The following is a 56,384-nucleotide window of genomic DNA, read 5'->3' as shown; positions in this document are numbered from 1 at the left end:
CGCCAGCGGCTCCGTCCAGGTGGGAGCTACTCGCTGGGTTTCGCCGAGCGAGGCGCTGTCCACCCGCGCAGCTCGTTCGGTGACGGCGGTGAGCGGTTCGGCTTCGGCCGACTCCGGAGCGCCGTGGCGTTCTTCGCCGACCCCTTCGGCGAGGTCCCGCTCGTTTCCCGCTCGTTCGGGCTGCTCCGGCTCGGACACGGTCCGCATGTTACGGAGCCCTGACTACGAAGAGTGCGGCCGGTTCGCCGAACCGGCCGCACTCTTCGCTGGATTCGAGGCATCGGTGCCCTCGACCTGCCGTGTGGCCCAACCCCACGAGCTCGCGGGAACCACGGAGTCACAGGGCGCCGCGTCAGGCGCTCAGCCGGTCAGTCGGGACCGCGGGCGCTGTTCCCGTTGTCCTGCTGGTTCGGCTGATCCTCCTCGGAACTGCTCGGCTCCGTCGGGTCACCTTCGTCGTCGCACTCCGAGAACCAGGGGTTTTCCTGACACTCGTCGTTCTGGTCCGAGCTCTCCCCAGCTCCTCCCGACGGTGGGAAGTCGCTGGGGTCGGTTTCGTCGGACGGCATTTCGTCGGACGGCGATTCATCGCTCGGGGGAGTCTCCGACTCGTTCTTCTCTTCCTCCGGGGGATCCGAGCTCGGCGGCGGGGGCACGGTGAACTGGCCGATCGGATCCGGCTCCTGGAACTCCTCGACCTCCTTGCCCTCCAGGTAGGAGTTCATGAACTTCTGCCAGATAGCGCCGGGTTGGTCGGCGCCGTAGATGTCCCCACCCGACGCGTCGGTCAGCGGTTGCCGCGAGGTGGTGTTCTTGTTGAGCACCACCGCCGTGGAGATCTGCGGGGTGTAGCCCACGTACGAGGCGGTGGCGTTGTGCCCCCCGATCTCGCCGAGCTGGTGGGTACCGCTCTTGGAGGCCACCGGCCGGTCGCCGTTCAGGTCGAGCCCGTACCCCTCGGCCACGTCCCGCATGCTCTCGGTCACGTTGGCGGCGATGTTGGCGCTGCGGGTGGAGCTGTCCCCGAAGGCGGTCTCGGTCTTGGGGGAGAAGTCCTCCTTGACATCCCCGTCGTTGTTCACGACCTTATCGACCAGGAACGGCTCGGCCCGCTCCCCGTCCGCCAGCCCGCCGTAGCCGTTGGCCAGGCTGACCGTGCTCACCGGGTAGGCACCCAGTGCGATGTTGAGGTTCGTGTCTCCCTCGGAATTGGCGAGCACCGGCACGGTCTCGCCGTTCTTGTTGACCTTCTCGCGCGGGATACCCGCCTCGTAGGCCGTCTCGGCCACGCTCCGCGGACCGAACTCGTTGGCCATGTTCAGGAACGCGGTGTTGACCGACTTCTCCGTGGCCTCGCGTACGCCGCAGCGCTCCGGATCGCTGCCGCAGGTGACCCCGGCCGCGTTGCCGAACTCGGTGCCGGCGATGGTCTGGTCGTCCGACCCGTCGTAGGTCTCCCCGATGCCCTTCCCCTGCTTCAGTCCGGTCGCGGTGACGAACGGTTTGAACGAGGAGCCGACGGGTTGGCGTTCCTTGACCCAGTCGTAGCCCTTGTTGCCCGGGGAGTACGCCCGCACCGCGCCGGTCTCGGGATCCACGGCCGCCAGGGCCGGGTTGATCTCGTCGGGCTGGTCGGCCATCACCTGCCGCACCGCGTCCCGTGCGGCCTGCTGGGCCTGGCTGTCCAGTGTGGTGACCACCTGCAGGCCCTGGCTGGTCAGCTCGTCCTTGGTGTAGCCGTGTTCCTCCAGCTCCTCGACGATGCGCCGCTGGATGTGGATCTGCGCGGTGGTGGTTTTCTTCTTCCACGCGAACATCTCCCGGGTCTGCGGCATCTGCAGGTTCTGGTACTCCTGCTGGCTGACCCAACCGTTCTGCTTCATCTGGAGGGTGACGTACTCCCAGCGATCCTTGGCCCGCTTGGCGTCCACCTGGGGATCGTTGCCTCTGGGTAGCTGCACCATCCCGGCCAGCACGGCCGACTCGGAGGCGTTGAGCTCGCTCGGGGCCTTGCCGAAGTAGGCCTCGGCCGCGTTGTCGATGCCGTAGGCGTCCCGGCCGTAGTAGGCGGTGTTGAGGTAGGCCTTGAAGATCGTTTTCTTGTCGTACTGGTTGGTCAGCTTGAACGCCCGCACGATCTCGGTGAACTTCCGGGTGATGCTGTGGTCGTCCTTGCCCGTGCTCAGCTTGATGTACTGCTGAGTCATGGTCGAGCCGCCGCCCTGCCCGCCGGAGAGTTGGTTGTAGACGGCGCGGCCGATGCCGGTCACCGAGAATCCCGGGTTGCTGTAGAAGTCCGCGTCCTCGGCCGCCATGGTGGCGTGCCGCATGTCCGCCGAGACCTCGCTGAGGTCGTCGATGAGCACGCGCTCATCCACCTCCGCCGACGAGAACTTGTTCAGCACGCTGCCGTCGGAGTACTTGACCACCATGCTGGTGCTGTAGTTCTTGGCGACCTTCGACGGTGGGGTGACCTCGAAGGTGAAGTAGCACCAGGCGAATATCGCGCCGGGCACCAGGATCCCCAGCGCCGCCGCGACGTAACAGGTACGCCGCAGACCGCGCCAGATCCTGCGCCTGCCGCGTTTCTTGCGGGCGAGGGCCGTCATGTCGTCGTCATCCGGATCGTCGGGATAGTCGAGTTCGTCGTCGAACCCCTCGTTGAAGTCGTCCTCGAAGTCGTCGTAGTCGTCGGGGTAGGGATCCGAGTCCGAGTAGTAGCTGTAGCCGCCCTGCGAGGCGCGGTGCGTGATCAGTCCCGGTTCGCTGCCCGGTGCCGAGGACTGGTCGGCACGGGTCACGCCGAACTCGGCGGAGTTGTCGGGCGATTCGGACCGGGCCGAAGCCGTCGCGTCGGATTCCCCGCGGGGGCTCGACGTGTCCCGGGAGTCACCGGTGGTTCCCTCGGGGCCACCGGAACCGGAGGAAGCCGCCGCGCCGGCGGCGGCGCCTGCCACGCCCCCGGCAGCCGCACCAGCCGCCCCTGCGGCACCCGCGGCCTTCCCGCCGGTGGGCCGGTGCTCCCGCGTCGGTTCGTCGCCACCGCCGGGAGCCGCGTTCGGCCCGCTCACGGAAGCTATGTGCTGCGTCGGTGCCTCACCCGGATCGTTCGGGTGCTGTCCGGGGCCGGCGTGTCCCGGGGGTGGGCCCTGCGGAACTCCGGGCGGTGTGGTCTTCCTCGTCGGTACCTCGTCCGGACCGCCGCCCTGCTGGGGACCGCCGCCTTGCTGGGGACCGGCGGGGTTGCCCTGCGCGCCGCGTCCGCCGGGATTGCCCGGTGGGGGAGCGGGTGCGCCGGAGGGCGGTCTGCCGGATGCGTCCCGGGGGGTTCCCGAGCCGTCCACGGCCGGATGTTGCACGGTCGCGTCCGGGTCGGCTGCCGGCCGTTGTTGACCACCGGGTGGCGGCGGGGGCGGTGGTTGCTGCCCACCCGGCCGCTGCTGTGCGCCGGGCCACTGCGCGGTGGCGTCCTCGCCGGGCCACTCCTGGCCACCCTGCGGTGGTCGTTGGCCGGGTCCGCCCTGCGGCGGACCCCCGGCATGCGGCTGCCCCTGTCCCTGTGGTGGCGCCTGTCCTTGTGGTGGTCCGCTCTGCGGCGGAGGTGGTGGTTGTTCGGAGGCGGGCCCGGGCGGTAAGTACCCCCCGTCGGGACCCTGTTGTCCGGGCCGCTGCGGTGCCGGTGGCGGTGGGCCTCCCTGCGGAGCGGATGGCTGGCCGCTCTGCTGACCACCCGGCCAGCGGTGCTGCGGTGGTTGTTGTCCACGGGACGGCTGTGGTGCCTGTGGTGGTGGCGGTGCCTGTGGTGGCGGCTGTCCCCCGCCCCGCTCGGGTGACGGTGGGGGCTGGTTCTCCCGCGGGGGCTCGTTGTGCTGCCCGGCCTGCTCCCCCTGCTGATCCGTATGGGGCGGTCGGCCGGGTTGCCGTCCGCGCTCCGGCTCCCGGTCCTCGGCAGCCGGCTGCCTGTGGCGGCGGCCGTCTTCGGACCGGTCGTCACGCTCGTCACTCACGAGAAGTCGTCCTCCGGGACAGGCGTCAACACGGACGCCGTGCGATGCGTTCACGTCGGCGGGTGCCACCGGCCGTGACCGATGAGGCTACTTGCTCACTCGGCCACGGTCCTGCGTCCCCGACCGCGGCCGTGGTGGCCCCCGGTTCCGAGGACGTATGACTGCACCAGGTGGTTCCAGTTACATGTACGGCAAACCTCGACGACGAACACATTGAACTCTTCGAACATGGTGGCCATACGTGCCAGTTCCGCGTTGCTCCGGGCCGAATTGTCGGCCTGTTTGAGCTGTTCGCCGAAGACCCAGGAGACGTAGGTCACGCGTTCCTTGCGGCACACCGGACAGATCACGTCACTGGGCTCACCGTGGAACTTGGCTGCCTGCAGCAGGTACGGTCCCGCGTCGCAGACCTCCTGTACGCCCACCCGGCCAGCATGGAGTCGCGCGAGCAGCGACCGACGCCGCAACGCGTAATCCACCACTTGCCGTTGGGTCCGCACGCCCTCAGCGTACGTGTCCTGTGCCCGGGCTCAATTGGGCCGTTCGGGGCAGCCCCGTGGCGAGGTGTCTCCGAACCACCGGCGGTGGCCGTGACACGGCGGGGCGGGTCGGTGAAAACCCGCTCCGACGGTGCGGTGGTGCCGCTTCGGTCCCGGCCCGTGGGATGCCAGCCGGAGAGAACGGTCACGCGGCCGGTGCTGCCGCTCCGGTCGCCCGCCCGGTGATTCGGCGGCGACGAGGACTGTCGTACTCCGATGTATCGGGACGATATAATCATCGCCGGGTGCTGCTCGGCTGGGCTTCGTCCGCGAGAGGAGGGCCGGTGCTCGAACTCGCGGTGCTCGGACTGTTGCACGAGGCGCCGATGCACGGTTACGAGCTGCGCAAGCGACTCCAGGAGATTCGTGCGTTCTCCTGCGGGACGGTGTATCCGACGTTGCGCCGGATGCGTCGCGCGGGGCTGATCGAGGAAACCCAGGAGGAGCAGGAGGCGCAGCGCTCGCGGCGGGCTCGACGTGTCTATCGACTCACCGAGTCGGGACGGGAGCGTTTCGTCGAGTTGGTCGAGGACTGCGGGCCACGAGCGTGCCAGGACGAGGCGTTCGACGTGAGGCTGGCTTTCTTCGCACGAACACCGGCACCGGTCCGGATGCGGATTCTGGAGAGCCGCCGTCGGCGCGTGGAACAGCGCCGGGAAGGGCAACGGGCGATCCTGGCCAGAGCCGACGAGCAGTGCGACCGGTACACGGCGCAACTGCACCGCCTGGGCCTGGATCACAGCGAGCTGGAGGTTCGCTGGTTGGACGAGCTGATCGCGCACGAGCGGGCCGAGCAGGGAGCCGAGCGGCCCGCGGGTGTGGGTGACCGCCTCGACCGAGGCTTGGACAGGGACACGACGAACGGGACATGACGGAGAAGGAGGCCGGCGACCATGGGCGGAGATCGTCACGACGAGGCGACGACCGGCAAGGTCCGAGTGGCGATCGTCGGTGTGGGCAACTGCGCCGCGTCGCTGGTACAGGGTGTGCAGTATTACGGCCGGATGGATCCGAGCGGCAGGGTTCCCGGCCTGATGCACGTGGACTTCGGTGGTTACCACGTCGGTGATCTGGAGTTCGTCGCGGCGTTCGACGTCGACGCGAAGAAGGTCGGCCGCGACCTGTCCGAGGCCGTGGTGGCGAGTCAGAACAACACGATGAAGATCGCCGACGTCCCACCGCTGGGTGTGTCTGTGCAGCGCGGTCACACGATGGACGGGCTGGGGCAGTTCTACTCCGAGACCATCGAGGAGTCCGAGGAACAGCCGGTCGACATGGTCGAGGCGCTGCGCGAGTCCGGGGCCGACGTGCTGGTTTCCTACCTGCCGGTGGGTTCGGAGGAAGCGGACAAGTTCTACGCGCGTGCCGCGCTCCGCGCCGGTGTGGCCTTCGTCAACGCGCTGCCGGTGTTCATCGCCTCCGACCCCGAGTGGGCACGCGAGTTCACCGAGGCGGGCGTGCCGATCGTCGGTGACGACATCAAGTCACAGGTGGGCGCGACGATCACCCACCGGGTGCTCACCAAGCTCTTCGAGGACCGCGGCGTGCACCTGGACCGCACGATGCAGCTCAACGTCGGCGGCAACATGGACTTCCTCAACATGAAGGAGCTCGGCAGGCTGGAGTCCAAGAAGACCTCCAAGACCAACTCGGTCACTTCGCAGGTGACGCGTGACATGGGGGACCGCAACGTGCACATCGGTCCTTCGGACTACGTCCCCTGGCTGGACGACCGGAAGTGGGCCTACATCCGGTTGGAGGGACGCGCCTTCGGTGACGCACCGGTCAACCTGGAGTACAAGCTGGAGGTCTGGGACTCGCCGAACTCAGCGGGCATCATCATCGACGCCATTCGCGCCGCCAAGATCGCCGCGGATCGCGGGATCGGCGGACCGGTGCTGTCGGCATCCTCCTACTTCATGAAGTCGCCGCCGGAGCAGTACTCCGATTCGGACGCCTACCAGGCGGTGGAGTCGTTCATCGCGGGGGAGAGCTGATCCCGTAGCTCGTCGGCGGTGCTAGCGGCCCGGGCGCGGCGATTTCGCGGGAAATCGCCGCGCGGTGTCCGTCTCAGGAACTGCCCAGGTTCCCGATGATCATTTTCGCGATTCGGTTGCCGAGCTTCTTCGTGGCGGCGTCGTCACCGAGCACCGTGGACTGCACGTCCACGCGCGAGGTGTCGGTGATCGCTATTCCGATCAGGCAGTTGCCGTACTCGCACTGAATCTTGGCTTCGTGCCCGGTGATGGTGGTCTTCTCGGCATCGCCGGTCATGCCGCTGAACGCTTTCAGCCCCTCCTCCTCGTGGATCGCGAGCAGCGCACTCGTGCCCGGCCCGTTGCCCTGTGGAGGATTGAACTCGCAACTGCGGGTCTCGCCGTTCTTCTTGTTGGCGGTGGTGCGGGGCAACCCCAGTTCGTCGCGTTGTGCCTTGGTCAGCAGTTCGCACGGGTCGATGCCCGCCAACGTCGCTGTGGGTGGTTTCCCGCCACCGCCCGAACCTCCGTTACCCGAACCGCCGCCCGCCGAGCCGGAGGTGTCGCCGTCGCCCGCTCCGCCGGAATCAGCGTTGGCACCGGAGCCGTCGTCACCGTTCCCGGCGTCGTCACCGGACGACGCCGCTTCCGATTCACCGGATTCGGATCCGCTGGGTGCGGCGGACTCGTCGCCGCCGGGTTCCGAGGCCGAGGAGTGCGAAGCGGTGGCCGAAGGCTGAACGGAACCATCGGTCGAATCGTTCGCGCTTCCCCCACCACCGCAACCGGCCGCGGTCAGCAGTGCGAGTGCCGCCAGCGGTGCGATGATCTTTCTGACGGCATGTGCCGTCGAGCTGTGCTGCGTCATGATCCCGCGAGCTTATAACCGCCGCCGTCCACCCCGGAACCGTCCATCGTGCGTAGCGGAACGGGTGCGGGCAGCCGTCGCGGCTACCGGGGGACACCGGCTCGGTTGTCGAATCGACCGTCCTTGACCAGTGGTTCATCGGCGTAAGCTCCGGTCTGCGGGTCGGAGTAAGTCGATCAGGGGTGTTTGTGGTCGGGTACGTTATGAGGGGCGTCGCTGGTTTTCCACATACTGCTGGATGATGCTTAACGGCGCTCCGCCGCAGGAGGCTGCGAAGTACGACGGCGACCACAGTTGTCCTCGATAGGTACGCATCCGGAAGTGTTGCTTCAGTCGCCGCGAGGTCACGCCTTTCAGGCTGTTCACCAGCTTTGAGACCGCCATTTGCGGCGGGTACTCCACGAGTAGGTGCACGTGGTCGTCCTCACCGTCGCACTCGCTCAGGGTCGCCCCGAAGTCGGCGCAGACTTTCGCGAATACGTCTCGCAGAAAATCGTGGTGCTTGCCAGTGAGTACGTTCCGTCGGTATTTCGTTACGAAGACCAAGTGAACGTGCATCCCGAAAACGCAGTGTCGACCAGTGCGGTAATCCTCAGTGTTGACCATAGACCAACATGGTGACGTGATCTCCGAAGGGAGGTGATCAGTCGTGCAGTTGCGGTACCGCTACCGGCTCTACCCGGACGAAGCTCAGCGACGGGTACTGGCGCAGGCGTTCGGCAACGCCCGTGTTGTCTACAACGACGCGGTACGCGCCCGTCGAGACGCCTACAAGTCCGGCGAGAAGTTTCCGGTCGGGGCCGTGCTGCAAAAGCGATTGATCACCGACGCTAAGCACACCGACGAGCGCGGATGGTTGGGCAAGTGCTCGAACATTGTGCTCCAGCAAGCCATCCGCGACTGCGACACCGCCTACAAGAACTTTGTCGACTCGTTGAAGGGCAAACGCGTCGGTAGGCGGGTGGGTGCCCCTCGATTTAAGTCCAAGCGGGACCGGCGTCAGTCGATCCGGCTGCACACCGGCGGGTTCTCGATCCGAAACAACGGCAAGCTCCGACTCGCCCGCATCGGCGACGTGAAAGTCGCCTGGTCCCGGAACCTGCCTAGTGATCCCAGTTCGGTCACCGTCATCAAGACCGCCGATGATCGCTACTTCGCCAGCTTCGTGGTCGAGGTCGGCGACGAGACCATGCCGCCTGTCGTGGATGAGCACGGCCAGGAACACGACCTCGCCCTCGACCTCGGGCTGTCCGCCTTCGCCGTCGACCAGCACGGCAACACCATCGACAACCCCCGGTTTCTACGCAGGGCCGAACGGAAACTCAAACGGGCACAGCGGGAGCTGTCCCGCACACAGCGCGGCAGCAACAACCGCGCGAAAGCACGCCGGAAACTCGCCCGCCAACACGGCAAGGTCGCCGACGCACGGGCCGACTGGCTACACCAGGAAACGACCAGGATCGCCCGCGAGAACCAAGCGGTGTTCCTGGAAGACCTGGCCGTATCTGGTCTCGCCCGCACCCGGCTGGCGAAGTCCGTGCGCGACGCGTCGTGGGGAACGTTCCGGCGCCTGCTGGAAGAGAAGTGCGCCCGTTACGGGCGGGAGTTAGTGGTCATCGACCGGTGGCTACCCACGTCGCAAACCTGTTCGGACTGTGGACGCATCGACGGGCCCAAGCCGCTGACCTGTGCGCACCTGGGAATGTCCGTGCGGCACGATCCACGACCGCGACACCAACGCCGCCAGAAATATCCTCGCCGCCGGACGGGCGGAGAGACTAAACGCCTGTGGAGGCGACGTAAGACCTCACACCGAGGCAGTGGCCGACGAAGCAGGAAGCAGCGCAACCCCGCGAGGAGATGCCGCTCCGTACACGGCGTAAGCCGAGTGGAGAATCCCCGCCGTTCACGGTGGGGAGCACGTCAAGCCGATGTACTCGTCTATTTCGTCGGCATCCTCGTAGTACCTTCCGCCCAGCCGGTCCTCCAGATAGACCACCCCCGGGTCGCCGGGGATCGCGAAGTCCATCAGGGTGAAGGGGCCGTGCAGGGCCGGGTGCACGCCGACGTCCGCGCCGAGGATCCGTGCGGCGACGTTCGTGCGTTCCGAGACGTCCGATAGGTGTTCGAGCTGTTCCCGCATGATCCGCGTGTCGCCGATACGTCGCCGCAGCACCGACTCGTCGATGACGGTCGTCAGTTCCAGCGGGGTGCCCTCGCGGTCCAGGACCCGCTGCCGGGGCAACCTGAGCTCGGTTCTGCGCACCGCCTCGTGATTGATGCGCACCCTGGAGCAGCCGAGCTTCGCCGCGGCCTCCTGCTGCGTGACGTCGGCGGCCTTGCGCATGCGCTGCAGTTCGAAAGCGATCATTCGGCGGTAGACCGCGGGGCTGAGCAGTCGTGTCATGTGATCACTCTCGCCGAGTCGCCACCGCGACCGAACGCGGGTGAGACGCTTCGGTCGCCGACGGCGATCCGGGTGGGGAGGCGAGTGGTGCGACCGCCGTTTCACCCGGTGCGGTTCCCGGTTCCGCCTGGGCGGAACCGGAGCTGAGCTACTTGATCACTCGGCAGAGGGAAGTTTCGGGATGTGCCCCCACGGAAGAGTGAGCAACAGCTGTGAAGATTGCCAGTTACTGTAACTCAGTTACTGTTACTGCCGTGTGGCAATCGGATTCCTCGTTCTGGGACGTGCTGGCGGCGGCCGTGTGCTGGTCATGTTGAGTTGGCCGCTGGTCTGTGTGCTACTCGGGAGGATCAGGGTCGCCCGGCGCGCGGTGTCGACCGCGCGGCCGTCCGTCGGGTGCTCGGAGACGGAGCCAGGATGACTCCCGGGACGGGGCCTCGTGTCCCGCTCCGCCCCCGGCGCGGTTTCCCGGCACGTCGCCACCCGATTTCCGCCACCCGGAGCGAGAGCCGACGGGAGGTTCCGCCGAGCGAGTAGCACGACAACCCGACCGGAAGACTTCGATCAGTCCGCCAGCCGCACCGTTACCTTCACGTCGTCCCGCTCCGGGCGCAGCGCTCGTTGCCACTCCGCCAGCGGCACCCTGCGCGAGATCAGCCCGTTCAACCACCCCTGGTCCGCCGCGTCCAGCGCGTGCACCGCACCGCGGTAGTGCCGCAGGTTCGCGCTCACGGTCCCCAGCACCGTGTCGTTGTCCAGCACGAGTTCGTCGTTGATCGCTCCGGCCGGGATCCGCGTCGTGTGGCCACCGCCGGAGAGCCCCAGCAGCACGGTGATCGCGTTTCGGGCGGTTCTGCGCAGTACGTCGAACACCACGTCCCCCGAGCCGGTGGCCTCGAACACCAGCTCCGGTTCGAAGTCCAGCTCGTCCAGCGAAGTGTGGTAACCGGCACCCAGCTCACGCACCAGATCCGGTTTCGCGCCCCGCTCGACCCGATCCATCACGTGTACGTCCAGTTCACGCTGCTTGCCGAGCAACGCCGCCAGCAGTCCCACCGGTCCGGCACCCGTGACCAGCACCCGGCGCGGTGCGAAGTAGGAGCGCCTGGCGACGAACTCGGCCTGCTCCCACGCCTTCTCCACGATCGAGGTCGGTTCGGTCAGCACCCCCAGCTCGCCCAGCCGGTGGGGCACCGGTACGGCGAACCTGGGTTCGACGGTCCAGCGCTGCGAACCGAACCCGTCGAGTCCCCTGATCCCGCACTCGGTGTACTCGCCGTTGCGGCAGAAGTCCCACTGCCCGGCCGCGCACGCCGGGCACGGCCGGGGATCGGGCCTGCGGACCACCCCCACGACGTGGTCGCCCTCCCGGAAACCGCTGATCGCGGGTGCGTAACTCACCCTGCCCAGCGACTCGTGGAACAGCACCATTCGCTCCCTGCCCGCGGGAGAAGCGCCGTGCTCGGACTCCACGACTTCCGCATCGGTCGAACACACCCCCGCCAGCAGGCCCTCGACCAGCAGCTCTCCCGGTTCCGGTGAAGGATCGGGCAGCTCGTCGACGGCCGAGGAGCCCGGTTTTCCCGGAATCACGGTCGCCGCTCGCAACGCCGGCTCCCTCCGTCGCGTCGACTGGACTCCTCGCGAGTGTGCCCGCCGTAGAGCATCGCCGCCGAGTTGACCAGGGCGAGATGGCTGAACGCCTGCGGGAAGTTGCCGGTGAACCGGTCCGCGTGGGGGTCGTACTCCTCGGCGAACAGGCCCACGTCGTTGCGCAGCCCCAGCAGTTCCTCGAACATTCGCTCGGCCTCCTCGCGCCTGTCGCACAGTGCGAGCGCGTCGACCAGCCAGAACGAGCAGGCCAGGAACGAGCCCTCGCGGCCCGTCAGGCCGTCGACGGAGTTCGTGCCCGGCTCGGTGCTGTAGCGGTCCACCAGCACGCCGTGCCGCAGTTCCCGCTCCACCGCGCGCACGGTGCCGCGGACCCGCTCGTCCTCGCCCGGCAGGAAGCCCAACGCCGGGATGAGCAGCGTCGCGGCGTCCAGCGTGTCGCCGCCGTAGTACTGGGTGAACGCGCCGAGTTCGGTGTTGAACCCCTCGCGCAGCACTTCCTCGTGCACCGAGTCCCGGATCTCGCGCCAGCGTTCCACCGGCCCGGGGAGGCCGTCCTCCTCCACGGCCCGGACGGCACGGTCGAACGCCACCCACACCATCACCCTGGAGTGGGTGAAGTGCCGGTCAGGCCCACGCACTTCCCAGAGCCCCTTGTCCGGCCGCCGCCAGATGGTCTCCAGGTGCTTGAGCATCCCCCGCTGCAGCGCCCAGGAGTCCGGGGTCTCCGTGACGCCCCGCTCGCGAGCGAGGTGCAGCGCGTCCATCACCTCGCCGAACACGTCCAACTGCAACTGGTCGTAGGCCGCGTTGCCGATCCGCACCGGCGAGATGTCCTGATAACCGGGCAGCCAGTCCGGTTCCCACTCCAGCAGGTGCCGTTCCCCACCGACGCCGTACATGATCTGCAGATCCGCCGGATCCCCCGCGACGGCCCGTAACAGCCACCGCCGCCACGAGGCAGCCTCCGCCGAGCACCCGAAGTTGTCCAGCGCCAGCAGCACCAGCGTGGCGTCCCGCAGCCAGCAGTAGCGGTAGTCCCAGTTGCGGTTACCGTCCAACGCCTCCGGCAGCGAGGTCGTCGGAGCCGCGATGATGCCGCCGGTCGGGGCGTAGGTCAGCGCCTTCAGAGTGGCCAGCGAACGGTACACCGGTTCGCGGTGCGGCCCGGTGTAGTTGATCCGGCGCGACCAGTCCCGCCAGAAGTCCTCGCTGTCCCGCACCTCCTGCACCGGATCCATCGGGGCGGGCAGGTCGTCCGGATCCGAGGACCACTGCAGCACCCAGGAGTAGCGTTGCCCACCGCTCACGGTGGTCGTGATCTCGTGCGCGCGCTCGTCGTCCTTGCGGGCGGGAAGCACGTCGCCGCGCAGCACCACGGTGTGCGGCCCGGCGAGCGCGAACAGGTACTCGTCCGGTACCGGCTCCCGCTCGCGGATGGTGCGGACCCACGGCATCGAGTGGCCGTAGGCGAACCGCACCACCCAGCGAATTCCGATCTCCACCTCGCCGGAGATCCCCTCGACGGTCCGCACCACGCACGGCTCGTCGTGGTGGTTCTTCTCGTGCGGGGGCATGCTGTCGATCAGCCGCACCACGCCGGTGTCGGTGTGGAAGTCCGTTTCCAGCACCAGCGAGTTGTCCCGGTACCGTCGCTCGACCCGCCGTACGGTGCCGGTCGGTGCGATGCGCCAGTGACCGTGGTGGTCGTCGCCCAACAGCCGGGTGAAGCAGGACGGGGAGTCGAACCTGGGCAGGCAGAGCCAGTCGATCGAGCCGTCCCTGCCCACCAGGGCGGCGGTACGCAGATCGGAAAGCAGCGCGTAGTGCTCGATCGGTCCGGGACCGCCGCGTCGTTGATCCTCACTCACAGGGTCGAGGCTAACCGCGTCGGTCACGAGTCCCGGGTTGTGGCGCGGGACACGTGCTGATCCCGGCCGGGTGCCGATGTGCTCGGCTCGCCCGATCGCGGCGAGTCTCTCTCGGACAGGTGATCCCCAGGGGCACAGGCGCCCGGGAGGACGGGCCGCCGAGGCGGGGCGGCTCAGTCCGAGGCTGGTCGACTCATTCCGAGGCGGGCGACTCGGCCAGCATGTCGTGGGGAATCACCGCGCGCACCGGGTCGTCCAGGTTCAGCCCCAGGTCCAGTCCGTCGAGCAGCTCGGGCAACCGCGCACCCGCGACGGTGCGGTAGCTCGGCCAGTCCTCCGGAACCCGGTTCACGGAGGTGCAGGCGGGTACGAGCCTGCTCCCGTCGTCCAGCTCCGCCTCGTAGAGCGCGTCCTCGTCGTCCTCCTCGGCGTAGAGCAGCAGCTCCCCCGCCAGCACGGCGGCCGGTAACTCGGACTCCGAGGCATGGCCGGTGGCGATCAGCTGCAGCACCCGTTCCAGCTCGTTGCTGGGTTCGAACGTGCTGGTGCCCGGTTCGTACTCGTCGTTGGGGTGGAACCGCTCGTCGATCTCTCCGGACTCGTCGATCCGGAACGCGCCGACCACACCTTCGGGCGGAACGTTCTCACCGGAGGCCTCGTAAGCCGGGTCCACGATGTAGAGCCAGCTGTTGGGGGTCTGCTTCGCCTGTTCCCGCATCTCCTCGGTGATCTGTGGTGCGTAGGGGGGTAGCGATTCGTCGGCTGCCATTTCGGTTCACGGCCCTTTCGGATGCGGTGGTCGGTTCGTACGGAGATCCCTCCCGTTCGAACGGATCCCGCACGGCAGTATGCGCCCCGGTCGTCGGGGCCGAGGGTCTCGGTCCGGTCCGACGCGTGGTTTCGATATGGCAACGGCTCTGTGCCGCACGGATGATCGGGATGCTTCGTGCGGGGGTAGGCGTGCAGACTAAACAGTCGATGCTCGTGTCGGGGCGAGCAGGTGGGTGGGAGGTGGTTGCTCTTGATCGGACAACGAGAAGCGTTGCGGTTGACCGGTTGCGAGGCGTTCGATCCCCGCGGTAGTCGGATCGGCGTCGTCGGCCGGATGTTCGTGGATGATGACACCGAGCAGCCCGCTTGGATAACGGTGCAGACCGGGTTGTTCGGTACCAACGAGAGTTTCGTTCCGCTGGCCGGTGCCGCGTTCGACGGTGACACGCTCACCGTGGCCGTCGATCGGGAAACGGTTCGGCGAGCGCCGCGCGTCGCACTCGAGGAGGGCGACCTGGAACCGGAGCAGGAGACGAAGCTGTACGCGCACTACGGGATGCGCTACGGAGTGAACACGCCGGAACCGGTGCTGCCCTTCGAGGAGACGCCACGACGCTCCACCGCGATGGCGGGTAGCCAGGTGCGGGCCGTCCGCACCCGGTTGCGGCGTTGGGCGGCGGCTCCCCAGTAGGAAGTCGCCAGTAGGAGTTCGCCCGCCCGTGCGTCACGCGGGTAATGCCTCGCGGAATCTTCCGCCGGCTCTCGCTTCGGGCGGCCCGGCACGAGTGGCGAGCCACGCCACGTCGGGTGGCCCCGGCGAGAGCGCGCGGGAGACCCGCCCCGCCCGGCCGAAGTGATTCGATTTCCCGCGAGTGTCGAAGAATCGCGTTAAGATGTTTTTCGGTCCGGTTACGGAGAGCGCCTGTTCTGGCCCGCGCTTGTCTCCCTTGGTCGGGTGAAAAATCCGCCCTGTCCGATTTATCCGTAATGATTCGATCTTCGTGTTCGCACTTCGGAACGCTTGAGTCCGTCGTTCGTTCTAAGCCCTACGGCTGGTTGGGCTCCCTCTAAAGTGGGTTCCGCGACATGTACGGCTCGGATACTTTGCCGCGCAGGAGAGGACAACGGTCCGCTCCTGGCCGGGCACCCACTGAGAGGGGTAATCGTGCCGAGTATTCAAGCCGGAATGCCGCGACCCGCGGATCCGACACCCCGGAACCCGACCGTGAACAGCACCGCGGCCGGACACGACGCGCACACCAGAGCGCGGAAAGCCGTGGAATCCGTGAGCCGCTCGACCGTGGGAGCGGCCGGCGTACTACGGGTCGTACACGGTGCCGAGCGGATCGGCAGCACCGCACACCGCCTGCAGCGTGGTGCGAGCAGCCTCGTGCGTGGCGTGGTCAAACCGCCCTACGCCGCCACCGAGCCGCTGGACACCCTGGAGTGCCACAAACTCGCCGAGGGCGTCGAGTACCGAGTGCTCTACGACCGTGCCGCGTTGGCCCGTCCACCGCAGCTCGACACGACCACACGCATGATGCAGCGGGGCGAGCAGGCACGGGTGGTGCAATTCGCTCCCACGAAACTGCTGATCGTCGACGACGAGTTCGGGCTGCTGCCGCTGACCGCCGGGCCCGACGAGCTGGAGAGCGCGGTGCTGCTGCGCGATTCGGCGATGCTCACCGCCCTGATCCGCGTCTTCGACGACCTGTGGCGACCGGCGGCCCCGCTGCGGGAGTCCGTGGCGTCCGCCGAACCGGACGTCCCCACCGACGAGGAGCGCTGGATCCTGTCGCTGCTGGCCTCGGGAGCCACCGACGACGCCATCGGAAGGCTGATGGGATTCAGCTCCCGTACGGCCCATCGCAGGGTGCGCGAGCTCGTCGCCAGGCTGGGAGTGGAGACCCGGTTCCAGGCCGGAGTTCGGGCGGTGCAGCTGGGCTGGCTCTGAGCCGGACCGTTCCGCGTCCGAGGTGTCGAGGGGCGCTCGGTCGGCGACCGGTGTCGTGCCGCTCCCGGCGGGCTCGTAGGCTGCCGGACATGCCGGCCCGACGAGACGTCGACCCCGCTGAGCTGCGTACCGCCGTGGCCGCCACGCTGCCGTGGCTGGACGACCGAGCGCCGCGCCCCGGGCGAAGCGAACTGGCCCGGGCGGTGCGGCTGAGCCTGCGCACCCTCGAACAGCTGGCCCCCGGTCACACGGTGGAGGTCCGGGTGCCCCCCTTCTCGGCAGTGCAGTGCGTTTCCGGCCCGCGGCACACCAGGGGGATACCGCCCAACGTCGTCGAGACCGATCCGCACACCTGGCTTTCCCTCGCCACGGGAAAACTCGGCTGGGACCGAGCGATCCGGCAGGAGCTGATCGTCGCCTCCGGCTCCCGAGCCGATCTCTCGTGGTGGCTCCCGTTGCTGCGCATCGCCGATCCCGAGGGGCGCGCCCCGGAGAAGTGACCGGCCCCACCCTCGGGAGGTGGATACGGCGGGATGACACACGGTTTACACTGAGGTGTAACTCCGACTCCGTCCTTCAGGGAGTTTTCGGTGGTCACCGACCTGCCATATCCGGGCAGCGCCGAGGCGGTCGAGCAGGACACCCCACGCGAGGAATGTGGTGTCTTCGGCGTTTGGGCGCCCGGCGAGGAAGTCGCCAAGCTCGCCTTCTACGGACTGTTCGCACTACAGCACCGGGGCCAGGAGGCCGCGGGCATATCCGTCGGCGACGGCTCGCAGATGCTCGTCTACAAGGACCTGGGGCTGGTCAGCCAGGTCTTCGACGAGCAGGTCCTGGCCTCGCTGCGGGGACACGTGGCCGTGGGACACGCGAGGTACTCCACCACCGGTGGCAGCACCTGGGAGAACGCCCAGCCCACCTTCCGGACCACGGTCACCGGCCGCGGTCTCGCGCTGGGGCACAACGGCAACCTCGTCAACACCGCGGAGCTGTTCGACCGCGCCGTGGAGCAGGGTGCCGACACAGCCGTGGGCAACGCCTCCTCCGCCTCCAGCGCCTGCCAACGCGCCACCTCCGATTCCGACCTGGTGTGCGGGCTGCTGGCGGTCAACGCCGCCGACAAGGGCGTGGAGCAGGCCGCGATGGAACTGCTGCCGACGGTTCGCGGCGCGTTCAGCATGGTCTTCTCCGACGAGTCGACGCTCTACGCGGCCAGGGACCCGCACGGTGTCCGCCCGCTGGTGCTCGGCCGCCTGGAGCGCGGCTGGGTGGTGGCCAGCGAGACGGCCGCGCTGGACATCATCGGCGCTTCCTTCGTGCGCGAGGTCGAGCCGGGCGAACTGCTGGCCATCGACTCCGAGGGGCTGCGTTCCCAGCGGTTCGCCAATCCCGAACCCAAGGGCTGCGTGTTCGAGTACGTCTACCTGGCGAGGCCGGACACCACGATCGCGGGGCGCTCGGTGCACAGCACCAGGGTGGAGATCGGGCGCAGGCTGGCTCGGGAGCACCCCGTCGATGCCGACCTGGTGATGCCGGTACCGGAGTCCGGAACCCCGGCTGCCATCGGGTACGCCCAGGAAGCCGACATCGCCTACGGCAACGGCCTGGTCAAGAACGCCTACGTGGGCCGTACTTTCATCGAACCGTCCCAGACCATCCGCCAGCTCGGCATCCGGCTCAAGCTCAACCCGCTGCGAGAGGTGATCCGGGGCAAGCGGCTGGTCGTGGTCGACGACTCCATCGTGCGCGGCAACACCCAGCGCGCCCTGGTGAAGATGTTGCGCGAGGCCGGAGCGCTCGAGGTCCACGTCAGGATCGCCTCGCCGCCCGTGCGCTGGCCCTGCTTCTACGGGATCGACTTCGCCTCCCGGGCCGAACTCGTGGCCAACGGGCTCGACCTCGACGGGGTCCGGCAGTCGATCGGTGCCGACTCGCTGGGCTACGTCTCGCTGGACGGGCTGGTGGCCGCTTCCGAGCAGCCCCGCAACCGGTTGTGCGCGGCCTGTTTCGACGGCAACTACCCGATCCCGATCCCGGAGGAGGACCGGATCGGCAAACACCTGTTGGAGAACCCCGAGCCCAAGGATGGGGAGACCGCGGGCTCGTCCGACCCGGTGTTACCGAGTGGATACGGAGCCGAGGAAGCCGTGAGCAGACCGTGACGCTTCGGCGTCGGGAGAGGGGGCGTCGGATGGGGCGAAGACCCGGCGCAGTGGCTTCCCTCTCTTCGAAACGTCCTCGCAACTTTCGCGGCGCCGTGCTCGTTACCTCGATCGCCCATGCTCACGCGTAGCGTGGGCGTGCGGCACACGGCTACGCACATCGCATCCGAAACGCGCACCAGACCTGGAGCAAGACGTGTCCGAAGACCTGCTGGCAGGGTCGAATTCCGGTCCCTCCGACCCGGAGGGCCCCGCAGCCACCTATGCCGATGCCGGGGTCAGTATCGAAGCGGGCGATGAGGCCGTCGAGCGGATGCGTCCCCTGGCGGCCCGTGCCACGCGCCCCGAGGTGCTCGGTTCCATCGGTGGCTTCGCCGGCTTGTTCCAGCTCAAACTGGACCGTTGGACCGAACCGGTGCTCGCCTCCTCCACCGACGGGGTGGGCACGAAGCTCGCGATCGCGCAGGCCATGGACATCCACGACACCGTGGGTATCGACCTGGTGGCGATGGTGGTCGACGATCTGGTGGTCTGCGGCGCCGAGCCCATGTTCCTGCAGGACTACATCGCCACCGAGTCGGTCGACCCGGACCGGATAAGCAGTCTGGTCAAAGGGGTCTCCGACGGCTGCGTCCAGGCGGGATGTGCGCTGCTCGGCGGTGAGACCGCCGAGCACCCCGGCATGATGGCCCCCGGTGAGTACGACATCTCGGCCACCGGCGTCGGCGTGGTCGAGGCCGACGACATGCTGGGGCCGGACCGGGTTCGCCCCGGGGACGTGCTGATCGGGATGCGCTCGTCCGGGCTGCACTCCAACGGGTTCTCGCTGGTTCGCCGCGTGCTGCTCGAGCAGGCCAGGATGCCGCTCAACGGGCACGTCGAGGAGTTCGGGCGCACGCTCGGCGAGGAGCTGCTGGAACCGACGCGCATCTATGCCAAGGAGTGCCTGTCGCTGGCGGCCGAGGCCGAGGTGCGGGCCTTCGCGCACATCACCGGTGGTGGGCTCGCCGCCAACCTCGAACGCGTGTTGCCCAGCGGGCTCAGCGCCGTGATCGACCGGGGGAGCTGGACGCCGGATCCGGTTTTCGGGTTGATCGGGCAGCGCGGCAGGTTGGACAACGCCGAGATGGAGCGCACCTTCAACATGGGGGTGGGCATGGTGGCAGTGGTGGCCGCCGAGGACGTGGACCGTGCGCTGGCCGTCTCCACGGCCAGGCATCTGCCCGCCTGGGTGCTGGGTGAGGTGGCCAAGGACTCCACGGGCTCCGAGGCCGGGGAACGGGTCGTACTGCGGGGGAACCACCCCAGGTTCTGAACTCGGCGTCCGCATCCGCAGGCCACTGCCGCTGATCCCCTGCGGCCGGCCCGTTGCGGCTGGTTCCCTCTCGCGAGCAACGGCGGGAGGCTCCGGTGGTGACTCCGCAAGCGTGGAATATACCCCTCTGGGGTACTCGTTGAGTGGAACGAGTCGCGATCACGGAGGAGTCGATGTCGACACCAGCAGCTTCCTGGACCATGGCCGCTTCGGCGACGCTGCACTGCCTGACCGGCTGCGCCATCGGCGAGGTCCTGGGGATGGTCATCGGAACAGCGCTGGGACTGCACAACGCCGCGACCGTCGCTCTCGCCGTCGTGCTGGCGTTCGTCTTCGGCTACAGCCTCACCATGCGCGGTGTGCTGCGTGCCGGGGTGGGGTTCAAGCGCGCGCTGCGGTTGGCCCTCGCCGCCGACACCCTCTCTATCGCGGTGATGGAGCTGGTGGACAACCTGGTGATGGTGGGCATCCCCGGGGCGATGCACGTGGGGCCGGCCGACTGGTTCTTCTGGGCGGCGCTGGCGTTCGCGCTGGCGATGGCCTTCCTGCTGGCGTTGCCGGTGAACAAGTGGATGATCGGTCGTGGCCTGGGGCACGCCGTGGTGCACGGTGCGCACGCGCACTGAGCCCGAGCCTCCCTACGGACGATTCCGGCCGGGCAATACGGAACCCACCGAGCCGCATCACCGAAAACGGTGACACAACTCGGTGGGATCTCCGAACAATCGGTCGCGTAACCGGCGCATCAGTCCCGGTCGGTCGTGATGCCGGCCGTTGACTCGCCCGCCGACAGGAACCCGAAACCCGGTCGACGAATGAACCCGTCACTCGTCGACGTGGCCGCGTTCAGCTTCGGTGGTCGTCTTCCCTGTCGTCGTAGTAGTAATCTTCCTCTTCGTACCACTCAGGGGTGTAGTCAGAGGAAAGTTCACGCTCCAACGCCCCGAGGTCAACACTGGGGGAATTGTACTTCAGCTCGCGGGCCACTTTCGTCTGCTTGGCCTTGGCACGGCCGCGCCCCATGGCTCGACCCCCTCGCGCAGGGTTTGCGGGGCGGCCAGGGGAACGGCGGCCCCGCATGAATCTCGACAACCTTTTCCTGTAACTACCGTACCGTGCCGATGCGGTTCTTCGCGACGTGGTAGGCCAACCCGCTCTACCTGCGGCGGGTGATGTGGGCCGCAGCGGTTCCCGGCGGTTGTCACACGGGACGGGCACTGCCGATCCCGTTCCACCGGCATGGCAACATACACGCTGTGCCGGAGCCGTTCGTCGCCTACATGAGGGTGTACGAGCCCCTGTCGTCATTCGAGTCGCCCCGACGTGAACAGCTCTCCGAAGCGCTGGATCAGGGTGCTGTGGATCCGGTCGGAGTGGGATCTCGGGAACAGCACAGGTGGCTGCGTACCCAACTGTCCATCCGTCCGCGACTGCTTCCGGGGGAAGCGGTCGACGGTACCGCCCAGGGGCCGGACGAGGTGCTGGCCCTCGACGCCGAGGAGGTTCCCACGGGGGATTCCTCCGCCGTGGGCCCGGGGCCGCTCGTCTGTCCGCTGGACCTGCGCGGTCGCGCCGCCGCCGCGTTGGTCGGTTTCATCGGCGCGGCTGACCCACCGCTGCGAACAGCCGCCCTGAACGTTCCCGAGGACACCGCCAAGTCCAAGGCCTCCGCCGTGGTGCAGGAGCTCTCCGACAGCGCGGTCCACGTGATCTCCTCGACCTGGACCATCCCGCTGCCGTGGTTCGCCGTGGTGGATCCGGAGCAGCGCACCGTGCTCCACGACGAGCACGGGCGGATCAGGCGGCTCTACTGGCTGACCTCGATGGCCGACGCCCGCAGGCGGGTCTCCCGGGCGCACACCGTCACGAGGAACACCCTCGGTGACGAGGGGCCACCGAAGATTCTGCGGGAGACCGGGCGCTGGCTGGAACGGTTCCACCCCCACGCGGCCGTGGAACTGGACTACGGCGGTCTGGTGCAGATGATGTCCGACGAGGATCTGGAGGCGGACTCCTCCGCCGAGGACGTGCACGCGATCGTCGACGCCATGGAGCTCGGCCACACCACCGAAGTGGGGGAGCGCTACGAGGCGTTGCGCGAGTTCTGGGCCGAGCTGGCCGCGCACGAACGCTACAACTGATCGCAGCGACTGGTCGCAGCGACTGATCGGAGCCTTCCCGCCGCCTCGACGCGGGCGCTCGATCGACGGGCCGGGCGGCCTCCGTCACTTCGGTGGCCGCCCCGGCCGTCTCGGTCCTGCTCCCTGACTCCGTCCGTAACGATCCCGCTCGTGCGGATCCCGTTCGTCCCCGCACAGGACAGCGCCGGTCGGGATCAGTCGAACAACCCCTTGAGCGCGCGGACGGTGCCCATCCGGCGACCTCCGCCCAGCACGCCGCTCTCCGCCAGTTCCGCCAGGTTCTCGTTGTCGATCCCCACCGCGCGCAGCGCGGCCACCGCCACCGGCAGCCTGGCCCGCGCCGAGCCGTCCGCGATCTTCAGGGCGATCGCGTGCCCGTCGGGCAGTGCCAGCGCCAGCACGCCCTCGACCCCCGACTTGCTCAACAGGCCCGGGACGGCGCGCATCAGCAGCGTGTCCTCGCGCTCGGTCCCCGCCACGAACCACGGGTGCGCCCGCATGGCGTCGGCCACCCGCCGTTCGGGCGTATCGGTGGCCGCCGTGACCATGCTCCGGAACGTACGGGCGAGCCCGGTCAGCGAGAGGGCGAACAGCGGAGCTCCGCAGCCGTCCACCGAGACCGAGTCGATCGGTTCGCCCGCCAGGTCGGCCACGGCCTCGTGCAGCTCGATCTGCAGCGGATGCTTGGGATCCAGGTAGTCCTCGGTGGCCCAACCCCGCTGCGTGCAGGTGGCCAGCATCGCGGCGTGCTTGCCCGAGCAGTTCATGGTGATGCGCTGCTTGCCGAATCCCTCGGAAGCACGCCGGTCCCGCTCGTCCTCGCGCAGCGGCCAGTCGGTGGGGCAGCTCAGCGCGTCCTCGGTCAGGTCGTGGCGGTGCAGCACCTCCCTGGTGCGCAGCACGTGTTCCGGCTCCCCGTTGTGGGACGCCGCCGCCATGGCGAGGTCGATCTCCTCGTCCAGCCGCAGCCCGGCCCGCAGCATTCCCACCGCCTGCGCCGGTTTGTTCGCCGAACGCGGGTACATCGGGCGATTGACCTCACCCGCGAAGTGCGACACCCGCCCGTCCGGCGCCAGCACCACCGCGGAGCCGTGGTGCAGCCCCTCCCGGATCTCGCCACGAACCAGCTCCACCAGCGGACTCTGCTCGACCTGCTCGTTCAATGCCCGTCCCTTTCCGCGGCCAGTAATTCGTCCACCGAGGCGACGCCCTCGCGGTACCGTCGGGCGATCTCGTCGTTGAGTGCGTCGACCACCGCCTGCACCTGCTTGCGCCTGGTGGAGACGGACTCCTCCTCCGAGTCGAAGGCCCGCAGCGCGGCGTCGAGCTTCGCGGCCGACAGCGACATCACGTCGGACAGATCCACATCCGAGACCAGTGCCTCCACGTGCCTGCGGTGTGCCTCGACCCGCGAGGGTTCCACAGTCTGGTACCGCCCCGAACCGGTGGCCGGTCCGACGGCGTTGTCCGAGAGGATGCCGACCAGTTCCTCCACCACGGTGGCGGAACCGTTCTCGGCGCGTCTGCGCTGTTCCGCCCGCACGATGTCGATCCGCGCGTGCAGCATCCGGCGCAGATAGGAAAGGTCGGTCTCCTCCTGTGCGGCTTCGTCCCGCAACGAGCGGACTTCATCGAGATCACGTTGTTCCAGACCGCCCGCGAACTCCGGGTCCAGAACCCGGTCGATGCGTCGGCGGCCCCCGGGGCGCACTTCGATCACGGCTAAATCCTCTGCATCCAGGCGCTGACTTCGCCGGAGCCGGCACTTCGGCGCTCGATTACCCACATCCTAGGGGAGGCGATCCACCACTTGGGGCGTTCGGAGGTGTGCCGCCCGGTTGAGTCACCCGGACAGGCCGAACACTCCACGAACGTGGGATACCGACAGTGGCGATCGCTGCGCTATCTTCGCCACACCGGCCGCACGTGCCACCAGTTGTGCGTTGTCCCGCACCGGTTCTCCCGGCGAGTACTCCAGTGTGTCCGCCATTCCCACCCGGACGTGCCCGTTCGTCGCCAACGTGGCCAGCAGCATCGGCACTGCCGTGTCGTCCAGACCGGTGACCGTGTAGCTCGCCCTCTCCGGCAGCCGTGCCACGGCCCTGCTCAACGTCTCCGGGTCACCGTGCATACCGGAGTCGGTGGCCGAACCGAAGACCAGAACCGCGTGCACCGGTCCGGTTTCCGCCGCGCAACGCATTCGCAGCGTGTCCAGCTGTTCCAGCTCCCGCACCTCGTGGTGCACCGCGATCCCCCGTGCCCGCGCTCCCTCCCGCAGGGCGGTGACGAAGTCCTCCGGTGCGTCCACCGGACAGGTCAGCACCTCGGCGCCGGAGTCCAGCAGGGTGGTCAGGGTTTCCGACCGGGCGTAGGCGGCCACGCGCACCACCAGGTCCGTCCGGTTGTGCACAGCGGTCACCACGTCCGGAACCGAGGTGTCGTGTCGCGGCTCCAGGTCGATGACGGAAGCGCCCACCCGTGCGCAGGAAGCCGCCGCCGCGGCGACCTCCTCGCTGCCCACCGGCAGTGCGGGGACATCGGCTTTCGCGTGGGCTCCCGTCGCCGCGACCGTGATGATCGTTCCCGGTCGCGCCCGCGAGCTGGCTGGATCGGTTGACGGCGCTGTCATGCTTCGATCTTGGCACAGTCGCACCTCGCGGTGTCCCCCGTGGCGAGCACCGTTCCCGGATTTCACCGACGCGGCTCGACGGCTCTCGCACGGTGTTCGCAAGGCGGCCCCACCCGACCGGCGTCGGCGGGCGACCCGTCGTTCGGAGTGACCGTGGCGCACGAGCCGCCGATCCGACGGCCGCGGGGACGCGTCACCCGATCAGTGGCCGCGGACCCGCTGCGCGGCGATCCTGCCCGGCGGTTCCCCGGTGTCCGGCGGCACCGAGTCCGGGTCCACCGCCGCGGCCACCTGGCGTTCCTGCTCGGCATCGCCTGCCAGCAGCTCCTCGTCGACGGGGGCCGAGCGCTTCAACAGCGCCAGCGTCACCGGGCCGAGCTCGTGGTGCAGCACCACGCTGCCCACCCGCCCCACGGTGCGTTCGCCGTGCAGCACCGGATCACCGGTCTCGGGACGTATCTCCACCGAACCGTCGAGGTGCAGCAGCAGCATCCTGCGCGGCGGCTTGCCCACGTTGTGCACCTTGGCCACGGTCTCCTGGCCGCGGTAGCAGCCCTTGGCCACGTGAGCCGCGGTGTGGATCCAGCCCAACTCGTGCGGGATGGCGCGGTCGTCGGTGTCCAGCCCCACCCGGGGGCGCAGCGCCTCCACGCGCAGCGCCTCGTAGGTCATGCTGCCCGCTCTGCGCGCGCCGTTGCCGGTCAACCGCATCCACCAGTCGACCATCGAATCCCGGGGTACCAGCAGGTCCGCGGTGAAGATCTGCCGGAACGGCACGTGCCGCACCAGGCCACCACCGGGCAGTCCGCTCACCCCGTAGGGTTCGGCGGGCACCGTCACGCCGGACTCCTCGAGCACCTCGCCCGCCCGTGGCCCGATCACGGTGAACACGGCGAACTCCTCGGTGGCCTCGCGCGGCTGGACGTCGGACCAGAAGCGCATCGCCTCCAGGTACTCCGGCAGCGACTGGGTGCCGTCGGTGCCCATGGTGGGCAGTGCGCTGGTCGCCGTGGAGCCTGCCTCGCAGTCCAGGTAGACGACCCCGTCGTGGTGGGCCACCATCATGTGGCTGTCCACCCGGCCCTGGTTGTCCAGCACCAGCGCCTCGGTGCCCCGGTCCTCCGCCAGTTCGGTGAGGTGCTGGGACAGCACCAGGTGCAGCCAGCTCAGGCGCTCCCCGCCCGGTACCGCGATCACCTGCCGGTGCGAACGATCCACGATCGCGGCGCCACGCGCGGCCGCGCGCTGTTCCCCGAACGGGTCACCGAAGTGCCACGGCACCCCGAAATCGGGGGAGTCCTCGGGTGCGGGCACCGCACCGGGAAGTTCGAGCAGCGGTGAGTTCATCCTTCTCCCATCGGGGGATCCCCGGCGGTTCGGTCGCGGGGCCGTCCGGTCGGGTGCTGTTCGGTGTTCACGTGGCGACTCAGTCGCCTTCGGCAGGTTTGCTCTCGCCAGGGTCAGCTCCGTGCGGAGCCTCGATATTCCCGTCCTGGTCCGCCTCCTCGGCCAGGCAGGTGGCGCAGGTCCCGGAGAGCGCGAGATGGGTGGCGTCCAGTGCGAAGCCGCGTTCGCTGCGCAGCAGCCCACCGAGCTCTTCCAACCACTCGCAGGGCACCTCGTCGATCCCGCCGCAGCGGTGGCAGACCAGGTGCACGTGTTCGTGCTCCTCCACGGAGTAGGTGGGAGCCCCGTGCCCCAGGTGGGTGTGCCGCACCAGCCCGAGCTGCTCCAGCAGGTCGAGGGCGCGGTAGACGGTGGTGATGTTGACCGTCGGCGTCGTGCGCTGGACGTGTCTGCACACCTGCTCCGGTGTCGCGTGGGCCAGCTCCCGCACGGCGTCCAGCACCAGCTGGCGTTGCGGGGTCATGCGCCTGCCCCGCCGGTGCAGCGTGCTGCGCAGCGCGGGTTTCGTGGCACTCCGCGCCGGACCCGCGCCCGACGGTGTCGTGTTCGTGCCCCGTTCGTCGTCCTGCCTCATCCGAGCTCCCCGCGGGTAACGGTCCGCGCAACGTTCTCCAGCGCTTCGGCCGACTCTCGGTTCCGATCGTACGACCGGGTGAGCCGGCGCGGCCCGCTCGGGCACCCGGGTGTGTGGGTTCTAGGCTGCGAGTATGCGCATTCTGGCTCTGCTGGACGGCACCCTGGCCGACCCCGAGGTCCCGCTGCTGCGTTCCGACGATCTCGGGGTGCAGCGTGGTGACGGGATCTTCGAGACGATCCTGGCGGTCGACGGCAATCCACGGGAGATCGAGGCCCACCTGGACCGGTTGGAGCGCTCCGCCCGGCTGATGGAACTGTCGCTGCCCGAACGGGCGAGCTGGCACCGCGCCGTGCGGACGGTGCTCGCGGAGTGGCCGTGGGACAGCGAGCCGGAGAGCGCGATCAAACTCGTGTGCACCAGGGGCCTGGACGGTGGGGACGGCACCCCGACCGCGTTCGTCTCGGGGCAGTCGCTGTCGGCGGAGCTGATGCGCAAGCGTGCCGAGGGCATTTCCGTGGTGACCCTGGAGCGCGGCATCGACCCCGGGATGATGGAGCGCGCCCCCTGGCTGCTGCTCTCGGCCAAGACGCTGTCCTACGCGGTCAACATGGCCGCCCTGCGCGAGGCGGAGCGACGCGGCGCCGACGAGGTCGTGTTCACGGCGACCGACGGTTCCCTGCTGGAGGGGCCCACCTCCAACGTGGTGCTGGCGGAGGGCGGCAGGCTGGCGACCCCACCGCCGAGCTCCGGCATCCTGCGGGGCACCACCCAGGGCGCGTTGTTCCGGGCCGCCGAGGAAACCGGCTGGTCGACCGCCGTGGAGCCGATCGCCGCCGAGCGGTTGTGGCACGCCGACGGTGTCTGGCTGGCGTCGAGCATCCGCAAGATCACCCAGGTGCACACCGTGGACGGCACATCCGTGGCCACCGACCCGGGGCTGCACGAGCGGATCTGCAAGCTCTACGAGTCGCAGTACTGACGGTGACCTCGGTGGGCCGGTAGTGACCCGCGCGGTACAGGAGCGTCCCCCGCTACGACGGACTGCGGCGGGACGGACTTCGGCGGGACGGCGTCGATTTCTCGCGAAATCGTCACGCCTACGGCGAGGGGAACGGAAAACCTCGATCACGTCCCGGAACCGGCCCGCCTCGAAGCGGCCCAGGCTTCAGCCGACCACGCGTTCCAGCTTGGCGGAGAGGCGGGGCTGCAGCTCGTGCTCCGAGGTGGCGCGTTCCTCGACGTAGGCCAGCGAGCCGTCCACCACGCCGTACAGCCTGGTCGTGGCGGTCACGTCCTCCGAAGTCGGGGTGCGCAGCACCGCGTCGGTGGACAACTGCCAGCTGGTCTGGTTGAGGGGGTTGCCGAAGAACATCTCCGCGATGCCGGAGGAGTGCACCAGCAGCAGCTCGATGCTGTCGTCGGGCTGCGGTCGCCACCAGCCCAGCTCGCGGAAGGCGGGCTCCACGATCTCGCCGCCCTCGCCGTCCAGCTTCCAGGCGCGGCTCTCGTAGTACAGGAACGGCCTGCCGTCGTGGGCGAAGGTCACCTGCTGCAGGAAGCGGTACTTCTCGTCCAGCGTGGGGTGGTTGGCCTCGCCCTCGCCCCGCCAGACACCGACCAGCGGCAGCAGCCCCAGGCAGGCGCCGTTGAGCTCCGGGCCCATGCGCAGGTTCGCGGTGTCCCCGATTCCCGGCAGGTCGTCGAACTCGGGAATGTTGCGCCCGCGGGTCTTCTCCGCGCGCTCGGCCTGGGCGCGCACCGCCGCGTCACCGCTGCCGGGCTGCGGTTGACCGTTGGACGGGCCTGACTGTTCGGACGGCTGGTTGGGCGTGGCAGACATCGCCTTCGAGGTTACCTCGAAGGCTCGCCGCGTTCGTCGCCGCTCCCCCGTCCGGTGGTGGGTGGATCAGTCGCTGTGCAGGCGATACACCACGTAGAAGGCGAACCAGACCGTCGCCAGGGCGGCGATCCCCACCAGAGTGACCAGGCCGTAGTGCACGAAGTCGATGAGTGTCACGGCTGTAAGCATAACCACCACCCGGCTCGAGTGGGATGTGGTCTCAGGCATGATCTGCTCGGGCCAGAGGGTTGCCAAGCCGCGTTTCGGTGCTCAGCGGGTCTGGGGCCGGCGCCGAGGAGACGGGGATCACATGGAGTTCGCGACGCTGCGGGACAAGGCGATGAACTACCGGGAGTGGCTACTCGGGCGCAAGTCCGAGATCGATCCGGAGTTCCCCTGGTACCCCTTCGACACCATCGCCAACATGCTTCACCTGGACGGGTTGTTGTCCGGGGACAACCGGGCCGTGTTCGACCGGTTGGCGGGGCAACGGATCGCCGATATCGGCGCCGCCGACGGTGATCTGGGCTTCTTCCTGGAATCCCAGCTGGGATGCCGACTGGACGTGGTCGACACCTCGGCTCCCAACTACAACGGACTGCGTGGCGCACGGCTGCTCGCCGAGCGGTTGGGCTCCGAGGCGGACATCCACGACGTGGATCTGGACAGCCAGTTCCGGCTACCGGCCGAGCACTACCGCGCCGTGTTGTTCCTCGGTCTGCTGTACCACCTGAAGAACCCGTTCTACGTGTTGGAGACGTTGGCCCGGCACAGCGAACTCTGCTTCGTCTCCACCCGGATCGCGCAGCTGAGCCCGGACCACGGGACCCGGTTCGCCGAGCAGCCGGTGGCCTATCTGCTTCACCCGACCGAGGCGAACAACGACGCCACGAATTTCTGGATCTTCTCGGAGGCCGGGCTGCGCAGGTTGTTCGATCGCACGGGTTGGGAGGTGCTCGACTTCACCACCGTCGGCCGCACCACGGACTCCGATCCGGCCGCGCAGGACCGTGACGAGCGGGCGTTCGCCCTGCTGCGTTCCCGCGACTTCGGGGAGTGAGACCGAGTTCGGGGGGTGTCGGCGCGGGGAGCGCCGACACCGACCTCCGGTGTCACGCCACGGCGATCTCCACCTCGTGCAGCCCCGGCCCGTTCGCGGCCACCTCGGACTCGCCGCTGCCGTCGCGGTGCAGCGCACGGACGGTCCAGGTTCCCTCGGCCGCGTAGAACCGGAAGTCACCGCTCTCGGCGGAGACGACCTCGGCGGTGAACTCGCCCGCCGGGTTCAACAGTCGGACGAAGGCGCCGCCCACCGGCTGACCACCGGAACGCACCTTGCCCGCCACGACGGTCTGGTCACCGGTGTCCGCACCCGCGGTCGACTGATCCGGTGCTCCGCATCCACTGCTCACGATCATGCCTCCTGCTCACTCGGGTTCTCGATCGGCACGCCGACCAGCGAGCCGTACTCGGTCCAGGAACCGTCGTAGTTCTTCACGTTCTGGTGCCCCAGCAGTTCGTGCAGCACGAACCAGGTGTGCGAGGAACGCTCGCCGATCCTGCAGTAGGCGATCGTGTTCCTCGACTCGTCGAGCCCGGCCTCGTTGTAGACCTTGCGCAGCTCGTCGTCCGACTTGAAGGTGCCGTCCTCGTTGGCCGCGCGGCTCCAGGGGACGTTGATCGCCGAGGGGATGTGACCGCCACGCTGTGCGGATTCCTGCGGCAGGTGCGCGGGGGCGAGCAGCTTCCCGGAGAACTCGTCGGGCGAGCGCACGTCGACCAGGTTGCGCTCACCGATCGAATCCACGACCTCGTCGCGGAACGCGCGGATCGAGCTGTCCGGCTCACCCGCGACGTAGTTGGTGGCGGGGCGCTCCGGGACCTCCTTGGTCAGTTCCCGGCCGTCCAGCTCCCACTTCTTGCGGCCGCCGTCGAGCAGCCGCACGTCGCGGTGCCCGTAGAGCTTGAAGTACCAGTAGGCGTAGGCGGCGAACCAGTTGTTGTTGCCGCCGTAGAGGATCACCGTGTCGTCGTTCGAGATCCCCTTGGCGGAGAGAAGCTTGCCGAAGTCCTCCCGGCCCACGAAGTCACGCCGCACGTGGTCCTGCAGTTCGTTGCGCCAGTCGAGCTTGACCGCGCCGCGGATGTGTCCACCGTCGTAGGCTGTGGTGTCCTCGTCCACCTCGGCGAACACGACCCCGTCGGTATCCAGGTTCTGTTCGGCCCAGTCGGTGGTTACCAGGACCTGTTCACGACTCATCGAGCGACTCCTTTGCTCGTATCGGCGAAGTGAATTCTCAGCGGATTTCGGAGGTCGAGCCCGCGGGAACCAACCTCCGGATCAACGGATACAACCGGCAACCGAGGCAGTAGCCGAAGGCGGCGTTGAGCAGCGCGGCGACCAGTGCCAGCGCGTTCGCCGTCACCCCCAAGAGGAGCCACTCTCCGGCGTATCCGACGGTTGCCACCAGGGTGCAGGCGAATCCGATTCCCTGGGCGAAACGAACCGGTGCGGGGTCCTCGTACGACTGCTCGTCACCCTCGGGCAACCGAGGGCGCACCGTTTGCCGGTAGAGGTGTCCCCACGGATTGACGCGTAACCCCACGAACGCGCACAGCGCGAACAGCGCGGTCTGTGCGGCCAGTATCCGCCAGCTCCCGGTCAGCAGCCCCAGGACGAGGATGCCGCTGGTGATCCATGCCGTGAAACGGACACCGCGTGGATCGAGGCGGTCATCACTGGGCATGGTGTCTCCTGGCTGGTGGAACAGGGTGCCGAATCCGCCGGGACTGGGAAGGCCGCCACGTCGGTGTGAGAACCGATCGCATTCGGTGCCGCCGCCCGGGTCGTCACCCGCGACACAGGCTGCTTCCGACGCGGCACAGATCCACAGCGCGCCTGGAGGTCAGCAGTACATGCACACTTCGGAGATTACCCGTCACGAGTGGCGAGCGGAAAGATTGTTCACCTGTTGGGATGGATGTATCCGAACCGGAGCGTCTTGCAGGTCCTCGGGTGCTATCACTGATGCTTTTCCGTCGTGTTGTCGACAGGGGCTTTTTCTGTTTCGACACGTCGAAAGCCACGTCGCCAACGTGATCACCCGGTCGGAAAACCTCAATCAGGGAAGGTACGGGCGCAGTGCCTCGGTGAGTCCTTCGCGGCGCGGCACCCCCGAGAGCCTGAACAGTTCCCGTCCGTCGGTGTCCAGCGCGAGCGTGGTGGGTGTGGTGTGCACGCCCAACGGTGCCGACCACTCCGGACGGTTGGTCAGATCGATCTCCACGTGACGCAGTCCCGTGGTTCGTTCGGCCATCGTCGACAGCAGGATGCGGGCGTGTCTGCACGGGGCGCAGAACGTGGTGGACAGTTGCAGCAGAGTGATCTCGGACGTGGCGTCTCGTGCGGCGGAGCCGGTCACCGAACCGGTTGCGCGCCCGGTTCCGGTCACCCCGCCGCTGCCGGCCACCTCGCCGCCGGTACCGGTCACCTCGCGGCGCAGTACCTCGGCGATCTCCGTGGGAAGCTGATCGAACACTCCCCGGGAAACTCCGCTGCCACGGCGGTTATTCCGCACGGTGATCCGCCCCTCCCGCGCGCGAAGCGCCGAGCCGAGCACCAGCGTCGCGATCAGCGAGAGCAGCAGCGCCCACCACTCCGGCGGCATCAGCCACCGCTCCCGTTCCCGTTGATGACCACGTTGTCGGCACTGCCCGCGACCACCAGGGTGCCGCGTTCCACGTCGACGGCCGTGGGGCGCACGTCGAACGGCAGTCCTCCCGGGTCGAGCGTGGTGTCGAACTGCCGCAGGACCATCTTCTCGAAGGTGCCCGCCAGGTCCACCCGGCCGACGGCGCTGTTCTCCAGATCCAGTTCGTTCGGCACGATCCGCAGCTTGCCGTTCTCCAGCCGCAGCGTGCCGGTGACGGTGACCCGGTTGGTCGTCCCCGCGATGTCGACCTTCCCGCGCAGCCGCACCCCCGTCGAGGAATCGCCGCCCGCGCCGCCGGACGCGGCCGCCGAGGCCGCGGAGGTCTCCACCGGAGTGATGCGCAGGTCCTCGACCGGCACCGCCTTGCCCAGATCGGATTCGCCGATTCGGAGCTCGCCGGTCACCTCGTCGACCGCTATCCGGTTGTTCGCACCGGTCAACATGCCGAGGGTGGAGATCCGCGCGTGATGCAGCTCCGCCCGGACGTCGACGTCGCGCAGCGGACCGACGTCCACACCCGGTACGCGTAACCGCACATCGCGGAAGTCCCCCCGCACCGCCTGGGTCAGGAACGGAAAGCCGGTTATCCGGACTCCCGGGTCGCGCCCGAGCTCGAGTTTCTTCCCCAGTTTCTTGGACACCTGGTACTCGGCGAGGGCCGCGCCGCCGAAGTCGGCCGCCAGGAACAGACCGAGCAGCACGACCAGCGTGATCGTGAGCTTCTTGAACGGGAAGGCACGTCGCACCGGGGGGTTTCCGTTTCTGTCTGGTGTATCCGTCGCGGGGACACGGTGTTTTCACTCTAGTAGGAGTTCGTCGCCCCACCTCTCGTGGCGGAATCCCTCGGGGTGGGCCGCGTCAGGTGCGCGGCCGTTCCGTGCTCGCCGCGCGAATTCCCGTCACCGGACGGTTCGAGACCGGCCGCTCTTCGGACTGGCCGCTTTTCGTGCCGGCCGCCCTTCGCGCTGGCAGCACTGCCGCGGTCGTGTGACTTGTGTTGCGTTACCCGTGCTTGTCCGGCGTGTTATGGGTATTCTCACCGTCATCGGAGGCAACGGAGCCTCGCAGCCCGGTTACGGCGCATTTTCCGTATCGCCCACTCCCGGTGTTCGCGCCGGTTCACGGAGGCATTGTATGAGCTCCGATCTGCTGCTGTTGAGTAACGAGTCCGACTGCGAGTCCGTGCTGCCCGCGTTGTCCCTGCTGCCGCACCGGGTGCGGGTGATCGCTCCGGACAGCTCCGCGATGGTCACTGCCAGCGGACACGAACTCGTCGTCGTCGACGCCCGCGACAACCTCGCCAACGCCAGGAACCTGTGCCGGATGCTGTCCTCGGGGGGCGCCGGGGTGCCGGTGTTCGCCGTGGTCAACGAGGGCGGCCTCGTGGTGGTCAACGCCGAGTGGGGCGTGGACGACGTGCTGCTTCCCACGGCGGGCCCGGCCGAGGTCGACGCGCGGATCAGGCTGCGGACCGCGCAGCGTGGGGCCGAATCCGTCGCCGGTGGGCCGGTGACCGTGGGCGACCTGGTCATCGAGGACGAGACCTACACGGCCAGGCTCAAGGGCAAGGCCCTCGAACTGACCTACAAGGAGTTCGAGCTGCTCAAGCACCTCGCCACCCACGCGGGCAGGGTATTCACGCGGGTGCAGCTGCTGCAGGAGGTCTGGGGCTACGACTTCTTCGGCGGGACCCGGACGGTGGACGTGCACATCCGACGACTGCGCGCCAAGCTGGGCCCCGAGCACGAGGCCATGATCGGGACGGTCCGCAGCGTGGGCTACAAGTTCGTGCGGCCCTCGCGGACGAACCGGGACGCGACCGGTTCACGACGTGCCGACTCGGCCGCGCAGCAGGGAGCGGATCTTCCGCCGCTCGCGGAACAGGAGTCCGACGCCGAAGCAGCCGATTCCGGCCACCACGGCCTGCCACGGCAGGCTGAACGCGAGTACAGCGCACCCCAGTAGGCCCACGACGGGCAGCGCCCCGGGGAACCAGCGTTGTTCCCCGGGCAGGGTCCACGCCGCCGCGTTGGCGATCGCGTAGTAGGCCAGTACACCGAACGAGGAGAAGCCGATCACCGCGCGCAGGTCACCCGCCGCGATCAGCACCACCACCACGGCGGCTACTCCGGCCTCGGCGTGGTGCGGGGTGCCGAACCGGGGGTGAACGCGGTCCAGCGGGCCCGGCAGGTCTCGCTCGCGGGCCATCGCCATCGCGGTTCTACCCACTCCCGCGAGCAGGGCGAGCAGCGCGCCCAGCGCGGCCGTGCCCGCGGCCAGTCGTGCCACGGGGGCCAGCCACGGAAGCGGTCCTTCCCCCACCGCCTCGGCGAGCGGTGCGGTGGATTCGGCCAGCCCGGACGGCCCCAACGAGCCGAGCAGCGTCACTCCGACCACCAGGTACAGCAGCACCACGATGCCCAGGGCGATCGGAATGGCCCGCGGGATGGTCCGTTCCGGATCGCGGACCTCCTCGCCGAGGGTGGCTATCCGCGCGTACCCGGCGAAGGCGAAGAACAGCAGTCCCGCTGCGCCGGTCGTCCCCCACAGGCCACCCCAGCGCGACCCGCTCTCCGGCGAGACGGCCCCGGTGCCGGGCAGTAGCGGTGGATCCGAGTCCGGAAGCCATGTCGCGACGAGCGCCACCGCCAACCCGGCCAGCGTGATCACCAACAGCACCCGGGCCAGCCGCGCCGTGCGGGTGATCCCGATGTAGTTGGTCCCGGCGAGCAGCAGCACGAACACCACCGCCACGGCGTCGCGGTGCGACGGTGAGAGGTAGTTCGCCGCCGTCAGCGCCATCGCGGCGCACGAAGCCGTCTTACCGGTGACGAATCCCCAACCGGCCAGGTAGCCCCAGAGCGGGCCGAGCCGTTCGCGGCCGTAGACGTAGGTACCTCCCGCGGTGGGGTAGCGGGCCGCCAGCGCCGCCGAGCTCGACGCGTTGCAGAACGCCACGAACGCCGCCAGCAGCAGCGCCGGGACGAGGTTCCAGCCCGCCAGCGAGGCCGCGGGGGCGAACGCCGCGAAGAGCCCGGCGCCGATCATCGAACCCAGTCCGATCGTTACCGCGTCGGCGGTACCGAGGCGGGCGTTCAAACGCATGACCACTTTCCTTCATGGATTGCGGGGGCTTGTGCGGGTGGTTGCTTAGCCGGCACGTGAGTCGGCGCCTTGCTGTGTTGGGCCGGCTCTTGAGTAGCGACCTACGCGGCGAGCGGCCCTGCCTTGCAATGCATCCGACTCACGCACCGGGGACACCCCGCTGCGTCGCTCATGGTCGCTTCCCGACGGCGGTCCCGAGCGCGGCGATTTCGCGAGAAATCGACGCCCGTACCGCCACACCGGTGCGGCGATTTCGCGAGAAATCGACGCTGTTCCGCAGCCGTCGACTCACTCCCCTCCGGGATCGTGTCGCGGTTGTGACGGTTGTTCGGTTGGTTTTCTAGCCGGAGGTGAGTCACGCGGGCAACCAACGCTGGTTGAACATCGGTAATCTCGGTCGTGTGGTGCATCTGACGTGGCGAAACGGACTTGACGAGACCGAGACCGCCGAGGTCTTCGACCTGCTGGCCGCGGCCGAGCGAGCCGACGGGGTGGCGCCCGTCGGTGAGCACGTGATCCTGCGGTTGCGCTCCCACCGGGGGGTCAGTGAACAGATCGAGCCGGTGCAGGCCGATGTCGCGGGCTCGGAGCACTTCGTGATCCGCGCCGACGGCGGCGAACTGGCGGGTTACGCCCATGTGGACACCGAGGGCGAATCCCGGGGAGAACCCTTGGTGGCCGAACTCGCGGTACATCCCCGCTTTCGGGAGAACGGGATCGGCACCCAGCTGGTGGCGGCGTTGCTGGAACGTGCCGAGATACCCGTCGAACCCGATGACGAAGGGGATTCGTACCGGTTGCGCATCTGGTCGCACGGCCTGCTCGCGGCCGCGGTCCGGCTGGCTGACCGGTTCGGTTTCACCCGGGTTCGCGAACTGTGGCGGATGGGGCGCGAGTTGAGCGGTGCCGAACTCGACGAGCCGGTCCTGCCGGAGGGAGTGGCGATACGTGGTTTCCGGGTCGGCGAGGACGAACCGGAGCTGGTCCGGGTCAATCACCTCGCGTTCTCCTGGCACCCCGAGCAGGGCGGGATGACCGAGGCGGAGCTGCGGGAGAAGGAAGGACTGGACTGGTTCGATCCGGCAGGGTTCCTGCTGGCCGTGGACGATGCCGACCGGTTGCTCGGATTCCACTGGACCAAGATTCACCCGGACGGGAGCGGCGAGGTCTACGTGGTCGGAGTCGATCCGAATACGCAGGGTAGTGGGCTCGGGAGAGCTCTGACGTTGGCCGGGTTGCGCTACCTGCGCGAGGTCGGATGTCCGAGGGTGCTGCTCTACGTGGAGGCGGACAACGGCCCCGCCGTCAGCGTTTACCGCCGTCTCGGCTTCGAGCGCTGGGATGTCGACGCACAGCTCGGCCGATGAGCAACGCTGAACACTGAGGGTGTTCAAGATTGTGGTGCGGGTGAGCGGTTTTCGGCTAAGCTCACCCGCTTAGCTGTGTGCTTGCTTACTTAGCGTGCCGTGTTCATTTTCTGTTCACCTGGATGGCGGTCGATGGCTACCGAGTCGGCTTAGGGTCGCTCTCGGAACGGCACACGCCGTCAACTCCGTTGTCTTGGAGGAGCGACGTGCACTTCGGGCGGCACAGGTTCGCGCTCGGGTTTCTCGCGGTCGGCGTTCTCGCGCTGACCTCCTGCGGAACCGATCGCAACGTCACCACGGCCGATCTGAACACCGAGTTGCGGCAACTCGAGGTGGACTGCGGAGACGCTTCCGTGGTCGCCGAGGGGTCCTCCGCGCAGAAGAACGCGATGGATGTCTTCGCCAGGGACTTCGGTGTCAAGTGCGAGGGCAGGCAGCTCAACTACACGGCCTCCGGCTCGGGCAAGGGCATATCCGCCTTCACCGCCGGGCAGGTCGACTTCGCCGGGTCGGACGAGGCGCTCAACAGTGCCGAGGCCGCGAAGGCCAGGAAGCGCTGTGGGGGCAATCCCGCCTGGAACATCCCGATGGTGTTCGGGCCGCTCGCGATCACCTACAACCTTCCGGGGGTCGACGACCTCAACCTCAGCCCGGAGACGATCACCAAGATCTACCAGGGCGAGATCACCAGGTGGAACGACCCGGCCATCCAGCGGCTCAACCAGGGGGCCGACCTGCCGGGAACCGAGATCGTGCCGTTCTACCGCTCCGACGAGTCCGGCACCTCGGCCAACTTCCAGGAATATCTCTCCATCGCCACCGACGGGATGTGGAACGGCTCGGGCAAGACGTTCCGCCCCGGATCCGGTGTCGGTCAGGGCAGGGCGGGCACCGACGGAGTCACCTCCTCGGTCGAGCAGACCGAGGGTGGGATCACCTACGCGGCCTGGGCCTTCCCGAAGAACGCCGGACTCGGCATCGCCGCCATCGACAGCGGTAACGGTCCGGTCGAACTCACCAGCCGATCCGCGGGCAAGGCCATCGACGGTGCCGAGATAGCCGGTACCGGGAACGACCTCCGGCTGAACCTGGAGTCGATCTACGGCAACGACTCGCCGGGGGTCTACCCGCTGGTGCTGGCCACCTACGAGGTCGTGTGCTCGGCGGGCTACGACAAGCAGACCGCGAAGTCCGTGACCGCCGCGCTGCGGATCGCGGCCCACGCGGGCCAGGAGAACCTGGAGCAGGCTGGTTACGTGCCGCTGCCTCCGAAGTTCCGCGAGAAGGTCCTCGACGCGGTCGAGGCGATCCGAACCTGAGCCCGGCAGTGCCGAGCCAGGTCGCCATCAACCCGACGTCCTCCCGGGCTAGTGCGTGCTCGCGCCGTGCGGCAGCCACGGCACACGAGCACGACCGGGAAATCCGGAAACTGAGAGGTCGCGAACAACGGTGACCGAGTCGACGAATTCCGAGTGGCGGTCCGCACCGCCGGGCGAAGCAGTCACACCGCCGGGCGAGGCCGGCAGCACCCTCGTGGGAGGTCCTGAAGAGCCGGTGTCGCCGGAGCCACCCACACCGCCGGAGCAACCGGGCGGCAAGAAGAAGGTGGTACGCCTCGGGGACCGGCTGTTCCAGGGCGTGGCGACCGGATCCGGGATCTTCGTCGTCAGCATCATCGCGGCCATCGGGCTGTTCCTGCTCGTCAGGGCCATCCCCGCGTTGCACGCCAACGAGGCCAACTTCCTGCTCTCCGGGCAGTGGCGGACCGGCGATCCGGAGAACATGGCCTTCGGCATCGTCGATCTCGCCTGGATCACCGTCGCGAGCTCGCTGGTGGCGCTCATCATCGCGATGCCCGTGGCGGGCGGGATCGCGCTGTTCCTCACCCAGTACGCCCCGAAGGTGCTGGCCCGCCCGTTCGCCTACGTGGTGGATCTGCTCGCCGCCGTCCCCTCCGTGATCTACGGTCTCTGGGGAGCACTGGTGCTGGCGCCGGTGCTCAAACCCGTCGCGCTCTGGATCAACGGGACGCTGGGCTGGATACCGATCTTCGCCGACGGCAACGTGCCCGCCAACAGCGGTTCGAACGTCTTCACGGCGGGCATCGTGCTGGCGGTGATGATCCTTCCGATCATCACCGGAGTCGCGCGCGAGGTGTTCGAGCGAACCCCCTCGGCGCAGATCGAGGGAGCCCTGGCGCTGGGGGCGACCAAGTGGGAAGTGGTGCGCACCACCGTCTGGCCGTTCGGCCGCAGCGGGTTCGTCGGCGGAGCCATGCTCGGCCTCGGCAGGGCGCTCGGTGAGACCGTCGCGCTGACGGTCATCCTCAGCTACACCTTCGAGGGGCCGCACTACAGCATCTTCGACGCGGGAGCCACCTTCGCTTCGCGGATCGCGCTCGGCTCGGCCGAGTTCAACAACCACCTCACCGTCGGTGCCTACATCGCGGCCGGGCTGGTGCTGTTCATCAGCACCTTCGCCGTCAACGCGCTCGCCCGCTGGATCGAGAGCGGCAGCGGTAAGGGGAAGAAATGAGAACGGACACCGCTGACCTCGAGCGGCCCGCCAGCGCCCCCGCCTTCCAACAGCTCGGGCTGGGGCGCAAGATCAAGAATCACACCGCCACCGTGCTGTTCGGACTGGCGTTTTTGGTCGCGGTGGTTCCGCTGCTGTGGGTGCTGTTCACCCTGGTGCAGCGCGGCCTGGCCCCGATGCTCAACGCGGATTGGTGGAACCACTCGTTCTACGGGCTGCTGCCGAACGACTCCGGTGGCGGTATCTATCACGCGCTGGTGGGGACCCTGGAGCAGACATTCGTCTGCGCCCTGATCGCGGTTCCGCTCGGCGTGACGGTCGGAATCTTCCTCATCGAGTACGGCAGGAACTCCAAGCTGGCCCGGACCACCACCTTCATGGTGGACATCCTCAGCGGGCTTCCCTCGATCGTGGCAGGGCTGTTCATCTACGCGCTGTGGATCACCACCTTCGGTTTCGACCGCAGCGGATTCGCGGTCTCGCTCTCGCTGGTGCTGCTGATGCTGCCGGTGGTGGTGCGGGTGACCGAGACGATGCTGACGATCGTTCCCGACGAGCTGCGGGAGGCTTCCTACGCCCTGGGCGTCCCCAAGTGGAAGACGATCGTGAAGGTGGTGCTGCCGACCTCGTTCTCCGGCATCATCACCGGCATAATCCTCGGGCTCGCCAGGGTGATGGGCGAGACCGCGCCCCTGCTCATCCTGGTCGGTTATTCCAGGGCGATCAACTACAACCTGTTCGACGGTCCGATGGCCTCGCTATCCCTGACGGTCTACACGGCACGCAAGACGTCCACGGAGGCGGGCGAGTACCGGATGTGGGGAGCGGCGCTCACCCTCGTGCTGCTGATCATGCTGATCAATCTGCTGGCAACACTGTTGTCCAAACTGTTCGCGGTAAAGACCAGGTAGGGCGGTAGCCGAATCATGGCCAAACGTCTCGACATCAACGATCTCAACCTCTACTACAACAAGTTCCACGCGGTGCAGGACGTCACGCTGCAGGTGCACGCCCGCAGCGTCACCGCCTTCATCGGCCCTTCCGGTTGCGGCAAGTCCACCGTGCTGCGAGCGCTGAACCGCATGCACGAGGTGATCCCCGGCTCCAGAGTCGAGGGCAGTGTGCTGCTCGACGGTGAGAACGTCTACGCACCAGGGGTCGACCCCGTCCAGGTCCGCCGCACCATCGGGATGGTGTTCCAGCGGGCCAACCCGTTCCCCACGATGTCGATCAGGGACAACGTGGTGGCCGGGCTGAAGCTGGCCGGGGTCAAGGACAAGAAGCGCCTGGAGGAGGTCACCGAACGTTCGCTGCGCGGGGCCAATCTCTGGGAAGAGGTCAAGGACCGGCTCAACAAGCCCGGCGGTGGGCTCTCCGGTGGCCAGCAGCAGCGGTTGTGCATCGCCCGTGCCATCGCGGTGCAGCCCGACGTGCTGTTGATGGACGAGCCCTGCTCGGCACTCGATCCCATATCGACGCTGGCGATCGAGGACCTCATCGCCGAGCTGAAGAAGGACTACACGATCGTCATCGTCACGCACAACATGCAGCAGGCCGCGCGGGTGAGTGACCAGACGGCGTTCTTCAACCTGCCCGAGGTGGGGCAGCCCGGCCAGTTGGTCGAGATCGGCGAGACCGGGAAGATCTTCTCGAATCCGAGTCAGAAGGCCACCGAAGGATACATCTCCGGCCGCTTCGGTTGAGGGGACCGTGTCGGGTCGGCCTGCCTGGCTGTGCTGGTGGCGGAACCTCCGGTGCGGCGCGAGCTGCGTGCGCGGTGGGAGTTCGTCCCGCAGGCGACCTTGTCGGCAGCGCGGCGATTTCGCGGGAAATCGACGGACGCGGTGCCGCGTCGCCCTACCGGCGCGGCGATTTCGCGAGAAATCGACGCCGGCCGATCGAGGGGATCGCCCGGCCGGAGGCCGCGGGGCTTTCGGGGTCCGGTTCACTCGCGGTGCTCGTCCGCGATGCTCGATATCAGCATCGTCGAGTCCTTGGGAGACAACGCCAGCGCGCACACCCGCTCCAACGCTGCCAGGTAAGGAGCGGTTTCGGCCGGTTTCTCCCAGAACCGCGAGTTCGTGGAATCACCCACGTGCACCACCTGCGGGTCGCCCGTCTCCCGGAACGAGAATGCGGTGACGCGGTCGCCGAGCAGTGGGTGCGCTCCGCTGCCGAACGGCAGCACCCGCAGCGTCACGTTGCGTCGGTAGCTCATCAGCACCAGGTGTTCCAGCTGGGCGCGCATCACCCGAGGACCCCCCACGCCGCGCCGCAGCGCGGACTCGTCCAGCACCGAGTACAGCTCCAGCGAATGCTCACCCAGCAGACGCTGCTGGCGGGTCGCCGTGATGGCCAGCCGTTCGGAGACCTCGTCCTCGGTTATCGCCTCGCGCTCCGTCGCCAGCAGTGCCGAGCAGTATTCCTCGGTCTGCAGTAATTCGGGGATGGGATCCGCTCCGAACGTGCTCACCGCTCCGGCGGCGGTCTCCAGCCCGAGGTAAGTGTCGAAACCGTTGCGACGCGCGGTGCTGGCGTACGCCTGCCACCAACCGCGTTTCTTGGAGCCCTCGGCGAGTTCGAGCAGTGTGGTGACCTGCTCACTGCTCGATCCGTAGAGCTCGGCCATGAGCCGGACATCCGCCGTGCGGACCGGGACACGGCCGAGCTCGATCTGGCTTATCTTTCCCTGTGAGCAATCCAGATGAGCCGCGACTTCGCGGTGTGTGCGCTGCGCTGCTTCACGCAGCTTGCGTAGTTCGCTGCCCAGACGTCGGCGATGCACGGTAGGACTCTTACTCACGTCGGTAGGCTCGCACACCGCGGCGGCGAACAGCCGTCGTCAACGCCGACTAATAATAGCGTTCATTCGATCGAATGAGTGCCGTGCGGAATCGACGACACTGAGGCGTCAACAGTGTTCCGTACGCTCGCCCGTTCCGGTGAGGAAAAGACACCTACCCGGAAATTCGGTCACGAATTGTCGCTGCTCGGCATGGTTCCCGTCACCACGTAGATGATCCGTCGCGCCACCGAGACCGCGTGGTCCGCGAAACGCTCGTAGAACCTGCCCAGCAGGGTGATGTCCACCGCCGCCGACACGCCGTGCGACCACTCGGAGCCCATCACCACGCTGAACAGGTGGCGGTGCAGGTCGTCCATCTCGTCGTCGTCGCCTTCGAGATCCCGCGCCTGCTGCACGTCCTGGGTGCGCAGGATCTGGTTCAGTCGGTTCGCGAGCTTGACCGCGACCTGACCCATCTGTGAGAAGTAGGTTTTCACGTCCTCCGGGAGCACGGGCTGCGGGTGCCTGCGCCGTGCCGCCTTGGCCACGTGCAGCGCGAGATCCCCCATCCGCTCCAGGCTCTCGGCGGCGTGGATCGTCGAGATCACGGTACGCAGATCCCCCGCGACCGGTGCCTGCAGCGCCAGCAGGCCGAAGGCGTGCTCCTCGCAGCGTGCCCGTGCCTCGTCGACCTTCAAGTCGTCGTCGATGACCTGTTCGGCCAACGACAGGTCAGCTCCGAGCAGCGCGGTGGTTGCCTGCTCCATCGCGTTGCCGACCATGGTCGACATCGCGGCGAGCTCGTCGGCGAGCTTGTCGAGCTGTTCCTGGTAGACCTCACGCATGGTTCCCACCCTACTTCGTGGGGGTATTGCGCAGGGTTCCCGCCGGTTAACCTGCGGTGAACACGATTTGAGCTCTCACTCGAAAAGACCAGTCGGGGCGCGGTGGGGCATCACAGCGGGTGAGAACCTTCGAACCCCGTCCCGGATTTTCCGTGCCGAATCCGACATCGGTGTCGGTTTCGACGCTCGGCCCCACCCGAACGCCCCGCGGAAGGGACGCGGGGAACCAGTGTGCGAGCCACGCGCCCGCCGCGTTCCGGCGCCCGCCGCGGCCCCGTTGCCGACCGCTCGGTGCGACCGAGCGCGTCGGCCACGGGACGGCGACCGTCCCGGTCAGCCGCTGACACCGCCGCACTTGTCCTCACCAGCGTTGACGGTCGAGAGGTTCTCCGGAACATCCACATCACCGCTGTCCGGCTTGCGAACCCGGTTGTCGTAGTCGGTCCCCAGCTCCAGTCGCAGCGTTTCACCGACCGAGGAATCGGCCACGATCTCGGCCGAGGGCACGGCGGAGGCAAGTAGCTGCGCCCGTTGCTTGTTGCCCTCCGAATACCGGATGACCGTCTGGTCGAGCGGCGACTCCAGGTTGCCGACGTCGCCGACCGCGAAATCGAACTCACGCAGCTCACCGGCCGTGTTGCTCGCCAGGCCGCTGCGTTCGGTGCTGTTGAACACCGAAACGCTCACCTCGGAGGGCTCGGGTTTCGCCGAGCTGTTCCCCTGTTCCTGCTGGGCGAAGGCCATGGGGGAGGTGTCCGACGCGGCGCCCTCCGAAGCCTGCTCGCTCTGCTGTCCGGACGAGGAGTCGAGCGGCACGTCCTCGATGATGGCGCGGAACAACGAGTGGGCCTTGGACTCCACCAGCACCTCGTTGCCGCGTGAGTTCTGGATTCCGGTGGTGGGGATGGTCACGAAGGTGACCTTCTCCGGATCGAGCCCGTCCAGCGATTTGCCGAGCGAGATCAGCTTGTCGCTGTTGACGTTGTCACCGAAGGTGTTGGCGATGACGGCGTTGGCCAGATTCCCGAGTTTGCTGGGGTTGAGCAGCACGTTCGCCGAGGTCATCTTGCGCAGCAACGCGCCGAGGAACAGTTGCTGCCGCTCCATCCGTCCGTAGTCCGAGGTGACGTCGTTGGTGAGCTTGCGCGCCCTGACGTAGCGCAGCGCCTGCTGCGGGCCGAGCTTGTGCGTGCCCGCCGTTTTGAGGATGGGCCCCAGCTCGCGGTCGATCATCGGCTTGTTGGTGCAGACCCGCACACCACCCACCGCCTCGACCATGGACTTGAATCCCTGGAAGTTGATCCCGAGGAAACTGTTGATCTCGAGCCCGGAGAGCTGCTGCACCTGTTTGGTGACGCAGGCGGGACCACCTTCCCCGAAGGCGGTGTTGAACTTGACGTTCTGCCGGGCCGCCACCGTCTCCTGGCTGTACTTCCCGGTGGCTGAGTCCCACTTCCTGCAGGTATCGGCCTGAATGTCGATCTCCAGGTCGCGCGGGATCGACACGATCACCACCCGACTCCGGTCGGCTGGAATGTGCGCGATCATCGTCGTGTCCGAGCGGGCGCCCGGTACGCCCTCGGCCGTGCCGATGTCGTCCGACGACTTGGCGCCCTGGCGGGTGTCCGAACCGATCAGCAGGAAGTTCTGGTCCCCCTCCTGCAGGTGCGCGTCCTGGATGGCATCGGAGTTCTCGTTCAGCGCGCGGATGTGGTTGAAGCTCGCGTCCAACCAGGTCTTGCTGCCCCAGCCGATCCCCGTGGTGACGAACACCAGAGCCGCGACGGCGACGGCCGCGCCGCGCCCCAGCGTCCGCAGTCGCCTACGCCGCTTTCCCCTGCGCCATTCCACACGCGAGGAGTTCGCGTCGCGGTCCTCGGCGAAGTCGAACGGCATGTCCTGGCCGGGTTCGGGCTCCTTGCGGCTTCCCCACAGCCAGGCGTACTTCTTGCGCCGCTTCTCCTCCTCGGCCGCGAGCTCGTCGTGTACCGCCGAGAACCTCGCCAGCGTCGCGTCGATGGCGGCACTGGCCTCGTTGTCGTCGTCCTGCTCGTCCGCTGACCCGTCGTCGTCCGGGGCGGCCTCGTGGGAGGTGGTGGAGTGGGCAGCGCCGGACGAGTCGTTCTCGGGGGCGATGGCTGTGGTGTCGGGGTCGGCTGTGGTGTCGGGGTCGGCTGTGGTGTCGGGGTCGTGCTCCGCACCGGAGGCTCGACCGCCGGTAGCGGGATCCGGGTTCCGCTCCGGCTGCGCGCCCTCGTGGTGTGTCGTGGTTTCCGGTACGGGACGCCCGGCCCGGGGCGGGCCGTTCAACATCTCTTCGGCGGCCGACGGAGCATTCGGGTCCGGTGCGGCGGTTCCCTCCCGACGCGCGGGCTGCCGTGGTGGCTCCTCGGACGGGAAACCTCCTGCTCGCGGCGGTATCTCGCCGCGTACCGCGGGTTGTTGAGCGGTGGGTTCCTCGGAGGGAACCTGCTGGTGCCCGCTTTCCCGGGACGGAGGTGGTGGAGCCGGAGTACGGCGGTGCTGGTTCAGCGCCGCGCTGATCGGCTGGTTCGGGCGGGTGCGGTCGCTCGTGTCGGTCCCGGCGTCGCCCTCGGGCCGTGGTGGTGTTCCCGGCGCCGGGGTTTCCGTGGTCCGGTCCGCCGAGGGGGGAACCATGGGTGAGGTGTGTGAGGAGCTCCGCTCCGCGGGCTGCTGCGTGTTGCCACCACTCCTGGCGGCGTTCGGCCTGCGCGACGCACCGAGGAACGGCGTCATCCGCGTCGTGTCGTCACTCTCGGCGGGCGGAGCGTTGGTGGCTCCGATTCCACCGGTGGGTTGTGGCGGGGAACCCGCCCCATCGGGGATCTGCCACTGTGTCTGTTCGGAATGCCCCTGTTCGGTTCTCTCGGGCTGTTCCTGTTCCGGTTCCTGCCGCCTGCGGCGAGCGCGGCGGCCACGAGACCGCCGTCCTTCGGCCTGGGGCGGGTTGTCGTGTTGCGGCGGAGTTTCCGGCACGGCCTCGGTGGTCCGCGCGGGCTGCTCGGGCGAGTCCTCCCGCGGCCCGCTCCAGGTGGATTGAACTCCGGATTGCTTCTCGGGGGATTGTTCCTCGGGCGGGACGAATTCCGATTCGTCCACTTCGACCTTTCGGTGCGAACCGGTGTTCTGGGTCTGCCCCTTGCCGTGCCTGGACAGCAAATCTCCGACGCGCGTACCGCCCGTGCCGTCGTCCCCGAGAGCCCTTCTGCGCCTGCGCGAACTGGCCCGGCTGCCCGTTTCGGAGCCGTTTCCGGTTTCGTCTTCGGGATACGCCCACTCCGAGTGGGAACTCTGGTGCCCCGAACTGCCTCGACGGGGATTATCCGGCACCTGCGTTCCCTCCCACCTTGCTGCCATTGGCCTTCATTCGAACGGTTGGCGATCCCCACCCCCGAAGCTGTATCGCCAGACTCGGCCAAGATGCTACGGCTGATCGCTCGAACTGACGATAGCGGCGCCGGATTCTTCACAATCAGTGCACGACACAACCGTGTTGTGTAGGATAAATCACAGCTGTCGTTCGTCCGGGTGGGGTAACGTTCTGGTTCTTGACGCCCACGTGTCCGAGGTGGTCGCGTTCAGTAGCCCTGTGATGACGATTCGGATCTCCTGGTGATTCCTGTCAAGTGGACTTCACCGCGCTCCCGGTAGGCGACGGCGTTTCGCCCCGATTGTTTGGCCGCGTAGAGCAACACATCCGCGCCGAGAATTTTCTCTTCCGTTCCGGAGGTGGCGGCTTCCTCGGCCGTCGCGTCGTACGTCAATCCGATGCTCACCGTTATGCGCAGTCCACGCGCCACTCGCTTCCACGGAAAGTCCGCTATCCGCGACCGAGCGCGTTCGCACAGCGAAATCGCGCCCGCTTCGTCGATACCGGGCAGCACCAGTACGAATTCCTCGCCGCCGTATCGCGCACAGAATCCCCCATTGGGGAGTTCTTCCTGTAGTAATTCGGCGACACGCTGCAACACGCGATCTCCGAGTACGTGTCCGAAGGTGTCGTTCACCTGCTTGAACCAGTCCAGGTCCACCAGGGCTATACCGAGCCCCTCGGGGGTTTCCTGCGGCAGGCTCGCGAGTCGTTCGTCCAGATAGCGACGGTTGTAACCGCCCGTCAGCGTGTCGCGCAGACTCTGCTCCTTGACGCGTGCGTGTTCGCGCCGCAGCCAGTTCACCTCGTGCCGCAGTTGCTCCGGCACCGGAGGGGGTAGCTCGCTGTTCCGTAGATCCAGTGCGGCCCGCAGGTGGTGGTAGGCCTGCTGCCAGCGTCCCCGTGAGGCGAGCAGCTCCGCTATGGCCTCGTGCAGCTCGGCCAGCCCGGCGGCGGTGGCCGGGTCGGTCGCGTAATGCCTGCCGGTGCTGTGCTCGGTGCACGGGAGGTCGTGCAGCCGGGCCCTGGCGGCTTCCTCCCGCCAGGTCTCCGACCTGGCAATGCCATCGCGAAGTCCGGACATCGCACTCACCTCCCGTAGTGGTGTCGTCCGGTGAGCCATCGGGCTTGAGTCAGTTCCGCTCAACCGGAACCGAATTCGCTCAACCGGCGTACCGCGTCACCGGCGTGTCCGGGCAACGCGTCCGCTCGATCCTCCGGCCTCAGCCCCGTCGCTCCCGCCACGGGGTTGATCCCGTCTCGATCCCCACCTCGGGCCACTACCGATCCTACGTCGCCGCGCCCCATTCAACCCGGTTTCACGTAATCACGCATAGTGGTATTACAGCAACTCAGCGTTGTTTATTCCCGGGGCGCTGGTAGTGCTGTGTCGGCTCGTGTCGGGCCCGCCCGGGAGTGGGTGGGGCGCATCGATTTCCCTCGGACAGGGCCTTGACCGGGGAGAGGCCTTCTAACCGGGGCAGGGAGCGAAGCCGTACCAACGGCCGTCGAGCGCTACCAGGTGCTGCGAACCGAGTTGTCTACCCACCACGACACCCTCGCGGCGCACCGTGATCTCCACGCCCACGACCCAGACCCGCCCGGCGGGATGCCGCCCGGCCACCGTGAACTCCTCGTCGGGACGCAACGTCCCGAGCGCGGGCTCCGCCGTGACGGTCATCCCGTCCAGCGAGCAGCGCTGATCCCGATACTCGGGGTGCTGGGTACGGCGCAGGAAGGTCCGTTGTGCGTCCGGTCCACGCCGTGCCGCCGTGTTGTTGGTGCGGAAGTAGGCCGTGACCGAGCGAACGGCTCCCGAGTCCGGCGAGGGTGGAGCGAGCGTGGGGCTGTCCGAGAGCAGGCAGCACAACAGCAGCACCAGCAGCGGTGGAGCCATGAGCGCCCGCGAGCGACGCGGGGAGGGAATCATCCTCCACTGTGGTCCAGGTCGGCACCCACCGGCACGGAGTTGTCCTCCGGATCGTCCAACCAGCCCTCCGGCAGTGCCACCTTGCCCGGTGATCCCTGCCTGCCTCGCGGACCCTCCGCCTCGGCGGGGAAGGGGACGTTCGGATCGAGCTCGTCCAGCATGTCCGCCAGCTCGCCGAGCGTGGACACGACACCCAGCCTGCGGCGCAGTTCCGAACCGACCGGAAAGCCCATGAAGTACCACGACATGTGCTTGCGCAGGTCGCGCATGGCCTTTTCCTCACCCATGAGTTCGGCCAGCAGGCAGGCGTGGCGATACACGATGCCGCGGATCTCGCCGAGACCCGGCGGCTCCGGGATCGGTTCACCCCGCAGCTCGGCGTGCAGCTCCCGGAACAACCACGGCCGGCCCAGGCAGCCGCGCCCGACCACGACACCGTCGCAACCCGTGCTGTCCATCATCCGCCGGGCGTCCGAGGCCGTGAAGATGTCACCGTTGCCCAGCACCGGAATGCTCCGCACGGTTTCCTTCAGGCGGGCGATCCGTTCCCAGTCGGCCGTTCCCGAGTAACGCTGCGCGGCGGTGCGGCCGTGCAGCGCGACAGCGGACGCCCCCGCTTCTTCGGCGATGCGACCCGCGTCGAGGTAGGTGGTGTGCTCGTCGTCGATTCCCACCCGGAACTTGGCCGTGACCGGAACTCCCGCCGGTTCGGCCGCCCGCACCGCGGACGAGATGATCTCCTCGAACAGCTTGCGCTTGTAGGGCAGCGCGGCCCCACCGCCCTTGCGGGTCACCTTGGCAACGGGACATCCCCAATTCGTGTCTATGTGGTCGGCCCAACCCTCGCCGACGACGATCTTGACCGCCTCGGCCATGGTCGCCGGATCCACACCGTAGAGCTGCATCGAACGCGGGTGCTCACCCTCGTCGAAACTCATCATCCGCAGCGTCTTGGCGTTGCGTTCCACGACCGCGCGGGCGGTGATCATCTCGCAGACGTAGAGCGAGTCGCGACTGCCGTACTCCCGGCACAGCTTCCGGAAGGCCAGGTTCGTGATGCCCGCCATGGGAGCGAGCACCACGGGTGGATCGACCGCGTACGGTCCGATCCGGAGTGGTTCGGTGGCTGGGGCGAGCGACATACCTCCATTGTCGGTGCTCGTTCCCGCCGATCGGTACCGGGCGGACACCGACCGTTCAGAACGGCACGTTCAGACAGGCGAGCCGGTCCCCGGCCTCACCCGCCACGCCGGGCGCCGTGCGGGTGCGGTGCTCGTGGATCACCACCGACGAGGCGTCACCCCGGTGCGGGTTCCATTTCCCGAAGGCGCCGCTCACCGCGTTACCGGCCGCGTCGGTGCGGAAGTCCAGCCAGATCTCGTTGCTCGGATTGGCGTAGGTCGGATCGCCGGACACGCCCTCCGGTGCGGGTATCCGTTGAAAGTGCGGCCCCGCGTCGGCCCCCTCGTCCCCGCACGGGTGGGTGTGCACGTGAGCGCCGTAGGTGCGGTTCGGGCGCAGCCCCTCGAGAACAGCGGCCACGGACGTGCCTTTCCCGGGCGAGCTCTCGGCGAAGACCCCCATCCGCGCGCCCGGCGGTACCAGCTCGGGCGCGTAGGTGACGGCCGCCGCGGATTCCTGGTAACCGGTGAAAACGCCCCGCGCCACCGTTCGGTTGTGCCCCTCGCCCGAGGAGTCCGCCTGCGCGGTGGCGGGAACCGCGATGATCAGGGCGGTCACGGCCAGCACGACACTTGATACGGATCGCATGCGTCCGGTTCTACGTGATGCGCGGCCCTTACCGGTGGATGATCGCCGGAAAGGGTGAAACGGCGTGTCCGGTGGTGAGTGTGACGAGGATCGTCGTCCTCGCGGGAGCGTGACGGTGTGTAGGCGCGCTACGTTGATCGGATGACTGATTCGGGGCGCGACCGGACCTGGCTGGTCGCGATCGCCACCGCGATGTGGGGGACGGACGCGCTGTGGCGGATGCCGCTGGCGACCAGCTTACCGAGCACCACGGTGGTGCTGTGCGAACATCTGATCGTCACGGTGCTGCTGGCACCGCTGTTGCCCAGGGCGTGGCGGGCGTTCGCCCGGTGCGGCGGCAAGCAGCGGGCGGCGGCACTCGTGATCGGCGCGGGTACCTCCGCGCTGGCCACGCTGATGTTCACCGCCGCCTTCGGATACGGCGATCCGGTGACTCCCGTGGTGCTGCAGAAACTGCAACCGGTGTTCGCCGCGGTGGCCTCGTTCCTGCTGTTGCGCGAGGGCTTCCGCCGTGGCTATCTCGTCTTCGCCGTTCCCGCGCTGGCAGGCGCCTGGCTGCTGGCGTTTCCGGATCCGACGCAGGTGAGTGTCGCCCGGCTGATGCCCGCGTTGCTGGCGCTGGGAGCGGCGGCGCTGTGGGCAGCGGGGACGGTGCTGGGGCGGCTGTTGAGCAGGGAGCTGGCTCCGATGGAGGTGACCACGCTGCGATACTCGGTGGGGCTGCCCACCGTGGCGCTGGTGCTGCTGCTGCGCGACGGTTCGATCACCGAGGGGCTGTCGAACATCGGTGGGGCGCTGGCCGTGGGCTGGGCGAACCTCGGAGGGCTGCTGCTGCTGGCGCTGATTCCCGGTCTGCTGGCACTGAGCCTGTACTACTTGGGGCTGCGTACCACGCCCGCGGCGCGGGCCACCTTGGCGGAGCTGTCGTTTCCGGCGACCGCCGCCATCGTCGGTGTCGGTGTGCTGGGTGAGACCCTCACCGGCACCCAGTGGATCGGTTTCGTGCTCTTGGTCGTGATGATCACCGCGCTGGGCTGGAACGAACGCGCCGGTAGCCGGAAGGTGGTCCAACCGGAAGCCGCACTCGTGCGTGGTTGAACCGACACGCCGGGCGGGTGGTCGGCCCGCCCGGCGATGTACTAGATCAACGGCTGCCTGTAAGGTGTCTCTCGCGGGCCGTTAGCTCAATGGGCAGAGCAGTGGACTTTTAATCCACGGGTTCAGGGTTCGAGTCCCTGGCGGCCCACCAAAAGGCCAGGTCAGAGCGCTGCGAATCCCCGGCCGTCGAAGTCGCATCCCCCTTTTATCCCCCCGAAACATCCGGGGCTTCTATATCCAAGGCTGACTCCAGAGCCTCAGCGGCGTCACGATCGAGGGACTGGCGCCCCATGTACACATCCTGAGTCAGCGACGGCCGCGAGTGTCCCAGCTGATCGGCGATCCGGCGAGCGCTCAACCCCGCCTCATCCAGCACCGTGGCCGCCGTCTTCCGGAACACGTGCGAAGTCACCCAGGCGAAACCGTCGCTTCCGCGGGTTTCCCGAAGGACCCGACGCGTGTTCGACGGATCCCGCAGCCCGCCGAAGGTATCCGGGAAGACCGGTCCATCCGACTCGACGGCTTCGGAGAAACGATCACGCAACATGTCCAACGCCCAGGAGGGGAGCGGAAGCGTGCGTTCCCCGTACTTGCTCTTGGTGGACTTGCGGATCAACCCCTTGCCGGTGACCCGTACGACGTTGTGATCCACGGACACCCTGCCGTTCGTGAGGTCCACGTCCGACCAGTACAGCGCCAGCGCCTCACCGATGCGGACCCCAGTCGCCAGCATGAAACGCGACAGGTCGGGCAAATCCCACCGCACCGCTTTATCGTCGGACTCCAGTTGCTCCAACCACTGGACACGCTCTTGCAGAGTCAAGGAACGAGGCCGTTTTTTCGGCTGCCCATCCAGTCGAGAAGTCTCCCGCGTCGGGTTCTGCTCCGAGATGCCCAACCGCGCCGCATAACCAACCACGCCGGAGACGATGGACCGCGCCGTTTTCGCTACAGAAGCGCTCTTGTGGGTCCGGAGGGTCTGAAGAAAGGACTCGACCGCAGGGACCGTCACTTCCCGCCCTACCTGTAGTTCACCCAGTGCAGGGAGCACATGACGTTGAAGGTTGCTGCGGTACTGATCCAGCGTGGTAGGCGATAACCTCCCCGCATTGACCGCCTTCTCCACAGTCGCCATCCACTGTTCAGCCACTTCGCGGAACTTCGTTTCCGGGGTGAGCGACGCGCTGCCCTGTACCTTGTTTCGCTGACTCAGTGATTTCTTCAGGTTTCTTTCAGCGGCTGCCTTGGTCCGACCGGAACGTTCCACACGTCTGGTGGACCCGTCGAAGTCCCGATACTTCGTTCTGGCCCGCCAGGTAGAGCCCCATTTGTAGACCCGGATAGATCCGTACGAACCGATCGGCAACGGTGGTCGTGGCATTAGCTGACCTCCGTGGCTTGGGCGTCGAACCAGGCTTCGACGTCGTCGGGTTTGAACCGCAGGTGTTTACCGAGCCGTCGTCCGGGAGGCCCGCCGCCACGGCTGCGCCATTGGTAGATGGTGTTGGTGGGCACGCCGAGGTAGTCGGCCACGTCGGCCGGGGTCCAGAGGTTGCGCATGGCTAGCTCCGTTTCTCCTGTTCGTAACGCTGCTGGCGGTCGTGGCGGATCTGGTGGGCGAGGGCTTCGGCGAGTTCGGTTTCCTCGGGCGAGTCGTGACCCACGTGGGTCATGGCCCAGTGGTTGACCACGGTGATCTCGTCCTCGCCCACACCGAGCTCGTCGAGCACCTGGTCGTGCCGGTACTGACGCCGGTCAGCCCGAATCCGGGTGAAAGTCGTGGAGTAGTGCTTGGACTTGCTCAGGAAGTGCCCGCGGAAGGCGAGCATGTGCGCCCAGCGGCGCAGGTTGAGATGCTCCAACGGCCCCGGGGTCTGCCCACAGCCGCCGCAGGTGGCGCAGGTGGCCCGCTGTTGGCAGGGGCAGCCGTCGGGGGTGTGCTCGCCGTGCGGATGGCAGTCCTGACAGGCAGCCGGGGCCCCGAGGTTCCAGGCGGTTTGGATGATCCGCCGGTGATGCGGATTGATCTCCAATAGATCCAGGTGGCCTTGGGACCGGATGGGTTTGTCCACGGCTTCGCTGGTGGAGGTGCCTTTGGTGGCGTATTTGGCCACGTAGGAGGCGAGCCGGTCGTCGGTGATCTCGCCGTGCTCGTTTTCCACTTGGGAGGCGTTGGCCGCCTTAATGGGGCGCACGTCGATCTGCTCACCCCACCCGAGGACGTGGGGGTTGCCGTCCCGGTCGCACCCGGTGACTGAGACCGCTCGGGACGCCGTGCGCACCGCCTCAGACAGCAGATCCGTGCTGGCCCAGGCCGGGGGTGGATCAGCCGGTCCCTGGGGGCCGTCGAGGCGGATCACGGCGTGGAAGTGGATGATGCCGCGCCGTTGGTATTCGGCGACTTTGGCGTAGGAGACCCGCACGTGTTCGCCGATTTCGCGCACCCGTAGCCCGACCAGTCCGGCGAGGTGACGCAGCAGGTAGGTGCGGAACCGGCTCCACAGCACTCCGGCGTGGGCGTGCCAGAGCACGTGTCCGGTGTAGTCGTAGGACTCGGGGTCGAGGGGCTGGCCGCGTGCCGGATCGTGCTCGTGATGAAACGAGCCGCACCCACACGGCATGGTTTTACCGCTCTTGGGGCTCACGCGTCGGTTGTGCACGGGGCCGAACGAGGGTGCGGTGAGGGTGACGAACAGCCGGGGTGTCTCGGCCACCCGTTCGGGAACGTCTTTGGAGCCGCCGGACAGGCCCGCGCGCAGCAGGTGGAACGCGTCGGCGGCATACCGGTCGGAGCAGGCCGGGCACACGGCCTCACGCCGGTTACCGCAAGGGCTCATGACCGCGCCCGTGCGGGAGGCCAACTCCGCCCCACTGTGAGCATCCTGGATGGCCCACCGGCCGGACAGGTGCACCGGGCGGGTACAGCCGGCCACCGAGCGGACCTTGGCCTTCCACGTGTCGAAGTCGGTGGCCTGTATCCGACGGGTGAGCCGATCCACCTGGGGATCAACCGCAAGAACCATACTTTCCCTTTCCCTCCTGAGAGCGCGAAAAAGGGCGGAAACCCCAGGGCAGCAAGGCCACAACGAGGTTTCCGCCGAGCGGTCGAGGTTCACTGTGTCCTAGATGGACTGATCAGGTGGGGTGGCGTCATCAGGCAGCCGGACCCTGGACTCGTACGGGTGCCACGCCGCTCGCAGCAGTGTGGACGAAATCCGAAACAGCACGTGGTGACCGGTGCGATTCGCGTAGGTGTGGTAGAACTCTCCCAACGAGCCCACCGCATCCCGGCTCAGTGAGAGGGTCACCTCGATCGCTGTCTGGCGATGAGCCGAGAAGGTCTTGGCGATCTCCACCAATTGCTGTGCGTAGTACGGCCCGTCTTCGGGCGGGGTGTAGCCCAACTCTTGTTCGGCGTGCCAGGCCGACATCATCGCCACCCACCTCGCGGTGCGAGCCGACACACGCAGTTCAATCACGTCACTGTCGTTGTCACTCATACTTTTCCTTTCTGTCCCCCAACCTGACGGTCATGTGGGTCCGTGTGTGCTCACACCAAGGCGTGACCATTGGTGCCGGGTACCGCGAGTTCGGCTGCGAGGGTGTTCGCCAAGGTGTCGGGAAGCCGCACGATGTCTTGCACGTCGGCCGTGGTCAGGGAGCGGCCTTCGGTGCGGTAGGCGTGCTCGCGGGCCTTAGTGAGCTTGTCCACCACGTGCTCCGGCAGCCGCACCGACGAGGGCCGCACCCGCCCCAACACCGCCGACTCCCCAGCGGCCGGTTCGGACTCGCCGGAAACCTCCGTGGAGTTCGTGGGCTTCGTGGTGTCCGCCCCGGAATCGAGCGAGGCAGCCACGGACTCAACCGGCACCGATACGGCCTCGGCCGGTGCGGCAGGGGCCGGCATCGGGGTGTCCGAGGGATGTTCGGCCGGGGTGTGGTCGGCGAGTCCGGCCAGTTCGGGTACCGGGATGCTGGTGATTTGGGTGCGGAAGGCGGTGGTGGTGCCGGAGCGGTCGGCCAGCCACCGCAGCAGCAGCAAACCGGGGCGCAGCCGGAATGCGGTGCGTCCGTGGCGGGCTTCGTAGTCGGCCCGCAGTTCGGCCAGGACCACGTCGAACACGGCCACCGCCGCCACGGGCAGCCCGGCCGCGACCAGGCGGGTGTCCAGGCTGGGTTGGTGGATCCAGTTGATCCACGCACTGACCGTGGTGAAGGCCCACATCAACACCCGCCCCCGCAGGGCGGAACGTCCGTTGATCGAGGCGCGGTAGGTCATCAGGGTGCAGGCGAAGGCGGCCCCGTCGAAGGTCGCCGGCAGCAGCCAGGCCGTCCAGAAGCCGAAGCCGGCCATCGTGGTGTGCCCGTACTGGTGCAGCCCCACGAACGAGGCCGCCCAGCCCATCACCGCCGCCAGAGCGACGATCACCAGCGAGACCGGGGCCAACCAGCGATGCGCCCGACTCAACCGCACCCCACTATCGGGAGTGGTCATCAGCAACCCCCTGCTATTCGCTGTCGCCGGGTGAGAACAGGGCCAGCACCCCGCGCACGAGCAGCACCAGCACCAGCCCGATGCCGATCGACCAAGCGGGACCGGCCAGGGCCCACAGCAGCGCCAGCACGGCGAGCACGAGCAGGGTGGCCGCGAGCAGGCCGAGGAGGCTGCGGCCGGTGAGGTGGAACAGGATCATGACGTGACCGCCTTTCGGTCGGTGGATTCACTCCGCCCCCGGCGGGAGCGGCTGGGTTTGGTGGCATACATCCGTTGGTCGGCCAGGGCGAGCAGGTCGGATAGCGATCCGTCTTCGGTGGTGGCCGCCCCGACTGAGAGGGACAGGTGGATGGTGTGTCCGCCGATGGCGCGTGGTCCGCGGATGGTTCGGCGGATCTCGCGTGCTCGTGTTTCGGCGATCTCGCCCGCATCGGGTCGGGTGAGCAGCACGGCCAGTTCGTCGCCGTGCAGCCGTACGGGGAGTTCGCCGGGCCCGGTGGCCGCGTGGAGTTCGGTCGCGATCCGGTGGAGCACCTGGTCGCCGGTGCGGTGCCCGTGGGTGTCGTTGACCTGTTTGAACCGGTCCACGTCGAGCAACAACACCCCGAGCGGAGCCTTCGAGCGGCGCAGTCGGCGGGCGCGGTGGAAGGTGCGGTGCATCCGGGCGCGGTTGGCCAGCCCGGTCAACGGGTCGGTATGCAACCGACGCCACAACCGGTGCGCCCACAACCCGGTGGTTGTGGTGGACAGGGTGGTTGCGCCCAGGGCGAGTTCTGCCAACATGAGGAGACCTCCATTGGTGAGGTAGGCCCCGCTCCTGCTCCGCCACGAGTTTCAGGAGCGGGGTATTTACTGCCCGCCGTCAGGCGGCGTCGAAGTCGTCGTCTTCGTCCTCGCCGTCGTCGTCGATGTATTCGATGTCGTCGGTTTCGCTGGACTCGCCGCCGGTGTCGGGGGAGTCCGCGGACTCGGTGCCGTCGTCCCTGTTGGGGAAGTCGAGGACGGTGGCGTCGTGGCTGGTGGCGAACCGGACCAGTTCGGTGATGTCGTCGTCACCGGTGTAGGCCGCCCGCACCCGCAGGGGTTCGCGGGAGCCCTCGGTTTTGACGTAGGCCACGCCGGGCATGTAGTCGGGGATCTGGTCGGCGAACGCGCCCCGCTCGCGCACCCCTTCGCCCAAGGCCATGTCCACGTAGGAGGCCTCTTCCAGCCGCAGCGCGATTTTGGTGGGAAACAGCCCCCGCATGGGAACGACCTCTTTGATGGGCTCCTGCG

Annotated in this window: 54 protein-coding genes, 1 tRNA gene and 3 pseudogenes (1 of these 58 running past the window's edge); 20 read left to right on the top strand and 38 right to left on the bottom strand. The window is 67.9% G+C overall.

Annotated elements, in window-relative coordinates; all coding sequences use genetic code 11:
• The 3 genes from BM150_RS19335 to BM150_RS19315 form a co-directional block, all read right to left on the bottom strand.
• Nucleotides 1-63 carry the 5' end (the start) of a glycosyltransferase family 87 protein gene (locus BM150_RS19335; RefSeq protein ID WP_425427434.1) on the bottom strand. The gene continues 1,488 nt to the left of window position 1, outside the view, so 63 of the gene's 1,551 nt are visible here — the first part of the coding sequence; its start codon is at nucleotides 61-63; the stop codon falls past the left edge of the window.
• A gap of 305 nt (nucleotides 64-368) precedes the next feature.
• On the bottom strand, nucleotides 369-4,007 hold the full coding sequence (locus BM150_RS19330; protein WP_245755612.1) for a transglycosylase domain-containing protein: 3,639 nt from the start codon (nucleotides 4,005-4,007) through the stop codon (nucleotides 369-371).
• A 95-nt stretch (nucleotides 4,008-4,102) separates the two neighbouring features.
• Complete coding sequence (locus tag BM150_RS19315; RefSeq protein WP_175496915.1) at nucleotides 4,103-4,507, bottom strand: DUF5318 family protein; 405 nt, start codon at nucleotides 4,505-4,507, stop codon at nucleotides 4,103-4,105.
• A 323-nt stretch (nucleotides 4,508-4,830) separates the two neighbouring features.
• On the opposite strand from BM150_RS19315, the gene BM150_RS19310 reads away from it, so the two are divergent.
• Both BM150_RS19310 and BM150_RS19305 read left to right on the top strand, forming a co-directional pair.
• Nucleotides 4,831-5,418 (top strand): PadR family transcriptional regulator, encoded by a 588-nt coding sequence (locus tag BM150_RS19310; protein ID WP_092928847.1) that lies wholly within the window; start codon nucleotides 4,831-4,833, stop codon nucleotides 5,416-5,418.
• A 21-nt stretch (nucleotides 5,419-5,439) separates the two neighbouring features.
• Nucleotides 5,440-6,543, top strand: a complete 1,104-nt coding sequence (locus BM150_RS19305; protein WP_092928733.1) for an inositol-3-phosphate synthase — start codon at nucleotides 5,440-5,442, stop codon at nucleotides 6,541-6,543.
• Between the two features lie 73 nt (nucleotides 6,544-6,616).
• On the opposite strand, the gene BM150_RS19300 is transcribed toward BM150_RS19305, so the two are convergent.
• Both BM150_RS19300 and tnpA read right to left on the bottom strand, forming a co-directional pair.
• On the bottom strand, nucleotides 6,617-7,390 hold the full coding sequence (locus BM150_RS19300; protein WP_092928732.1) for a DUF3558 domain-containing protein: 774 nt from the start codon (nucleotides 7,388-7,390) through the stop codon (nucleotides 6,617-6,619).
• Between the two features lie 201 nt (nucleotides 7,391-7,591).
• Nucleotides 7,592-7,996, bottom strand: a complete 405-nt coding sequence (gene tnpA, locus BM150_RS19295; protein WP_092928731.1) for an IS200/IS605 family transposase — start codon at nucleotides 7,994-7,996, stop codon at nucleotides 7,592-7,594.
• Between the two features lie 43 nt (nucleotides 7,997-8,039).
• On the opposite strand from tnpA, the pseudogene BM150_RS25165 reads away from it, so the two are divergent.
• Nucleotides 8,040-9,273: pseudogene (locus BM150_RS25165) on the top strand (RNA-guided endonuclease InsQ/TnpB family protein).
• Nucleotides 9,274-9,296: 23 nt separating this feature from the next.
• Here the strand turns inward: BM150_RS25165 and BM150_RS19285 are convergent.
• The 4 genes from BM150_RS19285 to BM150_RS19270 form a co-directional block, all read right to left on the bottom strand.
• Nucleotides 9,297-9,797: a DUF5753 domain-containing protein gene (locus BM150_RS19285; protein WP_092928730.1), complete on the bottom strand. Its 501-nt coding sequence runs from the start codon at nucleotides 9,795-9,797 to the stop codon at nucleotides 9,297-9,299.
• A 564-nt stretch (nucleotides 9,798-10,361) separates the two neighbouring features.
• Nucleotides 10,362-11,405, bottom strand: coding sequence for a glucose 1-dehydrogenase (locus BM150_RS19280; RefSeq protein WP_092928729.1), 1,044 nt, complete (start codon nucleotides 11,403-11,405; stop codon nucleotides 10,362-10,364).
• Complete coding sequence (locus tag BM150_RS19275; protein ID WP_092928728.1) at nucleotides 11,387-13,279, bottom strand: glycoside hydrolase family 15 protein; 1,893 nt, start codon at nucleotides 13,277-13,279, stop codon at nucleotides 11,387-11,389. The genes BM150_RS19280 and BM150_RS19275 overlap by 19 nt, the downstream gene beginning before the upstream one ends.
• Nucleotides 13,280-13,472: 193 nt before the next feature.
• A complete protein-coding gene (locus tag BM150_RS19270; RefSeq protein ID WP_092928727.1) occupies nucleotides 13,473-14,048 on the bottom strand; it encodes a type VII secretion system-associated protein in 576 nt (191 codons plus the stop codon).
• Between the two features lie 252 nt (nucleotides 14,049-14,300).
• Between BM150_RS19270 and BM150_RS19265 the strand changes: the two genes are divergently transcribed.
• From BM150_RS19265 to BM150_RS19240, 6 genes are all read left to right on the top strand, one after another.
• A complete protein-coding gene (locus BM150_RS19265; RefSeq protein ID WP_092928845.1) occupies nucleotides 14,301-14,741 on the top strand; it encodes a PRC-barrel domain-containing protein in 441 nt (146 codons plus the stop codon).
• Between the two features lie 534 nt (nucleotides 14,742-15,275).
• Complete coding sequence (locus BM150_RS19260; protein ID WP_092928843.1) at nucleotides 15,276-16,004, top strand: response regulator transcription factor; 729 nt, start codon at nucleotides 15,276-15,278, stop codon at nucleotides 16,002-16,004.
• Nucleotides 16,005-16,093: 89 nt separating this feature from the next.
• Entirely contained in the window at nucleotides 16,094-16,504 is a 411-nt protein-coding gene (locus BM150_RS19255) for a sterol carrier family protein (protein ID WP_092928726.1), read from the top strand.
• 90 nt (nucleotides 16,505-16,594) lie between these two features.
• Complete coding sequence (gene purF / locus BM150_RS19250) at nucleotides 16,595-18,166, top strand: amidophosphoribosyltransferase (RefSeq protein WP_092928725.1); 1,572 nt, start codon at nucleotides 16,595-16,597, stop codon at nucleotides 18,164-18,166.
• Nucleotides 18,167-18,362: 196 nt separating this feature from the next.
• A complete protein-coding gene (gene purM, locus BM150_RS19245) occupies nucleotides 18,363-19,481 on the top strand; it encodes a phosphoribosylformylglycinamidine cyclo-ligase (RefSeq protein ID WP_092928724.1) in 1,119 nt (372 codons plus the stop codon).
• 173 nt (nucleotides 19,482-19,654) lie between these two features.
• The gene (locus tag BM150_RS19240; protein ID WP_217641758.1) at nucleotides 19,655-20,107 is read left to right on the top strand and encodes a DUF4396 domain-containing protein; all 453 of its coding nucleotides are present in this window, start codon (nucleotides 19,655-19,657) and stop codon (nucleotides 20,105-20,107) included.
• A 220-nt stretch (nucleotides 20,108-20,327) separates the two neighbouring features.
• Here BM150_RS19240 and BM150_RS19235 read toward each other — a convergent pair whose 3' ends face one another.
• A complete protein-coding gene (locus tag BM150_RS19235) occupies nucleotides 20,328-20,504 on the bottom strand; it encodes a DUF3073 domain-containing protein (RefSeq protein WP_092928723.1) in 177 nt (58 codons plus the stop codon).
• A 233-nt stretch (nucleotides 20,505-20,737) separates the two neighbouring features.
• Between BM150_RS19235 and BM150_RS19230 the strand changes: the two genes are divergently transcribed.
• On the top strand, nucleotides 20,738-21,622 hold the full coding sequence (locus BM150_RS19230) for a DUF8083 family protein (protein WP_092928722.1): 885 nt from the start codon (nucleotides 20,738-20,740) through the stop codon (nucleotides 21,620-21,622).
• 194 nt (nucleotides 21,623-21,816) lie between these two features.
• Here BM150_RS19230 and BM150_RS19225 read toward each other — a convergent pair whose 3' ends face one another.
• From BM150_RS19225 to BM150_RS19205, 5 genes are all read right to left on the bottom strand, one after another.
• Nucleotides 21,817-22,785 carry an asparaginase gene (locus tag BM150_RS19225; RefSeq protein ID WP_092928721.1) on the bottom strand — a complete coding sequence of 323 codons (969 nt, stop codon included), beginning with the start codon at nucleotides 22,783-22,785 and terminating at the stop codon, nucleotides 21,817-21,819.
• Nucleotides 22,782-23,342 carry an RsiG family protein gene (locus BM150_RS19220; RefSeq protein ID WP_092928720.1) on the bottom strand — a complete coding sequence of 187 codons (561 nt, stop codon included), beginning with the start codon at nucleotides 23,340-23,342 and terminating at the stop codon, nucleotides 22,782-22,784. The genes BM150_RS19225 and BM150_RS19220 overlap by 4 nt, the downstream gene beginning before the upstream one ends.
• A gap of 123 nt (nucleotides 23,343-23,465) precedes the next feature.
• Entirely contained in the window at nucleotides 23,466-24,251 is a 786-nt protein-coding gene (locus tag BM150_RS19215; protein WP_092928719.1) for a 3-keto-5-aminohexanoate cleavage protein, read from the bottom strand.
• 201 nt (nucleotides 24,252-24,452) lie between these two features.
• Complete coding sequence (ygfZ, locus tag BM150_RS19210) at nucleotides 24,453-25,598, bottom strand: CAF17-like 4Fe-4S cluster assembly/insertion protein YgfZ (RefSeq protein ID WP_175496913.1); 1,146 nt, start codon at nucleotides 25,596-25,598, stop codon at nucleotides 24,453-24,455.
• Between the two features lie 79 nt (nucleotides 25,599-25,677).
• On the bottom strand, nucleotides 25,678-26,121 hold the full coding sequence (locus tag BM150_RS19205; protein WP_342752601.1) for a Fur family transcriptional regulator: 444 nt from the start codon (nucleotides 26,119-26,121) through the stop codon (nucleotides 25,678-25,680).
• A gap of 244 nt (nucleotides 26,122-26,365) precedes the next feature.
• Between BM150_RS19205 and BM150_RS19200 the strand changes: the two genes are divergently transcribed.
• Nucleotides 26,366-27,214, top strand: coding sequence for an aminodeoxychorismate lyase (locus BM150_RS19200; RefSeq protein WP_092928717.1), 849 nt, complete (start codon nucleotides 26,366-26,368; stop codon nucleotides 27,212-27,214).
• A 186-nt stretch (nucleotides 27,215-27,400) separates the two neighbouring features.
• Here the strand turns inward: BM150_RS19200 and BM150_RS19195 are convergent, their stop codons facing one another.
• Entirely contained in the window at nucleotides 27,401-28,075 is a 675-nt protein-coding gene (locus BM150_RS19195) for a heme-binding beta-barrel domain-containing protein (RefSeq protein WP_092928716.1), read from the bottom strand.
• A 310-nt stretch (nucleotides 28,076-28,385) separates the two neighbouring features.
• On the opposite strand from BM150_RS19195, the gene BM150_RS19185 reads away from it, so the two are divergent.
• Complete coding sequence (locus BM150_RS19185) at nucleotides 28,386-29,135, top strand: methyltransferase domain-containing protein (protein WP_092928714.1); 750 nt, start codon at nucleotides 28,386-28,388, stop codon at nucleotides 29,133-29,135.
• 52 nt (nucleotides 29,136-29,187) lie between these two features.
• On the opposite strand, the gene BM150_RS19180 is transcribed toward BM150_RS19185, so the two are convergent.
• The 6 genes from BM150_RS19180 to BM150_RS19160 form a co-directional block, all read right to left on the bottom strand.
• Nucleotides 29,188-29,493: a DUF1416 domain-containing protein gene (locus BM150_RS19180; protein ID WP_092928713.1), complete on the bottom strand. Its 306-nt coding sequence runs from the start codon at nucleotides 29,491-29,493 to the stop codon at nucleotides 29,188-29,190.
• A complete protein-coding gene (locus BM150_RS19175; RefSeq protein ID WP_092928712.1) occupies nucleotides 29,490-30,335 on the bottom strand; it encodes a sulfurtransferase in 846 nt (281 codons plus the stop codon). The genes BM150_RS19180 and BM150_RS19175 overlap by 4 nt, the downstream gene beginning before the upstream one ends.
• Nucleotides 30,336-30,372: 37 nt before the next feature.
• Complete coding sequence (locus BM150_RS19170) at nucleotides 30,373-30,822, bottom strand: DUF4395 domain-containing protein (RefSeq protein ID WP_092928711.1); 450 nt, start codon at nucleotides 30,820-30,822, stop codon at nucleotides 30,373-30,375.
• Between the two features lie 103 nt (nucleotides 30,823-30,925).
• Nucleotides 30,926-30,997 carry a putative leader peptide gene (locus BM150_RS25310; protein ID WP_408626654.1) on the bottom strand — a complete coding sequence of 24 codons (72 nt, stop codon included), beginning with the start codon at nucleotides 30,995-30,997 and terminating at the stop codon, nucleotides 30,926-30,928.
• A gap of 200 nt (nucleotides 30,998-31,197) precedes the next feature.
• Nucleotides 31,198-31,743: a TlpA family protein disulfide reductase gene (locus BM150_RS19165; protein ID WP_092928710.1), complete on the bottom strand. Its 546-nt coding sequence runs from the start codon at nucleotides 31,741-31,743 to the stop codon at nucleotides 31,198-31,200.
• Nucleotides 31,743-32,534, bottom strand: a complete 792-nt coding sequence (locus tag BM150_RS19160; RefSeq protein WP_092928709.1) for an LmeA family phospholipid-binding protein — start codon at nucleotides 32,532-32,534, stop codon at nucleotides 31,743-31,745. Before BM150_RS19160 ends, BM150_RS19165 begins: the two co-directional genes overlap by 1 nt.
• A 388-nt stretch (nucleotides 32,535-32,922) precedes the next feature.
• Between BM150_RS19160 and BM150_RS19155 the strand changes: the two genes are divergently transcribed.
• The gene (locus BM150_RS19155) at nucleotides 32,923-33,753 is read left to right on the top strand and encodes a winged helix-turn-helix transcriptional regulator (protein ID WP_245755610.1); all 831 of its coding nucleotides are present in this window, start codon (nucleotides 32,923-32,925) and stop codon (nucleotides 33,751-33,753) included.
• Here the strand turns inward: BM150_RS19155 and BM150_RS19150 are convergent.
• Nucleotides 33,652-34,893, bottom strand: a pseudogene (locus BM150_RS19150) (APC family permease); the annotation flags it as partial. The gene BM150_RS19155 and the pseudogene BM150_RS19150 sit on opposite strands and share 102 nt — an antisense overlap.
• Nucleotides 34,894-35,294: 401 nt before the next feature.
• On the opposite strand from BM150_RS19150, the gene mshD reads away from it, so the two are divergent.
• From mshD to pstB, 5 genes are all read left to right on the top strand, one after another.
• Nucleotides 35,295-36,260, top strand: a complete 966-nt coding sequence (gene mshD / locus BM150_RS19145; RefSeq protein ID WP_092928837.1) for a mycothiol synthase — start codon at nucleotides 35,295-35,297, stop codon at nucleotides 36,258-36,260.
• 206 nt (nucleotides 36,261-36,466) lie between these two features.
• Nucleotides 36,467-37,579 (top strand): phosphate ABC transporter substrate-binding protein PstS, encoded by a 1,113-nt coding sequence (pstS, locus tag BM150_RS19140; RefSeq protein ID WP_092928707.1) that lies wholly within the window; start codon nucleotides 36,467-36,469, stop codon nucleotides 37,577-37,579.
• 130 nt (nucleotides 37,580-37,709) lie between these two features.
• Nucleotides 37,710-38,795, top strand: coding sequence for a phosphate ABC transporter permease subunit PstC (gene pstC / locus BM150_RS19135; protein ID WP_092928706.1), 1,086 nt, complete (start codon nucleotides 37,710-37,712; stop codon nucleotides 38,793-38,795).
• Nucleotides 38,792-39,706, top strand: coding sequence for a phosphate ABC transporter permease PstA (gene pstA, locus BM150_RS19130; RefSeq protein WP_092928705.1), 915 nt, complete (start codon nucleotides 38,792-38,794; stop codon nucleotides 39,704-39,706). The genes pstC and pstA overlap by 4 nt, the downstream gene beginning before the upstream one ends.
• A gap of 15 nt (nucleotides 39,707-39,721) precedes the next feature.
• Nucleotides 39,722-40,498: a phosphate ABC transporter ATP-binding protein PstB gene (pstB, locus tag BM150_RS19125; RefSeq protein ID WP_092928704.1), complete on the top strand. Its 777-nt coding sequence runs from the start codon at nucleotides 39,722-39,724 to the stop codon at nucleotides 40,496-40,498.
• Between the two features lie 242 nt (nucleotides 40,499-40,740).
• On the opposite strand, the gene BM150_RS19120 is transcribed toward pstB, so the two are convergent.
• From BM150_RS19120 to BM150_RS19090, 7 genes are all read right to left on the bottom strand, one after another.
• Entirely contained in the window at nucleotides 40,741-41,598 is an 858-nt protein-coding gene (locus BM150_RS19120; protein ID WP_175496912.1) for a helix-turn-helix domain-containing protein, read from the bottom strand.
• A gap of 170 nt (nucleotides 41,599-41,768) precedes the next feature.
• The gene (phoU, locus tag BM150_RS19115) at nucleotides 41,769-42,425 is read right to left on the bottom strand and encodes a phosphate signaling complex protein PhoU (RefSeq protein ID WP_092928835.1); all 657 of its coding nucleotides are present in this window, start codon (nucleotides 42,423-42,425) and stop codon (nucleotides 41,769-41,771) included.
• 333 nt (nucleotides 42,426-42,758) lie between these two features.
• Nucleotides 42,759-45,605 carry an LCP family protein gene (locus BM150_RS19110; protein ID WP_245755608.1) on the bottom strand — a complete coding sequence of 949 codons (2,847 nt, stop codon included), beginning with the start codon at nucleotides 45,603-45,605 and terminating at the stop codon, nucleotides 42,759-42,761.
• 419 nt (nucleotides 45,606-46,024) lie between these two features.
• Nucleotides 46,025-46,900, bottom strand: a complete 876-nt coding sequence (locus BM150_RS19105) for a GGDEF domain-containing protein (protein WP_092928701.1) — start codon at nucleotides 46,898-46,900, stop codon at nucleotides 46,025-46,027.
• Between the two features lie 387 nt (nucleotides 46,901-47,287).
• Complete coding sequence (locus BM150_RS19100; RefSeq protein ID WP_245755607.1) at nucleotides 47,288-47,713, bottom strand: hypothetical protein; 426 nt, start codon at nucleotides 47,711-47,713, stop codon at nucleotides 47,288-47,290.
• A 29-nt stretch (nucleotides 47,714-47,742) separates the two neighbouring features.
• Nucleotides 47,743-48,888: a tRNA dihydrouridine synthase DusB gene (gene dusB / locus BM150_RS19095; protein ID WP_092928699.1), complete on the bottom strand. Its 1,146-nt coding sequence runs from the start codon at nucleotides 48,886-48,888 to the stop codon at nucleotides 47,743-47,745.
• 55 nt (nucleotides 48,889-48,943) lie between these two features.
• A complete protein-coding gene (locus BM150_RS19090) occupies nucleotides 48,944-49,516 on the bottom strand; it encodes a superoxide dismutase family protein (protein ID WP_092928698.1) in 573 nt (190 codons plus the stop codon).
• Between the two features lie 141 nt (nucleotides 49,517-49,657).
• On the opposite strand from BM150_RS19090, the gene BM150_RS19085 reads away from it, so the two are divergent.
• Nucleotides 49,658-50,614 carry a DMT family transporter gene (locus BM150_RS19085; protein WP_092928697.1) on the top strand — a complete coding sequence of 319 codons (957 nt, stop codon included), beginning with the start codon at nucleotides 49,658-49,660 and terminating at the stop codon, nucleotides 50,612-50,614.
• 75 nt (nucleotides 50,615-50,689) lie between these two features.
• A tRNA-Lys gene (locus BM150_RS19080) sits at nucleotides 50,690-50,765 on the top strand.
• Nucleotides 50,766-50,819: 54 nt separating this feature from the next.
• Here the strand turns inward: BM150_RS19080 and BM150_RS19075 are convergent.
• The 8 genes and pseudogenes from BM150_RS19075 to BM150_RS19040 form a co-directional block, all read right to left on the bottom strand.
• Entirely contained in the window at nucleotides 50,820-51,881 is a 1,062-nt protein-coding gene (locus BM150_RS19075) for a site-specific integrase (RefSeq protein WP_217641757.1), read from the bottom strand.
• A gap of 113 nt (nucleotides 51,882-51,994) precedes the next feature.
• Nucleotides 51,995-52,174 carry a helix-turn-helix domain-containing protein gene (locus BM150_RS19070; protein ID WP_092630914.1) on the bottom strand — a complete coding sequence of 60 codons (180 nt, stop codon included), beginning with the start codon at nucleotides 52,172-52,174 and terminating at the stop codon, nucleotides 51,995-51,997.
• 2 nt (nucleotides 52,175-52,176) lie between these two features.
• On the bottom strand, nucleotides 52,177-53,637 hold the full coding sequence (locus BM150_RS19065; protein ID WP_092928695.1) for a replication initiator: 1,461 nt from the start codon (nucleotides 53,635-53,637) through the stop codon (nucleotides 52,177-52,179).
• Between the two features lie 99 nt (nucleotides 53,638-53,736).
• Nucleotides 53,737-54,114: a hypothetical protein gene (locus BM150_RS19060; RefSeq protein ID WP_092928694.1), complete on the bottom strand. Its 378-nt coding sequence runs from the start codon at nucleotides 54,112-54,114 to the stop codon at nucleotides 53,737-53,739.
• Between the two features lie 50 nt (nucleotides 54,115-54,164).
• Nucleotides 54,165-55,109: a DUF2637 domain-containing protein gene (locus BM150_RS19055; RefSeq protein ID WP_092928693.1), complete on the bottom strand. Its 945-nt coding sequence runs from the start codon at nucleotides 55,107-55,109 to the stop codon at nucleotides 54,165-54,167.
• A 13-nt stretch (nucleotides 55,110-55,122) separates the two neighbouring features.
• A complete protein-coding gene (locus BM150_RS19050) occupies nucleotides 55,123-55,308 on the bottom strand; it encodes a hypothetical protein (RefSeq protein WP_092928692.1) in 186 nt (61 codons plus the stop codon).
• Entirely contained in the window at nucleotides 55,305-55,892 is a 588-nt protein-coding gene (locus BM150_RS19045; protein WP_092928691.1) for a GGDEF domain-containing protein, read from the bottom strand. Before BM150_RS19045 ends, BM150_RS19050 begins: the two co-directional genes overlap by 4 nt.
• A gap of 79 nt (nucleotides 55,893-55,971) precedes the next feature.
• A pseudogene (locus tag BM150_RS19040) lies at nucleotides 55,972-56,384 on the bottom strand (FtsK/SpoIIIE domain-containing protein); the annotation flags it as partial.

This window comes from Actinopolyspora alba, from assembly GCF_900112765.1.
Lineage (GTDB): Bacteria > Actinomycetota > Actinomycetes > Mycobacteriales > Pseudonocardiaceae > Actinopolyspora > Actinopolyspora alba.
This window is presented reverse-complemented; position numbering and strand designations above follow the sequence as displayed.

Coding starts and splice junctions, on each gene's coding strand:
- BM150_RS19060 (WP_092928694.1), bottom strand. CDS start 54,114: ATGAGTGACAACGACAGTGACGTGATTGAACTGCGTGTGTCGGCTCGC.
- BM150_RS19090 (WP_092928698.1), bottom strand. CDS start 49,516: ATGCGATCCGTATCAAGTGTCGTGCTGGCCGTGACCGCCCTGATCATC.
- BM150_RS19055 (WP_092928693.1), bottom strand. CDS start 55,109: ATGACCACTCCCGATAGTGGGGTGCGGTTGAGTCGGGCGCATCGCTGG.
- BM150_RS19175 (WP_092928712.1), bottom strand. CDS start 30,335: ATGAGTCGTGAACAGGTCCTGGTAACCACCGACTGGGCCGAACAGAAC.
- tnpA (WP_092928731.1), bottom strand. CDS start 7,996: ATGGTCAACACTGAGGATTACCGCACTGGTCGACACTGCGTTTTCGGG.
- BM150_RS19200 (WP_092928717.1), top strand. CDS start 26,366: ATGCGCATTCTGGCTCTGCTGGACGGCACCCTGGCCGACCCCGAGGTC.
- BM150_RS19305 (WP_092928733.1), top strand. CDS start 5,440: ATGGGCGGAGATCGTCACGACGAGGCGACGACCGGCAAGGTCCGAGTG.
- BM150_RS19070 (WP_092630914.1), bottom strand. CDS start 52,174: ATGCGCAACCTCTGGACCCCGGCCGACGTGGCCGACTACCTCGGCGTG.
- BM150_RS19285 (WP_092928730.1), bottom strand. CDS start 9,797: ATGACACGACTGCTCAGCCCCGCGGTCTACCGCCGAATGATCGCTTTC.
- BM150_RS19270 (WP_092928727.1), bottom strand. CDS start 14,048: ATGGCAGCCGACGAATCGCTACCCCCCTACGCACCACAGATCACCGAG.
- BM150_RS19195 (WP_092928716.1), bottom strand. CDS start 28,075: ATGTCTGCCACGCCCAACCAGCCGTCCGAACAGTCAGGCCCGTCCAAC.
- BM150_RS19165 (WP_092928710.1), bottom strand. CDS start 31,743: ATGCCGCCGGAGTGGTGGGCGCTGCTGCTCTCGCTGATCGCGACGCTG.
- BM150_RS19065 (WP_092928695.1), bottom strand. CDS start 53,637: ATGGTTCTTGCGGTTGATCCCCAGGTGGATCGGCTCACCCGTCGGATA.
- phoU (WP_092928835.1), bottom strand. CDS start 42,425: ATGCGTGAGGTCTACCAGGAACAGCTCGACAAGCTCGCCGACGAGCTC.
- ygfZ (WP_175496913.1), bottom strand. CDS start 25,598: ATGAACTCACCGCTGCTCGAACTTCCCGGTGCGGTGCCCGCACCCGAG.
- pstA (WP_092928705.1), top strand. CDS start 38,792: ATGAGAACGGACACCGCTGACCTCGAGCGGCCCGCCAGCGCCCCCGCC.
- BM150_RS19255 (WP_092928726.1), top strand. CDS start 16,094: ATGCCGGCCCGACGAGACGTCGACCCCGCTGAGCTGCGTACCGCCGTG.
- BM150_RS19185 (WP_092928714.1), top strand. CDS start 28,386: ATGGAGTTCGCGACGCTGCGGGACAAGGCGATGAACTACCGGGAGTGG.
- BM150_RS19155 (WP_245755610.1), top strand. CDS start 32,923: ATGAGCTCCGATCTGCTGCTGTTGAGTAACGAGTCCGACTGCGAGTCC.
- BM150_RS19235 (WP_092928723.1), bottom strand. CDS start 20,504: ATGGGGCGCGGCCGTGCCAAGGCCAAGCAGACGAAAGTGGCCCGCGAG.
- BM150_RS19045 (WP_092928691.1), bottom strand. CDS start 55,892: ATGTTGGCAGAACTCGCCCTGGGCGCAACCACCCTGTCCACCACAACC.
- BM150_RS19240 (WP_217641758.1), top strand. CDS start 19,655: ATGTCGACACCAGCAGCTTCCTGGACCATGGCCGCTTCGGCGACGCTG.
- BM150_RS19205 (WP_342752601.1), bottom strand. CDS start 26,121: ATGACCCCGCAACGCCAGCTGGTGCTGGACGCCGTGCGGGAGCTGGCC.
- BM150_RS19100 (WP_245755607.1), bottom strand. CDS start 47,713: ATGGCTCCACCGCTGCTGGTGCTGCTGTTGTGCTGCCTGCTCTCGGAC.
- dusB (WP_092928699.1), bottom strand. CDS start 48,888: ATGTCGCTCGCCCCAGCCACCGAACCACTCCGGATCGGACCGTACGCG.
- pstB (WP_092928704.1), top strand. CDS start 39,722: ATGGCCAAACGTCTCGACATCAACGATCTCAACCTCTACTACAACAAG.
- BM150_RS19085 (WP_092928697.1), top strand. CDS start 49,658: ATGACTGATTCGGGGCGCGACCGGACCTGGCTGGTCGCGATCGCCACC.
- BM150_RS19170 (WP_092928711.1), bottom strand. CDS start 30,822: ATGCCCAGTGATGACCGCCTCGATCCACGCGGTGTCCGTTTCACGGCA.
- BM150_RS19300 (WP_092928732.1), bottom strand. CDS start 7,390: ATGACGCAGCACAGCTCGACGGCACATGCCGTCAGAAAGATCATCGCA.
- BM150_RS19180 (WP_092928713.1), bottom strand. CDS start 29,493: ATGATCGTGAGCAGTGGATGCGGAGCACCGGATCAGTCGACCGCGGGT.
- BM150_RS19215 (WP_092928719.1), bottom strand. CDS start 24,251: ATGACAGCGCCGTCAACCGATCCAGCCAGCTCGCGGGCGCGACCGGGA.
- BM150_RS19050 (WP_092928692.1), bottom strand. CDS start 55,308: ATGATCCTGTTCCACCTCACCGGCCGCAGCCTCCTCGGCCTGCTCGCG.
- BM150_RS19105 (WP_092928701.1), bottom strand. CDS start 46,900: ATGTCCGGACTTCGCGATGGCATTGCCAGGTCGGAGACCTGGCGGGAG.